49 protein-coding genes, 1 tRNA gene and 1 pseudogene (1 of these 51 running past the window's edge) are annotated in these 57,671 nt (G+C 63.3%); 29 read left to right on the top strand and 22 right to left on the bottom strand.

The window, feature by feature from the left end:
* A protein-coding gene (locus GOSPT_RS21025) for a hypothetical protein (protein WP_005208825.1) crosses the window boundary here: on the bottom strand, nt 1-30 show its 5' end (the start). 225 nt of this gene lie to the left of the window's left edge; 30 of the gene's 255 nt are visible here — the first part of the coding sequence; its start codon is at nt 28-30; the stop codon falls past the left edge of the window.
* Nucleotides 31-200: 170 nt separating this feature from the next.
* On the opposite strand from GOSPT_RS21025, the gene GOSPT_RS21020 reads away from it, so the two are divergent.
* Nucleotides 201-662, top strand: coding sequence for a mycothiol transferase (locus GOSPT_RS21020; RefSeq protein WP_005208823.1), 462 nt, complete (start codon nt 201-203; stop codon nt 660-662).
* 186 nt (nt 663-848) lie between these two features.
* Entirely contained in the window at nt 849-2,675 is a 1,827-nt protein-coding gene (locus GOSPT_RS21015) for an HNH endonuclease signature motif containing protein (protein WP_005208821.1), read from the top strand.
* Nucleotides 2,676-2,853: 178 nt separating this feature from the next.
* On the opposite strand, the pseudogene GOSPT_RS21010 reads toward GOSPT_RS21015, so the two are convergent.
* A pseudogene (locus GOSPT_RS21010) lies at nt 2,854-4,864 on the bottom strand (amidase).
* On the bottom strand, nt 4,861-5,895 hold the full coding sequence (locus GOSPT_RS21005) for an agmatine deiminase family protein (RefSeq protein WP_039856935.1): 1,035 nt from the start codon (nt 5,893-5,895) through the stop codon (nt 4,861-4,863). The pseudogene GOSPT_RS21010 and the gene GOSPT_RS21005 overlap by 4 nt, the downstream one beginning before the upstream one ends.
* A gap of 147 nt (nt 5,896-6,042) precedes the next feature.
* On the opposite strand from GOSPT_RS21005, the gene GOSPT_RS21000 reads away from it, so the two are divergent.
* Nucleotides 6,043-6,711 carry a TetR/AcrR family transcriptional regulator gene (locus GOSPT_RS21000; protein WP_039856934.1) on the top strand — a complete coding sequence of 223 codons (669 nt, stop codon included), beginning with the start codon at nt 6,043-6,045 and terminating at the stop codon, nt 6,709-6,711.
* A gap of 29 nt (nt 6,712-6,740) precedes the next feature.
* Here GOSPT_RS21000 and GOSPT_RS20995 read toward each other — a convergent pair whose 3' ends face one another.
* Together GOSPT_RS20995 and GOSPT_RS20990 are read right to left on the bottom strand one after the other, a co-directional pair.
* Nucleotides 6,741-7,628: a 2-hydroxy-3-oxopropionate reductase gene (locus tag GOSPT_RS20995; RefSeq protein WP_005208809.1), complete on the bottom strand. Its 888-nt coding sequence runs from the start codon at nt 7,626-7,628 to the stop codon at nt 6,741-6,743.
* A gap of 44 nt (nt 7,629-7,672) precedes the next feature.
* A complete protein-coding gene (locus GOSPT_RS20990) occupies nt 7,673-8,485 on the bottom strand; it encodes a hydroxypyruvate isomerase family protein (RefSeq protein WP_005208807.1) in 813 nt (270 codons plus the stop codon).
* A 267-nt stretch (nt 8,486-8,752) separates the two neighbouring features.
* On the opposite strand from GOSPT_RS20990, the gene GOSPT_RS20985 reads away from it, so the two are divergent.
* Nucleotides 8,753-10,378: an MFS transporter gene (locus GOSPT_RS20985; RefSeq protein WP_039856932.1), complete on the top strand. Its 1,626-nt coding sequence runs from the start codon at nt 8,753-8,755 to the stop codon at nt 10,376-10,378.
* A 70-nt stretch (nt 10,379-10,448) separates the two neighbouring features.
* On the opposite strand, the gene GOSPT_RS24000 is transcribed toward GOSPT_RS20985, so the two are convergent.
* From GOSPT_RS24000 to GOSPT_RS24705, 5 genes are all read right to left on the bottom strand, one after another.
* Nucleotides 10,449-10,595 (bottom strand): hypothetical protein, encoded by a 147-nt coding sequence (locus GOSPT_RS24000; protein ID WP_156529293.1) that lies wholly within the window; start codon nt 10,593-10,595, stop codon nt 10,449-10,451.
* A gap of 70 nt (nt 10,596-10,665) precedes the next feature.
* Entirely contained in the window at nt 10,666-11,409 is a 744-nt protein-coding gene (locus GOSPT_RS20980) for a M23 family metallopeptidase (protein WP_005208804.1), read from the bottom strand.
* A 247-nt stretch (nt 11,410-11,656) separates the two neighbouring features.
* Complete coding sequence (locus GOSPT_RS20970) at nt 11,657-13,432, bottom strand: GMC family oxidoreductase N-terminal domain-containing protein (protein ID WP_005208800.1); 1,776 nt, start codon at nt 13,430-13,432, stop codon at nt 11,657-11,659.
* Complete coding sequence (locus GOSPT_RS20965; protein ID WP_005208797.1) at nt 13,433-14,320, bottom strand: hypothetical protein; 888 nt, start codon at nt 14,318-14,320, stop codon at nt 13,433-13,435.
* Nucleotides 14,321-14,845, bottom strand: a complete 525-nt coding sequence (locus GOSPT_RS24705; protein ID WP_168431333.1) for a YdcF family protein — start codon at nt 14,843-14,845, stop codon at nt 14,321-14,323.
* Between GOSPT_RS24705 and GOSPT_RS23995 the strand changes: the two genes are divergently transcribed.
* Genes GOSPT_RS23995 through GOSPT_RS20940 form a run of 3 tightly spaced genes read left to right on the top strand, consistent with a single transcriptional unit; the run spans nt 14,798 to nt 17,102 of the window.
* Nucleotides 14,798-15,937 (top strand): hypothetical protein, encoded by a 1,140-nt coding sequence (locus GOSPT_RS23995; RefSeq protein ID WP_005208794.1) that lies wholly within the window; start codon nt 14,798-14,800, stop codon nt 15,935-15,937. The genes GOSPT_RS24705 and GOSPT_RS23995 overlap by 48 nt on opposite strands.
* Complete coding sequence (locus GOSPT_RS20945) at nt 15,823-16,653, top strand: FUSC family protein (protein WP_267625577.1); 831 nt, start codon at nt 15,823-15,825, stop codon at nt 16,651-16,653. The genes GOSPT_RS23995 and GOSPT_RS20945 overlap by 115 nt, the downstream gene beginning before the upstream one ends.
* Nucleotides 16,654-16,700: 47 nt before the next feature.
* Nucleotides 16,701-17,102 carry a hypothetical protein gene (locus GOSPT_RS20940; protein ID WP_141630966.1) on the top strand — a complete coding sequence of 134 codons (402 nt, stop codon included), beginning with the start codon at nt 16,701-16,703 and terminating at the stop codon, nt 17,100-17,102.
* 10 nt (nt 17,103-17,112) lie between these two features.
* On the opposite strand, the gene GOSPT_RS20935 is transcribed toward GOSPT_RS20940, so the two are convergent.
* The 7 genes from GOSPT_RS20935 to GOSPT_RS20905 form a co-directional block, all read right to left on the bottom strand.
* Nucleotides 17,113-19,731 (bottom strand): AAA family ATPase, encoded by a 2,619-nt coding sequence (locus tag GOSPT_RS20935; RefSeq protein ID WP_005208789.1) that lies wholly within the window; start codon nt 19,729-19,731, stop codon nt 17,113-17,115.
* Nucleotides 19,728-20,891 carry an AAA family ATPase gene (locus tag GOSPT_RS20930; protein WP_005208787.1) on the bottom strand — a complete coding sequence of 388 codons (1,164 nt, stop codon included), beginning with the start codon at nt 20,889-20,891 and terminating at the stop codon, nt 19,728-19,730. The genes GOSPT_RS20935 and GOSPT_RS20930 overlap by 4 nt, the downstream gene beginning before the upstream one ends.
* Complete coding sequence (locus GOSPT_RS24430; protein ID WP_005208786.1) at nt 20,881-21,648, bottom strand: DUF6414 family protein; 768 nt, start codon at nt 21,646-21,648, stop codon at nt 20,881-20,883. The genes GOSPT_RS20930 and GOSPT_RS24430 overlap by 11 nt, the downstream gene beginning before the upstream one ends.
* Entirely contained in the window at nt 21,645-24,608 is a 2,964-nt protein-coding gene (locus GOSPT_RS20920) for a restriction endonuclease (RefSeq protein WP_005208783.1), read from the bottom strand. Before GOSPT_RS20920 ends, GOSPT_RS24430 begins: the two co-directional genes overlap by 4 nt.
* Entirely contained in the window at nt 24,608-26,458 is a 1,851-nt protein-coding gene (locus GOSPT_RS20915) for a site-specific DNA-methyltransferase (RefSeq protein WP_005208781.1), read from the bottom strand. The genes GOSPT_RS20920 and GOSPT_RS20915 overlap by 1 nt, the downstream gene beginning before the upstream one ends.
* 70 nt (nt 26,459-26,528) lie before the next feature.
* Nucleotides 26,529-29,393: an SNF2-related protein gene (locus GOSPT_RS20910; RefSeq protein WP_005208779.1), complete on the bottom strand. Its 2,865-nt coding sequence runs from the start codon at nt 29,391-29,393 to the stop codon at nt 26,529-26,531.
* 327 nt (nt 29,394-29,720) lie between these two features.
* Nucleotides 29,721-30,656: a hypothetical protein gene (locus GOSPT_RS20905; protein WP_005208776.1), complete on the bottom strand. Its 936-nt coding sequence runs from the start codon at nt 30,654-30,656 to the stop codon at nt 29,721-29,723.
* A gap of 148 nt (nt 30,657-30,804) precedes the next feature.
* On the opposite strand from GOSPT_RS20905, the gene GOSPT_RS20900 reads away from it, so the two are divergent.
* The 12 genes from GOSPT_RS20900 (at nt 30,805) to GOSPT_RS24700 (ending at nt 40,115) form a co-directional block, all read left to right on the top strand.
* A complete protein-coding gene (locus GOSPT_RS20900) occupies nt 30,805-31,155 on the top strand; it encodes a hypothetical protein (protein ID WP_005208774.1) in 351 nt (116 codons plus the stop codon).
* The gene (locus tag GOSPT_RS20895; RefSeq protein ID WP_005208772.1) at nt 31,152-31,382 is read left to right on the top strand and encodes a hypothetical protein; all 231 of its coding nucleotides are present in this window, start codon (nt 31,152-31,154) and stop codon (nt 31,380-31,382) included. Before GOSPT_RS20900 ends, GOSPT_RS20895 begins: the two co-directional genes overlap by 4 nt.
* Before the next feature lie 102 nt (nt 31,383-31,484).
* The gene (locus tag GOSPT_RS20890; protein ID WP_005208769.1) at nt 31,485-32,015 is read left to right on the top strand and encodes a hypothetical protein; all 531 of its coding nucleotides are present in this window, start codon (nt 31,485-31,487) and stop codon (nt 32,013-32,015) included.
* Complete coding sequence (locus GOSPT_RS20885) at nt 32,012-32,209, top strand: hypothetical protein (protein WP_005208767.1); 198 nt, start codon at nt 32,012-32,014, stop codon at nt 32,207-32,209. The genes GOSPT_RS20890 and GOSPT_RS20885 overlap by 4 nt, the downstream gene beginning before the upstream one ends.
* Before the next feature lie 169 nt (nt 32,210-32,378).
* Nucleotides 32,379-32,639, top strand: coding sequence for a hypothetical protein (locus GOSPT_RS23990; RefSeq protein WP_005208765.1), 261 nt, complete (start codon nt 32,379-32,381; stop codon nt 32,637-32,639).
* Nucleotides 32,632-34,743, top strand: coding sequence for a type IV secretion system DNA-binding domain-containing protein (locus GOSPT_RS20875; RefSeq protein WP_168431335.1), 2,112 nt, complete (start codon nt 32,632-32,634; stop codon nt 34,741-34,743). Before GOSPT_RS23990 ends, GOSPT_RS20875 begins: the two co-directional genes overlap by 8 nt.
* Nucleotides 34,740-35,714 (top strand): replication-relaxation family protein, encoded by a 975-nt coding sequence (locus GOSPT_RS20870; RefSeq protein WP_005208759.1) that lies wholly within the window; start codon nt 34,740-34,742, stop codon nt 35,712-35,714. Before GOSPT_RS20875 ends, GOSPT_RS20870 begins: the two co-directional genes overlap by 4 nt.
* Nucleotides 35,711-36,736 (top strand): DNA-methyltransferase, encoded by a 1,026-nt coding sequence (locus tag GOSPT_RS20865; protein ID WP_005208757.1) that lies wholly within the window; start codon nt 35,711-35,713, stop codon nt 36,734-36,736. The genes GOSPT_RS20870 and GOSPT_RS20865 overlap by 4 nt, the downstream gene beginning before the upstream one ends.
* Nucleotides 36,729-37,313, top strand: a complete 585-nt coding sequence (locus GOSPT_RS20860; protein ID WP_005208755.1) for an antirestriction protein ArdA — start codon at nt 36,729-36,731, stop codon at nt 37,311-37,313. The genes GOSPT_RS20865 and GOSPT_RS20860 overlap by 8 nt, the downstream gene beginning before the upstream one ends.
* A 143-nt stretch (nt 37,314-37,456) precedes the next feature.
* Nucleotides 37,457-37,735: a YlcI/YnfO family protein gene (locus GOSPT_RS20855; protein ID WP_005208753.1), complete on the top strand. Its 279-nt coding sequence runs from the start codon at nt 37,457-37,459 to the stop codon at nt 37,733-37,735.
* A 180-nt stretch (nt 37,736-37,915) separates the two neighbouring features.
* Nucleotides 37,916-38,326, top strand: a complete 411-nt coding sequence (locus GOSPT_RS24425; protein ID WP_005208751.1) for a helix-turn-helix domain-containing protein — start codon at nt 37,916-37,918, stop codon at nt 38,324-38,326.
* Nucleotides 38,220-40,115: a recombinase family protein gene (locus GOSPT_RS24700; RefSeq protein WP_373278579.1), complete on the top strand. Its 1,896-nt coding sequence runs from the start codon at nt 38,220-38,222 to the stop codon at nt 40,113-40,115. The genes GOSPT_RS24425 and GOSPT_RS24700 overlap by 107 nt, the downstream gene beginning before the upstream one ends.
* On the opposite strand, the gene GOSPT_RS20835 is transcribed toward GOSPT_RS24700, so the two are convergent.
* A tRNA-Leu gene (locus tag GOSPT_RS20835) sits at nt 40,072-40,148 on the bottom strand. The two genes, GOSPT_RS24700 and GOSPT_RS20835, sit on opposite strands and share 44 nt — an antisense overlap.
* A 153-nt stretch (nt 40,149-40,301) precedes the next feature.
* Between GOSPT_RS20835 and GOSPT_RS20830 the strand changes: the two genes are divergently transcribed.
* From GOSPT_RS20830 to polA, 8 genes are all read left to right on the top strand, one after another.
* The gene (locus GOSPT_RS20830; RefSeq protein WP_005208748.1) at nt 40,302-40,925 is read left to right on the top strand and encodes an ANTAR domain-containing response regulator; all 624 of its coding nucleotides are present in this window, start codon (nt 40,302-40,304) and stop codon (nt 40,923-40,925) included.
* A gap of 167 nt (nt 40,926-41,092) precedes the next feature.
* Nucleotides 41,093-42,319 (top strand): branched-chain amino acid ABC transporter substrate-binding protein, encoded by a 1,227-nt coding sequence (locus tag GOSPT_RS20825; RefSeq protein WP_005208747.1) that lies wholly within the window; start codon nt 41,093-41,095, stop codon nt 42,317-42,319.
* An 86-nt stretch (nt 42,320-42,405) separates the two neighbouring features.
* Complete coding sequence (locus GOSPT_RS20820) at nt 42,406-43,452, top strand: branched-chain amino acid ABC transporter permease (protein ID WP_005208745.1); 1,047 nt, start codon at nt 42,406-42,408, stop codon at nt 43,450-43,452.
* The gene (locus GOSPT_RS20815) at nt 43,449-44,699 is read left to right on the top strand and encodes a branched-chain amino acid ABC transporter permease (RefSeq protein WP_005208743.1); all 1,251 of its coding nucleotides are present in this window, start codon (nt 43,449-43,451) and stop codon (nt 44,697-44,699) included. Before GOSPT_RS20820 ends, GOSPT_RS20815 begins: the two co-directional genes overlap by 4 nt.
* Nucleotides 44,696-45,727 (top strand): ABC transporter ATP-binding protein, encoded by a 1,032-nt coding sequence (locus tag GOSPT_RS20810; protein WP_039856923.1) that lies wholly within the window; start codon nt 44,696-44,698, stop codon nt 45,725-45,727. Before GOSPT_RS20815 ends, GOSPT_RS20810 begins: the two co-directional genes overlap by 4 nt.
* Nucleotides 45,711-46,481: an ABC transporter ATP-binding protein gene (locus GOSPT_RS20805; protein ID WP_005208739.1), complete on the top strand. Its 771-nt coding sequence runs from the start codon at nt 45,711-45,713 to the stop codon at nt 46,479-46,481. The genes GOSPT_RS20810 and GOSPT_RS20805 overlap by 17 nt, the downstream gene beginning before the upstream one ends.
* Nucleotides 46,482-46,485: 4 nt before the next feature.
* The gene (locus GOSPT_RS20800; protein ID WP_005208738.1) at nt 46,486-47,061 is read left to right on the top strand and encodes a GNAT family N-acetyltransferase; all 576 of its coding nucleotides are present in this window, start codon (nt 46,486-46,488) and stop codon (nt 47,059-47,061) included.
* Between the two features lie 83 nt (nt 47,062-47,144).
* Nucleotides 47,145-49,958 carry a DNA polymerase I gene (polA, locus tag GOSPT_RS20795; protein ID WP_039856922.1) on the top strand — a complete coding sequence of 938 codons (2,814 nt, stop codon included), beginning with the start codon at nt 47,145-47,147 and terminating at the stop codon, nt 49,956-49,958.
* 25 nt (nt 49,959-49,983) lie between these two features.
* Here polA and GOSPT_RS20790 read toward each other — a convergent pair whose 3' ends face one another.
* The 3 genes from GOSPT_RS20790 to GOSPT_RS20780 all read right to left on the bottom strand — a co-directional run bounded on the left by GOSPT_RS20790 (nt 49,984) and on the right by GOSPT_RS20780 (nt 53,847).
* Entirely contained in the window at nt 49,984-50,607 is a 624-nt protein-coding gene (locus GOSPT_RS20790) for a TetR/AcrR family transcriptional regulator (RefSeq protein WP_005208730.1), read from the bottom strand.
* 62 nt (nt 50,608-50,669) lie between these two features.
* Complete coding sequence (locus tag GOSPT_RS20785) at nt 50,670-52,400, bottom strand: amidohydrolase (RefSeq protein ID WP_245548761.1); 1,731 nt, start codon at nt 52,398-52,400, stop codon at nt 50,670-50,672.
* On the bottom strand, nt 52,360-53,847 hold the full coding sequence (locus GOSPT_RS20780; protein ID WP_005208719.1) for an APC family permease: 1,488 nt from the start codon (nt 53,845-53,847) through the stop codon (nt 52,360-52,362). Before GOSPT_RS20780 ends, GOSPT_RS20785 begins: the two co-directional genes overlap by 41 nt.
* Before the next feature lie 152 nt (nt 53,848-53,999).
* Here GOSPT_RS20780 and GOSPT_RS20775 point away from each other — a divergent pair, with 152 nt between their 5' ends.
* Entirely contained in the window at nt 54,000-55,100 is a 1,101-nt protein-coding gene (locus tag GOSPT_RS20775; RefSeq protein ID WP_005208718.1) for an isocitrate/isopropylmalate dehydrogenase family protein, read from the top strand.
* On the opposite strand, the gene GOSPT_RS20770 is transcribed toward GOSPT_RS20775, so the two are convergent.
* Nucleotides 55,101-56,261, bottom strand: a complete 1,161-nt coding sequence (locus GOSPT_RS20770) for a lipase family protein (RefSeq protein ID WP_005208717.1) — start codon at nt 56,259-56,261, stop codon at nt 55,101-55,103.
* Between the two features lie 429 nt (nt 56,262-56,690).
* Between GOSPT_RS20770 and GOSPT_RS20765 the strand changes: the two genes are divergently transcribed.
* Nucleotides 56,691-57,626, top strand: a complete 936-nt coding sequence (locus GOSPT_RS20765; RefSeq protein ID WP_005208716.1) for an ABC transporter substrate-binding protein — start codon at nt 56,691-56,693, stop codon at nt 57,624-57,626.
* Nucleotides 57,627-57,671: the final 45 nt, after the last annotated feature.

The raw sequence follows: 57,671 nt of genomic DNA, 5'->3' as shown, positions 1-57,671 counted from the left end.
GGTGGTGATGTCGTCGTCGTCGAGTGCCATGGGTAAACCCTTTCCTCGTTGGGAGTCACTCGGTTGGGGACTCCACACTCCACTATGTCGACATGTGACGCTCTTGACGAGGATTCGTCGACGAGGGTCGAAGTTCGTTACTGCGCCGAGATGGCGGTTCCTGCAAGGTCACGATGATTCGAACGTGACACGCTGTAGCGATGGATCTCTGGTTTGAGGCCGCTCGTGACACCGCTGATCGATGCTGGGACGGCATTCTCGCCACGCTCGACGGCGTGGCCGACGCCGACCTCAACAGCAGACTGCCGGTCGCAGGCTCCAACGCGCCGTACGCGATTGTCCACCACTGCATCGAGATGACCCGCTGGTGGCTGGGAACATTCGGCTGCGGATTGGACCTGCCCCGTGATCGGTCGGGGGAGTTCGAGGCCACCGGAACGCGCGACGATCTCGTCGTGCGTATCGCGCAGGTCCGCGCCGACGTGGATGTGTGGGCGACGCGTATGTTGCGCAACGGAATTGCGGGCCGCGATGCACGCGGAACACGCGCGAATGTCGACCTCGACACCGTTACGCCGCAGTGGGTTGTGCTGCATGTCGTACACGAGCTTGCCCAGCACCTGGGCCAGCTGCAGGTAACGCGCGATTTGTTGAGCGCCTGAAGTTGAGCGCCTGAATCGGTACCGCGGATTCTGCGTGAGTCCGAATCGCGGACAACTGGTCGATCAGCCTGTCGTCATCGGTTTTCGATGGCTCGAAAGTTTCTTCGATTTTTCCTCGACGCTGTCCGTATTGTCTGGTAGTGTAGAACACATATTCGAGACGACGTGGGGCGGGGGTGGCGGCACGTGAACGACAACAGCAATCAGGGCACTGGTGAGAATGGCCGTGCGCCTTCGGTTTTGGCTGCTGCGGCGGTGGGGTCTGCGGATGCGGTGGTGGCGGAGAAACTGTCACGCCTTGCCGCGGTGTTGGATGAGCTGGCTGCCGTGGATGTGTCGTTGGTGTCCGACGACGTGCTCGTCGAAGCCACCGTCGAAGCCGAACGGCTAGCACTGCGGACGGCCGGTGCGGTCACCGACCGCTTGATCGTGGAAGCGTCCGACCGCGACCTGCCGCACTCGTTGGGTTTTCGCGATATTCGGAATTTCATGGGGCAACGTCTGCATATTGGCGATCCGGCCGCCCGATATCGGGTGATCGCGGCGACCGGCTCCTTCACCACCATCTGCGGTGACCGCCTCCCACCCTCCTGTCCCACGTTGGCCGGCTACGTCGTGGAAGGGCGCGTCGCCGGCGCGCACGTCCGCGCGGTACTCGAAGTGTTGGAGGCGATCCCCGCCGACATTTCGGCGGAGACGAAAGCTGCCGCCGAAGCACAGATGGCCGGGTATGCGGTCCAGTTCACCCCCACCGAAATCACCAACCTCGGTTCACGGCTACTCGCCCACCTCGATCCGGATGGATCACTCACCAACCCGAAAGACCGCAAACGACGACGACGGTTATGGGTGAACCGGCAAAACGCACAACTCATGTCGCGGTTGACCGCCGATCTCGATCCGATCGCCCGCGCCCGGCTCGACACCGTGCTGGACTCGTGGGCAAAACCCGGCATGAACAACCCCGACGACCCCGATTCGCCCGTCGGGCCGATCACCACCGCCAATGCTGAACAGGTCGCGGCGGCAGCGCTGCGGGATCAACGCTCACCCGCCCAACGCAACCACGACGCCTTCTCCGCCCTACTCGGGCAAGTGTTGGAATCCGGCATGCTCGGCAACACCCATCGGGGATTACCGATCCAGGTAATCGTCACCACCAGCCTGCACGAGTTGGAAGCACAAGCAGGGATCGCGCAAACCACGTCCGGAACGCTCCTGCCGATCGACGATGTGATCGAGATGGCCGCTAAGAGTGGTGCGAGTCAGTATTTGGCGGTGTTCGGTGAACACACCAGCATCCCGCTCTACCTTGGTCGGTCGAAGCGGATCGCGTCGTTGGGGCAACGGTTCGCGTCGTTCGCCTCACCCGGCGGGAAAATGTGTTCCGCACCCGGCTGCAACCAACCCGCGAGCAGGGTGCAGATGCATCACGCCGCCAAGGACTGGGCCGACGGCGGGTTGACCGATATCGACCAGTTGGTGCCGGCGTGTGATGTGCACAATCGGCGGGTCGGTAAAAAGCCTGGGCAGTTCACCACCCGCATGATCACCGACGGACCCGACACCGGGCGTGTTGCGTGGCGATTGAACGCCAAGCCCGGTATGCCCGAGAATCCCGAACGCATCAACCGCATCGCCGACGTCAAAGCCGACTTCCACGACTACCTCGCCGCCGAGCACATCAGCAACGAGGCCGCCGCCGCAGCACGCGCGGCCGGTAGCGGAATCGCCACAGACACAACTGTTACCGCGATTGTGCCTCCGCCCTCAATGCCGGACCCGCCCCGCGGGCGGGTCGAGCTCGCTCTGGTGGGCGCACTGCCCTTGAGCGATACCCTGCGCCTTAGCCCGCGCGTCGACATCCAATGGAACCTCGCTGATCCACCCGACCCCGACTCGCCCACAGACCCAGACGCGCCAACAGGTCCAGCCCCACCAGCCAGCCCCTGGTGGCTCGGCGGCATCGACCCACCAGGAGGCGCCGACCCACCGCTGGCCGACGCCGCCTGACCACCGCGTGAACTGACCGGTGTGCCGACCCGGCCGACACGCTGGCCCGACGAACTGGGCGAGTCGTCGAATCCGGTTGTGCCGCAACCCGTCTACACCCCGCCACCACACCCCGGTGGCGGGGCAGACGTGGTTGCTCGAGGCAGGTTCGAATAGCGTCCGGATAGACGGAGTGTGGTCAGATGCCGTCCACGGTCACATATTCGGCGTTGGCAGCGCCGTTCGATGACGTCGCGATCGCCGTCACGAGTGCGCCGTACGGGATGCGCCACGCGGAGTGTTGTCGCGTGAGCTCAGCCGCGGGAATCTCGATCGAGGCTGTGAAGCTCGATCCCTCGCGGTCGACCGGAACAGCATCTCCGTCGACGAAGACCTGCAGCAGGTCGGCGTCGGACGAGCCCGAGACCTCGATGACGGCCACCTGCGCATCGCGTCGAGCGGACGCTGTCAGTTCGAGCGCGGGGACGTCGCCGTCGGACACGACGCCTGGGCGTCTCAGCGGTGGCAGCTCCGGCGTCGACGGCGGAGCGGTGCGGCGTCGAGAGGCGTGCTCGTAGGCCCAGCCGTAGGCGAGAAGTGCGTTGTCGTCGTAGGCGCGCCCGGCGAATGTCAGGTTCACGGGCATTCCGATGTCACTCATCGCGCCCATCGTGACGTTGACAGTCGGAATGCCGTAGTGACGGATCATGGTGTTGCCGGTCGACACCCACACCCCGTTTGCCATGGCACGTTCGTGCGATGCCGCATTGATGTCGGCGTCTGCAGGTCCGACGTCGAGCGCAGAAGGGAACACCAGCGCGTCGAGGCCGAGTTCGTCGAGCCACTCCTCCAAGTCGACACGACGCAGTTCCTCGAGCCCGCGGACGCCCTCGGCCAGATCCGGGATCTCATCGAGCGTTGGGATTCCGAGTGCGGCGCGCTCTGGGTACTCGCTGATGTCCAGGTTGTACCGCGCGTAATACCCGTGCAGCTCATCGGGAATCGCGCCGTCGGGCAGCGGGAAGATCAACGACCCCTCGACGTCGGCGAGGCGGTTCAGTGCGGGGTCGCCGTTGGCCTGCAAAGAAGTCGTTCCACGACCAGACGGTGAGGTCCCACATCTCGGCGTCGAAGAATCCCTCCGGCAGGATTCCGCGGGCATAGCCGTCGCGGGCGTCGGGTCGGTCGAGTTCGTAGTTGGTCAGGGCGGGGAAGTCGACGTCGACCACTTCGGCGCCCGCTGCCTCCAGATCTTCCCGCGCGCGGTTCCACAGATCGATGACCGAGGGTCGTGGTGTGATCGGCCAGCCCGCGTCGGGGTCGTCTCCCAGGATGATTCGGGGTATCCCGAAACGCTTGCCTCGCAATGCATTGTCATCGCGGAGTTCCAGATACGACTCGGGCCGCACCGACGACGCTGCGGGCAACTCCACCCACGGCTGCGTGCGCCAGAAGTCGCCTCGGGTGTCGGCGTCATCGGCGACGAGAACATCGAGCAGTGCGAGCATATCGTCGACCGTACGTGTATGCGGCACAACGACATCCATTGTTGGTGTCAGAGGCCAGTTGCCGCGCACCGAGATCACGCCGCGCGACGGCGTGTACGCGACGAGCGCGTTGTTCGACGCGGGGGAGCGGCCACTCGACCACGTTTCCTCGCCGAGGCCGAAAGCCGCCAGGCTCGCAGTCGTCGACGCACCGGAACCGTTCGACGAGCCGGACAGGTACGCGGCCGCGAGATAGTCACTGTTGTAAGGACTCTCGGCCCTCCCGTATACGCCACGCTGCATACCGCCATTGGCCATCGGAGGCATGTTGGTGAGACCGAGGCAGATGGCTCCGGCGCTTCGCAGGCGTTCAACGGCAAATGCGTCTGAACCCGCGACAAGATGTGCGAACGCCGGCGACCCCGACGCCACGGTGAGGCCCTTCACCCGGTAACTGTCCTTCGCGGTGTACGGGATGCCGTCGAACGGCCCGTACGCCTCGCCACGGGCACGGCGTTCGTCCGATGCGCGCGCTTCGTCGAACATCGTCGGATTGAGAACGGGAATCGCGTTGAGCGTCAACCCATGTCGATCGTATCGACCGATGCGATTCAGATACCCGCAGACGAGTTCGACGCTGGTGACCGCGCCTGATTCCAGCGCGGCACTCAGTTCGGATATCGATGCCTCCACCAGTGGTGGGGTTTGTGCCGGGGACGTCATGACGTGGCGCCGACGGCCGGTTGTTGCTGGGTGATGCAGTGGATTCCACCGCCGCGCGCCAGGATCTCGCGGGCGTCGATGGTCACCACACGCCGGCCGGGGTAGACCGACGCCAGGATCTCGGCTGCGCGCGCGTCGGCCTCCGGTTCACCGTAACCACATGCGACGACACCACCATTGACGACGAGGTGGTTGATGTAGCTGTAGTCGACGAAGCCCTCGGAGTCCCGGATCGTTTCGGGAGCGGGCAGATCGACGATGTTCCACGATCGCCCGGCTGCGTCGGTGGTGCCTTCGAAGAACCCGCGCAAACCCTTGGTGACTGCGTGGTCGGGATGGTCGGGATTCGGCTGATGGTGGAGCAGCAGCGTCCCGGGGGAGGGGATGGTCGCGACCATGTCGACGTGACCGCGCGTGCCGAACCGCTCGTAGTCGCGGGTCAGACCGCGGGGGAGCCAGATGACCTTCCGTGCGCCGATCGTGCGCTCGAGCTCGGCTTCGATCGTCTCGCGCGTGGCGTAGGGATTGCGGTAGGGGTCGAGTTGGACGGTCTCGGTGACGAGTACGGTGCCCTCGCCGTCGACGTGGATGGCGCCACCCTCCTGGACGAGCATCGAGCTGACAACGGGGACACCAGCCCGGCCCGCGACCACGCGCCCGATCTGACGATCGTTGGTCCACTCAGCCCACTCCTGTGCGCCCCAACCGTTGAACGTCCATGTGACAGCGCCGAGTTGGCCGGCGTCGTCGATGACGAAGGTCGGTCCGATGTCGCGCATCCACGAGTCGTCTAGCGGTGCTTCGACGATCTCGATCTCCTCCGAGAGCAGGGCGCGCGCACGCGTCGTCTCGGTCGGGTCGACGACCATGATGACCTTCTCGAACTGCGCGACCGTATTGGCAACCTCGCTCCACGCGGCGTACGCGGTCTCGGCGTCGGCCGCGCTCTCGGCGAGGGTGGTGTTGGTCCGTGGAAACGCCATCCACACACGCTCGTGGGGGGCCGTCTCGGCGGGCATTGTCCAGGACATATCGGTGCCTTTCGTTATTGATCGAACAATCAATAACTAGAACGGTAAGGGGTGTGGGCCGGGTCGTCAAGCGGAACGAGCAAATTATTGATCTTGTGATCAATAGCGGTTGACTCCATGATGGCCAGGCACGATGATCGCTGAGTGATGGTCTCGAAGAGTCGGACGCGTGCACCCCGCAAGTCGCCTGAGGAACGGGCCGACGAAATCCGCTCCGCCGCGTGTCAGGTCGCTCGTGTCGATGGGCTTCCGGGGCTGACGTTGAGGTCTGTCGGCGCACAGGCAGGCGTTGCACCTGCGCTCGTCGCGCATTACGAGCCGAGTATGGACGAGCTCGTCGCGTCGACATTCGAGGCAATCACGAGCGCCGAGGTCGACGAGATCGCCGAACTCATTGCCGATGATCCGAACGCGACGTCGAAGCTGAGGAACTTGATTACGACGCTGACCGAGCCTGGCCGCGACGACGTCACGATCGTCTGGGCCGACGCCTTCAGCCTCGGCAGGGTCAATCGCCCTCTCGCCGCGGCTGTTCGGGATGTGATGGGTCGGTGGCAGTCACTGGTGTCAGAGCTCATCATCGAGGGTGTCGACGCGGGTGAGTTCGTCACCGACGATGCGGCCGACGTCGCGTGGCAGTTCCTCGGAATGATCGACGGCGTGAACTCGCACGCACTGGTGCACTACGCGGGTGCTCCCGACAGAGGGCGTCTCGTTCGACGCGCGATGGAGAACGAGCTCGGCCTCGAACGCGGCACTCTGCAGCCGGGCGGGGGACAGCAGGGCGGTGCAGTAGGGCGTAGGGCGGGGCAGTAGGGCGGGGGACAGCAGCGCGGGCTAGAACATCACAGCTGGTCGAGCCTGCCCGACAGTCGTTCGACCGTCCGAAACAGCGCGGCGTGATCGAGGTCGCCGTCGCCGTTGGCCCGCGCCGACGCCATGAGCGTCGCGACGAGGGAGCCGATCGGAAGAGCCAATCCTGCCTCACGAGCGGAAGCGGTGACGATCCCGAGATCCTTGTGGTGCAAGTCGATTCGCGCTCCCGGTGTAAAGTCTCTGTCGATCATCCGGTGTGCCTTGTGGTTGAGCACAGTCGACCCCGCGAGTCCTCCGCCGAGGACGTCGACCGCTGCCGTGGTCTGTACCCCGTTGGCCTCGAGGTAGACGAGTGCCTCGGCGAGTGCGGCGATATTGGCGGCCACGATCAGTTGATTGGCCGCTTTGACCAATTGTCCACTGCCGCTTGGGCCTACGTGTACGACGGTCGAACCGACAGCACGCAAGAGGGGTGATGCGGCATCGAATGCCTTTTTCGAGCCGCCGGCCATGATCGACAGAGTGGCATTGACCGCGCCCTCTTCGCCGCCCGACACCGGTGCGTCGAGGAATGTGTAGCCGTGCGCCGAGGCATCGTCGGACAACCGGACCGCGACGTCGGGTCTGATGGTCGAGAAGTCGACGATGACCGTGCCAGGATTGGCATGTGTGAACACGCCATCGGGCCCAGTCAGCGCCTGCTCGACATCGGGGGAGTCGGGGAGCACGGTGGCAACGATGTCGGCATCGGCGACCGCTTCCGCGATGGACTGTGCCGCGGTTCCACCGGCGTCGATGAGTGCAGCGGCCTTCGACGCTGTGCGGTTGTAGCCGACGACGCGATGCCCAGCGCGTACCGTGTTGATCGACATTGGACTGCCCATCACGCCGAGTCCGATGAACGCGATGGTTGCCATGAGGGTGCTCCTCCGTGGTGTGGTGATATGAATGCCGTTGTGTTTCAGTGTGCGCCGTTGGTGAACGCCGCGAGCCACGCGATCGGGTCGGCCAGTGTCTGTCGATACTCGAGACTGATCCATCTCGGATACCCGGCTTCGTCGAGCGTGTCGAGATGTCGCGCGAAGTCCATTGTGCCCGTGCCTGGTTCGCCGCGGCCAGGGGCGTCGGCGATCTGCACATGGCCGATCCGGCCGGTGTGGCGCGAGAGCACGTGGTCGAGATCGTCGCCATTCGTCGACAGGTGATACAGATCGGCGAGGAGTGCGACGTTGTCTATCCGGTGCTCGCGTCGAACGGCGTCGGACACTGCGAGCGCATCGTCGGCAAGGCGGAGCGGATAGTCCGGGAGCGCACTGAGTGGTTCGAGGAGGATCTGTGCGCCGATCGTCGCAGCGGCACGAGCCGCGACGGCAAGGTTGTCGACTGCCAGTGAGTCTTGTTCGGCCACATCGAGTCCTGCCATGCGGTTGCCGTAGAGCGCATTGAAACCGACGGTGCGCAGTCGTGCGCCGATGCCGACCGCAACGTCGATGCTCTCGACGAACTCGCGCGTCCTGGGCGGATGCGACAGCAGCCCGCGCTCGCCCGCCGCGAGATCACCCGCGGCGAGGTTGAGGTGGGTGAGACGTACCCCGGCGTCGTCGATTGCCGACACGAACTCGTCGACCTCTCGATCGGCAGGGACGGCGTCGTCGAATGGCCACCAGAATTCGACGGCGTCGAAGCCCGCATCTCGCGCTGCCTGCGGTCGACGCAGCAGCGGTAGGTCGGTGAACAGCATCGAGCAGTTCACGGTCAGCCGTTGGGGGTTCATCGTGGCTACCTCGTGTGGGCTCAACTCGGCTGGCGTGACGTTGCTCACGACTGTTCCACCGCCGTTGGTGGGCGTCTCATGAACAACTAGCCTTGCTGAGGTTGTCAAGGCCAATCTAACGGTGTCGGTGTCGCCACCCTTACCGAGGGACTTGCTGTCCGTACTCGGCGCGGCCTGAGTTCGTGGCTGTCGACCGTTTAGTAGAGTTTGCCTCCGCTGCCGGGCAGAGACCGCGTGCGGCCAGGGTGTTCCGCGTATCGTGCTGCCATGCGACGGTGGAGGGTCCTGCTCATACTCAGCGCTGCGCAGTTCATCATGGTGCTCGACACCACGGTCATGAACGTGTCGGTGTCGCAGGTCGTCGCCGACCTCGGCACGACGTTGACCCAGGTTCAGCTCGCGATCACGCTGTACACCCTGGTCATGGGATCGTTCATGCTCTTCGGTGGTCGCCTCGGCGATATGTTCGGCAGGCGGAGGATCTTCGCCATTGGCCTCATCGTGTACGGAATCGGTTCGCTGATCACGGCATTCAGTCAGAACATCGGCATGCTCTTGTTCGGGTGGTCCTTTGTCGAGGGAGCCGGAGCGGTCATGGTGATTCCGGCGATCATCTCGTTGACGGCGTCGAACTATTCGGGTCGCGATCGCGCGACCGCCTACAGCGCACTCGGTGGTATCGCCGCAGCCGGCGCGGCGGCCGGTCCGTTGATCGGGGGATGGGTGACCGAAGCACTCACCTGGCGGGTGGTCTTCGCTGCGGAGACTGTGGTGTGCGTGCTCGTCGTGCTCGCGGTGCGGACCATCGCCGACGACGAGAAGACCGAGTCGGGTCGGATGGACTGGATCGGCACCGCGTTGTCGGTGGCGGGGCTCGGCCTCATCGTGATCGCGCTGCTGCAGGCAGGCGTCTGGGGCTTCATCAGGCCGCGAGGTGCACTGACGATCGGCGACGTGAGAGTGACACCGTTCGGATTCTCGGTGGTGCCGTTCATGATTGCGCTCGGCGTCTTCGTGCTCATCGGTCTTGTGTCCTGGGAGCGTCGTGTCATCGAACGCGGCGACACGCCACTACTTCACCCCGCATTGCTTCGAAAACTGCAGCTGCGCAACGGATTGATCATGCTGCTCGCGCAGCAGACCATCATCGGCGGGATGTTCTTCATCATTCCGATCTACCTGCAGTACGCGCTGCAGATGAACGCGTTCGAGACGGGAGTGAAGCTCGCGCCCATGTCGGTGGCCATGTTGATCGCAGCATTCGCGAGCCCGAAACTGGCTGCGACGCAGTCGCCGCGGCGGATGGTCAGAACCGGTCTGGTACTCGTGATCGTCGGTTGTGTACTTCTGGTGACCACCATCGACCCCGAGCTCAACAATGTTGTGTTCGCCGTCGGCATGGCCATCTTCGGTGCCGGATTCGGTTTCATAGCAGCGCAACTCGGCAATGTGATCATGTCGTCGGTGGGTAATCGTGACCGTGGTGAGGCGGGCGGATTGCAGGGCACGGCCCAGAACATCGGGACATCGGTGGGTGTTGCGCTGCTCGGTGCGTTACTTGTTGCCGCGCTGAGCTCAGGTTTCAACACGGCAGCTCAGGCAGACTCGGCGATTTCGGCGCAGACAAAGAATCAGATCAGCGACGCGACGTCGAACGGCGTCGAAATCCTGGGTCGAGACCAGCTCGAGGTGGTCGCTCAGGAGCACGGTATCCCTGCGGGCGAGGTGTCGACACTTGTCGACGGCTACGTCGACGCGCAGCTGGAGGCGATCAAGATGGCGATCCTGCTGGCCGCCTTCTTGGCGCTGCTCGGACTTGTTGGCGCTCAACGACTTCCGGAAGTTCCCGGCGCCGAGTTGGGCAGCGAAGACCCGGCCGCGGTCGGAAAGTGATCACGTCTGACGGCTCATCTCAGGTGCCTTGAGGCTCATCTCAGGTGCGGAGTGTGCGCCCGCGAAGTGATCAGTCGTTGCTCGAATCCGAAGGGTTCGATCCCGTTCCGTCGTAGCTGATCATCCCGCCGTGATCCTGTGGCTTGTCGTGCTTGAGCTTGTAGATGAGCCCAATCACGCCGGCAACGACGAGCAGCGTGAAGAAGATGAATCCCATGGCAATCTCCAGCGGGCTGCGACGATGTGCGTCGATCTGCGCACATCGTCGAGAATACTGCTCCGGGAGGTCAGGGGTTGACCCCGCGCGATGCCAGCCACACCTGTGGGTTGATCTTTTGTCCGCTCTTGTCCCAGACCTCGTAATGCAGGTGGGGGCCGGTGGACTGTCCACGATTGCCGACGGTGGCGATCGTCTGGCCGACGTGGACCTTCTGGCCCGCCTTGACGAAGCTCTCGTTCACGTGTCCGTAGACGCCGGTCGTGCCGTCGTCCTGGCGAACACGAACCCACATCCCGAAGCCCGACGCCGGGCCCGATTCGAGGACGGTGCCGTCGGTGACGGCGTGGATCGGGGTGCCGACGCGGTTGGCAATGTCGACGCCGTAGTGATGCGACCCCCACCGTGAGCCGTACCCGGAGGTCACGGTGCCGGAGGTGGGTGCAACGGCACGCTTTTTGCCCGGGACTTGTGCATTCGGGGGCAATGCGTTGCGGGTGAGTTCCTCTAGCTGGGGTGGAAGCGTGATGTTCTCCGGCAGCTTGAGATTCTCGGGCAACTTGATGTTCTCGGGCAACGCCACGGTTGGTGCCGCGAGCTTGGGAGCCGGATTTGCGGCAGCCTGCGCTGCGCCGACGGACCCGAGGCCGATCGCTCCGGTGATCGCGGCGAGAGTGGCGGTCTTCAGCTTGAGGGTGTGCGCATTGCTGGGAGCTGCGCGGTGCTGACCACGGCTGGCGCGAGGTTGCGAGTCAAGGACCGCGCGCGTTGCGGTCGGGATCGAGTCACGGTCGGTCAATCGGTGGTGAGGCACTGCAATACGTCCGCTCTGGGGTTGGTAACGCTTTGATATCGGAATGGACACGGCGAGACTATCAGACGCGGGACTTGGGCGACATGTCGCGTTTGTCGGAGAGGTTCAGATTGGAGTGTTGTCGCAGGTCACACACGGTGGAGGGTGTCATGAATCGTTCGCGCGGCCCAGTCTGCTGGCGCACAACATCGAGGTGCTTGCCGACCTGACCGCGACGCCCGCCTCGATCGAGACAGGGCAGTAGGGGTTAGAGCCCGAGTTCGATCATCCGCTTCGTGATCCGGTCGTCGGTGGTCGCGATCGGTTCGCCAGTGGCCACCCAAGGGTCGCCTCCGAAGTAGGTAGCCATGATCTTCTCCGCCGTTCGAGTGGCGAGCGCCTGGGTGGTCAGGGTGGGGTTGGGTCCGCCGAGAGAATTGGCGAGAACGGAGTTGTCCGCGATGAATACCCGGTCGACGAATCGCGCCTCACCGCTGGGGCGGGTCACGGAGTTGCGGGCAGACTCGCCCATGCGCATCGACGAGTGCACGTGGAGGAGCAGGGGAGCCCAATCCAGCCGATACACCTTTCGTGCACCGGCTTTCCGTAGGAGCTGCGCCGCCTTCGTCGCGATGTACTCGCGATTGCGCCGGGTCGGCGCCGACCGTTTGCGAATGTCGATGTCGACTTTCGCGACAGCGCCGTGGGAGTCGGCCGGGAAAAGTGAAGGCACTATTCGGCAATCGGGCTCGACGTGGTCGTCGGTGATACACAGGACGTTCAGCATCCGGTCGATTCCGTGAGCCATGAAGTCGCGGAGTTCGTCGCCGGCCAGTCGTCCAGTGGGGCCGTCCCACGCGCCCCGCATCCCACGGCCGTTGGTGTACTGGCCGCGAATACCGCTGTTGGACAACGTCATCGTGAATGCCTGGATCGCCGGGGTGACGCCGGAGTTCTCCAAGCATCCATATCCGGGGAACTCGACCCGTGCACAAGAGTTGGCACCCCGCGTGTTGCCGGTGACCTCATCGAAAAGGCCTACCACCCAGTCGAACCAGTGGTCCGTGTGTCCGCGACCCACCCAGCCGTTCGGGTTCGGCAATCCACTGTTGAACCACAGCCGCGGGCTCTCGGTGGCGCCACCGGCCATCACCACGACCTCCGCGTCTTCACGGTGTCGCGCGCCAGTGACGTTGTCTCGCCATGTCACTCCGGTGGCGCGGACGCGTCCGCCGCGCTCCTCTGTGTGAATCTGCTCGACGAAGGACTCCGCACGCAACTCCATCGGCTTGCCGCCTCGGCGAACCGCATCGGCGGCGAGGCCGAGCGGAACGTAACTGTTGTCTGTGGATCGGCGGGCGAAGAGGTTTCGGGGTGCGCGTGCCGGTTGGTAGCAGCCCTGAAAACAGTGGCCACAGAATGTGCAACCCGTCGCCTGCGGGTAGACGAGAAGGTTGGAATCTGTTGTGCGGCCGGCATTTCCGGTTGGGTGCAAAATACAGTTCGGCTGCGGTCGAAAGGCTGCTCGAGTCGTGTCCCGTGATCGTTGCAGCGGCAACCCCAAGCCTTCGCAGCCTCGGAAGAAGACCGCCTCCTTGGTCCCCATCGGGGCAGGCTTGACCGGCAAGGTCGCTTCCACCCACTCCAGATATGGGACAAGTTCGCGGTAGGTGAAGGGGAAGCGATGGGCGGTGTCGTACAAGGCGGCGTCGGCACCGCGGTAGCCGACGAACACACCGGGATACGGCCGTGGACTGTTGCCGAAGAAGTGCTGAGTAGTGCCGCCCACACCACCCAATTCCCAGACGAAGCTGTTCTGTGCCCACTCGCGATGCCAGTACGGTGTGGACCGGTCGCCCGGTCCGAAGCGGAGGAAACCAGCCGTCGGGTCATTGGCGTCGAACTCGAGATGCGACCACTGTTTGGCGGGGTTCGCCTGGCGCGGACCACCCTCGAGCAGCAACACGTCGAGGCCTTGTCCGGCGAGTTCGGCAGCGACCACCGGGCCGCCCCCACCAGCGCCGATCACAATGACGTCACGCACTCAGAACTCCTCGAATCCCTTGTAATAGCCGATAAAATCGTCGTTGCCGTCGACCAGTCCGTTGGGCCGGTATCCGGTGATGTTCCAACTGACGGGACGCCGAGACAGACGTCGCGAGGTGTGGTCGTAGAGCCGATGCTCGCTCCACACGGTGAACGCCGAACCGTCGAGCAGGATCCCCCCGACGAAGCGCAACAGGCCCGCACCGGACCCGCGAAGCGGTTGCGGCAGCGCGTTGTCGAAGACGGCGAGTAGATCGGCAGCAGGTTGTTCGATCAACTGAAACGCACGGGCTTTCGTCTGAAAGTCGGCGTTGGCGAAGGGTGAGGCAAACGGACCTGCAAGCGGTGCGCCGACGAGTAGCGCTGCGACATCCATGACCAGTCCGGCGATCAGGGACAACGGAAAGGTGCGGTCGTTGTCGCTGACGCCGAGCGCGCGGTCGACTGCCGAGGCCACCTGGTCGTCGGGAAGCCGCGTCGGTGTGACGGCCAGGTCGGTGAGCGTCACCGAGAGGGCCACCGCCAGTGGCCGGAGAAGCTCGTCCCCTTGCGGCAGGAAACGGTCCACCAGACCGACGAACTCGTCGGCGGCACCGTCAGACATCGCGCCGGGACCGCGCCCGGTGACACCCTGCTGCTTCGAGTACCGGTCGTCACCCGGCATCACCATGACCGATACGCCACGGAGCGCGTCGCGCGACGATATGCGCAGCCCCCCGAGTACCTGTCTTGCGATGGGCGGCATGTCGAGATAGCCGTCGGGCGGGGACGGCGCGGCGCGTGCCGCAGGTGTGCGCGACAACGCGAGAACCACCGTGGCGAGACCAGACGCACCCAACAACTGACGCCGACTGATCCGGTAGGAGTCCGGGGAAGAATCGGACATCTAGAGCGTCGCCGTGTTGTGGGTCACATGTGCGAGGCTACGGCACGACCGTCGGAAAAGTCGCTTTCGTCGGGTGTTAACGCACCTCGGGCCGCGAGTCTGTCGAAGCTGTGTACGAATTCCAGCGCGGCGGGTGGCACCGGCTGGTCGTCGGCGAATTCCTCGCGCGCGCTGATGATCAGTGCAACCGCCGCCGCGGCCAACCACAACCCGGAAATGGCGGCACAGATGATCAGATTCTGTCTGCGGTAATGCACCACGGTTGCGGCGAACTCCCGGAGGAAGCCTGACGGGAGGTAATACCAGGCGGTGGGTGAACCGACGACGATCGCCCCCGGAATGCCCAACTCTCGGCTCAGCGATGCGCTGCGCGCACGTGGAATTGTTCGTGACGACGACCATCTGGGTGGAGCTGATTCCCCGTTCGGCCAACAGCCGTAGCGAATTCTCCAGGTTCTCGCGAGTATTGGTCGACGCGTGCTCGAGGAGTACGGCATCGGCGGATACGTGAGTTTCCTCGGCCACGTCTCGACCAAGGACCCCACTCCCCGGGCGCGACTTGTGACCGCGTGTCTTCAACTCATCGTCGCGCTGTTTTTTGCGACGCTTGCCGCGCTGCTCGAGCCGTACCGTTTCGCGGCGGTTGTGGCTTTCGTCGCGGTGTCAGGCCTCGCGGTGTGGGTTCGACGATTCGGTCCACGGGGTGGAGCGCTGGGATTCGCAGCCTTCTTTCCGTACTTCCTCACTCTGTTGCTACGCCTGGACCAGAGCCAGCTGCCCGTCCTGTGGCCGGTGATCGCCCTCACCGTGTGCGCCGGGATACTTCTGCGTGTGGTGGCGCTTCGTGAGCGGCCGCAGCGTCAGATCGCGTTGCTGCTCAGGGAGTGTCGCAGCGCGGCCGACACCGCCCTGCTCGCCGCACAGCGCGCCACCAGCCGGTCCGTTCGCCCGCATATCGAGCGCGACCTCGCCCGGCTCGGTGGAATGTCGCTCGCGATCAACAACTGGCAGTCACGGTTCGACACGCATCGTCATCTGGATTGCGAACCAGAGACTCTTGCCGACCTGGTGGTGGATGCACAGATCTCGGTGGAGCAGGTGTGCAATCAGCTCGTTGCCGACCGCTTCGACAACGCGTCGCCGACAGACGACGGCGTACTCCCACGAAACGCATTGCTCGACGCCGCGATCACCGATCTGCACACCGTGCTGGCCAAGGACATCGACGTCGAAGCAAGCCGTGCCGCGGCACGTCGGGCAAAACGAATCGAGGCCATCGTCGACATCCGCGAGGCGGGCGGACTGGTCACCCTGGAGATCTCGCGCTGCGTACGTATGTGGCATGCGCTGAATGAACTCATCGTTTCGACTGGCGAACCGGACTTGGTTCCCCCTACCGACCCCGCCGACGTCCATCGGGAGCACCACCTGCGACGTCCCGGGTTGGCCTCCCTCGGGATCTCGCCACCGCCATGGAAACTGCAGCCCTGGAAACTGCAGCCCTGGCGCGACTGGGAGCCCACGTCGCGGCTGGCTGTTCAGGTGATGTTCGCCACCGCACTGGCTTCCGTCGTAGGCGAGATGATTGCTGCTTCGCGCTGGTACTGGGCCGTCTGACCGCGTTCATCGTCTTCATGAAGGCCAGCACGCGCGCCGCTGTGCTGACTCGCGCGATGGACCGGATCGTCGGCACTGTGCTGGGAGTCGTGATCGGGGCGCTCGTGGTGGTGGCCGTGAACCATCACGTGATCCCCGAACTGATCCTCGGCGTGCTCTGCGTCTTCCTCGCAAGTTGCTTCGGCTCGGTCCGATACACCTACCTGGTGGTGTTCATCACCGTGATGATCGCTGCACTGTTCGATCTGCTGGGTGTCTTCGACATGCGGCTGCTCGTCGTTCGCATCGAGGAGACGGTGGCGGGCTCCCTGATCGGGGTGGTGTGCGCCTACTTGATTCTCTCAATCAATTCGCGGCCCATGCTCATCGATTCCATCGCCAAGTACTTCGACGCCCTGGACGGCGCCCTCGCCTGCGTTGCCACTGGACTCACCACTGTGGGCGAGCAGCATCAGATCACCGACGCCACCGACGTCCATGCGGCACTGGACCGAATCCGGGAGCGGGCCAGGGTGACTCGCGCGGTCCTCGGTGGCGAAGGGGAGTCGGCGGTCGACCCCGCCCACATCCCCGTCATCGCACTGCTCGCCAGGCTGAACGTGGAGCCGGACAGTTCCCGCGGCGAAGCGATCGTGGCCGCGTCCCGTCTCAATCAGCTTCTGGAGGATCTGGATCAGACAGCGGCTAAGGCGCCGGATGCTGCTGCACAACAATGAGACCAGCCATAGAAACGAATAAACCCCTAATGAACAGGGGTTTCGTGGTGCACACGCTGGGACGGTACTCAAAAACCAGGGAAGCGCCGTCTCTCCTCGAGAAATGCCTAGCCTTACGGGACGGCGAACCGGCTGCGCAACCGACCCGACCGAAGCCTCGCAGACTCAAGGACAAGATCAAAGACGCAGACCGGAAAGCCATTGTTGCGGCGTACGTGGCGGGCGGAGCAAGTCTCGCCGCTCTCGCCGAAGAGTACGGCGTCAGCGACTATTCGATCCGCATGGTCCTGCGCAAGGCCGGCATTCCACCGCAACGACGGACAGTGACGGCAAAGCAAGTTGCCCGGGTCCATGAGCTGTGCGCGGAAGGATTGAAGCCGGAGGCGATTGCCGCGGAAGTTGGGATGGGGCATGCCAACGTGAGATTGATCGTTGCTGGGCTGAAATAGACCTCGGCCCTTACGCCTTGCCATCGTTGGTCTTCTTGAGGGCTTGCAGCTCCTCCCAGTGCTGTTCGAGTCCCGTGAGAGTCGGGCTCACTCCCAATGTAACGAGGGGCTGAGAGTGCCCGTCGATGTAGCGACAAGCTACCTCGAAGATTTCGGCCACCTTCGGGCCGATCTCGTCAAGCTTGCCCCCATTGATGCTTGGAAGTGTAGTCATCTGGACGTTGGCCCGATAACGCTTGGTAACCCCCTTCAACAGCTCTTCCTCGGTGAAAACTTCGCACCACGCACGAACATGGCTATACGCCATGCGTACGAGGGCATCTCGTACCTCACCGTCCTGTGTCTTCGCCCTCTGGATCGCGTCGTTGATCCGGCCCTTGATGGCGTTCAGTGAGTCGGTACGTAAGCCGGTCGCACGGACGACTTTTCCCTTGCCACCCTCGTCCGTGATCTGGAACAGCGAGCAACGCTTCGACTTCTCAGTGAGGTTCAGGAGCGTCGTAGCGAACAGAATATCGTGAGTGAAGACGAGGACCTGATTCTCGTTCGCGAGCAGCGCGATGCGCTGGGCAACCTCGTTGATCCGCCGATGGTCGAGGCTTGACACTGGATCGTCAAAGATCACTGGTGCCGTGATACCGGCGAGCCGCGCCTCGGCAAGGAAGTCGGCGAGCGCTAGCACCTTCTGCTCACCCTCAGAGAGCACCTTGGACGGCTTGTGCTTACCGCTCAAGACCTTGCGGCGCTGAGCCTTCCCCTCCCGCCCTACGAACTGCACGTTTAGGACGGGCGTGCGGAGTGCGTCACATTCCTCCAGGAACAGGGCATCGAAGCTCTGGTTGATCAGCTGGTCGCTGGCGGTCTTCGCAAGAGCGGTAACCGATCGCCCAAGCGATGGCAACGGGCGCTTGAGGGTTCCCAGTCGATCCGCTTCCTTGGCCCGCTTGACCTGGGCTTCAATCAGCGACCAGGACTTGCCCAGTTCGACGGCGTCCTTGAGCTCTAGTAGTTCAGTCTGCTTCTCGCCGAGAACTCTGGCTCGGTTCTGCTGCTGACCCTCCAGCTCAGTGATGCTCGCGCCAGTGGTCGTCAGGACGGCTTCAACCGTCGCCCTCGGCGAAGTGACCAAGTCCGCGACCTTGATGTCGACCGGCTGGCCATCGGCGACCGAGGTGGCGACTGCGCTCCGAACACCCTCGATCGTTTCGACTCGGTCGAAGAACGTTGGCCGGTCGGCCTTGTCGCCATCCTTGTGCTCCTTGATGAAAGCAGTCATATCGTTGCTCTGGATGGCGGCGATCTGACTCTTGTGTCCAGTGATCGCGGTCTCGTTCGCACGGATATCCGCAGAAATTTTGTCCTCAAGGTATGTCGAATAGCGCGTGAGGAGAGCCCGGGCGGGGTCAGATAGAGGCTGACGGCAGTAGAGACAGCGGCCGGCATCGTGCGCTTCGCGATCGACGAGGTGCTGGCGGTATGTCTCGCCCGCCTCTATGAACTCGTTCCATGTGTCGTCCGGCTCAGCGGGTAGATCGGCTGCTGCGAAGAGCTCGCTTCGGAACGTCTCATGGTCAGTCGTGAGCCGCGCGCGCTTGGTCAGCGCACCGTTATATGCAGCACGGTCGAAGACAAGCAGAGCGTCAGCAGCGGAGAGGGCCTGCGCCAAGACACGTTGCTGGCTTTTGAGCGCGGTGATCTGTGTACCCATCGTGTTGGCGCGCAGGGCTGCCACTTCTTGAGTGAGCGAGTCGAGCTCCTTCTCGACTGCCTCTCCGGACCGGGCTTTTGACTTGAGGTCGGTCAGGTCAGTGGAAGCGCCGAGCGTCTCGACAAGCGGATAAATGGTCGATCCGCGCTGGAATCGCGTAAGCAGGTCGGAGCCGCTCGAACCAAGGTCAGCGATCGTTGCGTCGATCTGGGCGGCGACCGCCTGAATAGCAGTGGTGATGTCGTTGAACAAGGCGAGCGAAGCCGGGGTGTAGACGTAGTCGAGGGCATCGTCGACGTGGGTTCGCACAGCCGGGCTGTCGAAGATCGACATGCGCGTAAACGGAGAGACACCTCGATCACCCATCCACGTCAGGGTTTGGGTGTCGTCGCCGAGCTTGAACTCGAGCGTAGCCGACTGCACCTCGGTGATATCAGAGTCGATGTTGCCGAGAATTGTATCGGCGGTGCGACTGTTCGCCAGCGCCTTGAAGATACGTGAGTAGCCCGTTTTGCCAGTGCCGTTCTCGCCATAGATGATGGTCAGCCCTTCGTGCGGCTCGATCACGGCGCCCGCAGTCAAGGCATTGACGCCGTGCACGTTGGACAGCTGAGTCAGAATGAGCGGAGGCGCTGATTCGTCTTGACGTGCTTCGATGTTGAGCTTCGGAACGGCTGGCAGCTCACGCTTTTCGAGTGCCTTCTCCTGCCGGAAGAGCTGGTATGCCTTCTCGATCGTTGAGGTGCCGACAGACCGCCCGGTCATAATGACTTCTGATACGAGCAGACGCACCCACTCGTCGTTGGCATTCGCCCAGTCCGCGAGCAGGGATCGAGGATCGACGAACGCGGACTCCTCTATGACGTCCAGCCCAGCGTGATCTTCCGACCCGATTTCGGGTACCGCTATGTCACTACTCATGCTGCCCCCTCCGTATGCGGTTCATCATTGACCTTCGGAGATTCTCTAAGCACCGCGCGCACCAACACCAGTGAGATGACCTCGTCGACCAGCTTGCCGAGTTTGCGAACGTTGCCAGACCTATCGGCCAACGGATGCAAAAGGGCCTTGAGTTCGCTCAGCTCGATCCGCTCTTGTTCGTCCGCTGCCAGCTTGCCGTAGCGGTCGTCCACGAGCCGATCGATCACCTGCCGAATCTCGTCCTTCGAGAGTGGCTTGAACTGAACCAAAGAGTCGAACCGTGAGTAGAGCGCATCTCCGAGTGCCTTGCGGATTTCGTCCTCGGTGCCGTAGTTCGAGGTGCAGATGATCAGCGCGGGGCCGACCTGGACGCTGTAGTTCTTGTCCTCGAAGACGCCGCCGTCGAAGAGTTGGTAGAAGGCACTGTGAAAGACCGAGTTCGCTTTGTCGAACTCGTCGATCAGGATGACGCCGGATTCGCGGTCGAGCAGATCGCGCGCGAAGGACGCTTCCGAGTGCGTTCCCCCGAACAGGTACGACGCGAACTTGTCGTTGTGGAACATGGAGAACTGCTTACGCAGGAGCGTGCCGCCGAGCAGCCCATTGACGAACTGTGCGGTCTCGGTCTTACCCACACCGGACGGGCCGTAAAACATGAGGACGACGGGCTTCGCGCGTCGCGTCGTGGTGAGCGGGTACAGTGCCGCGAGCAGCGCCTCCTTGACGGCTGCTTGTCCAACCAGATGTCCGGCGAAACCGTCGCGGAATCGGATCAGGGTGTCCCGTGTCACCACCGGATACCCGTAGCGCTTCACGTCGGTGGCGAATGTGCGTTCAAGTTGCGCATGAATGTGGGCCGGTGGGTTGTGTAGATGAAGGCATTCGGGATTGATCGATCGGACGAGGCCGGCGAAGTTCGTAATGACGTGCTCGTTCAGGCTGGCATAGTCGTTCGACTCAGCTGCTACGTGCTTCGGCCTTGGTGCTCGTTCTTCGAGCGGTGACACCTCCCGACCTTCGACGACGTGAGTATGTCGCCGGCTGGCTTCATCACGCTCGTAAACGATGTCGAGAAGGCTCGTGCACTCCTTCTTCGTCAGTTGGTCTTCGAACCACGACAGCGGACCGTAGTAGATGGTGACCGTTACGTCACCCGGCATGCTCGACTCCAGCGAGAATCACGTCGTAAACGTTCAGAAGCTCCTCGTTATGAGCGTCCACGCCATCGACGAGTTCGACCGCCGTCACGGTGGATTCGCCTGCGCCGCCCGACATCTCGGCTTCCATTCCGAGCGCGTGCTCGAAGGTCTTGCCTACGAGAATGCCGTGGAACACCAGGTTCATGCGGCCGAGGTCGGTGAGACCATAGTTGTTCCGGAATGCTTTGATGTTGAATCGCAGCACGCGCTTGGTGCCATCGACTCCTTCGCCGAGTAGTTCGTAATATCCCTTGGCCCCGACGAGCACTTCATCCATTCGAGCCAGGTCAACCGGGATCTCGTCCATCTTGAGCATGACCATGTATGGCGTGAACATCTTCATGTACGCCATCGAGTCTTTAGGTGCGGTAACCCGGAGGTCTCGCAGCTGGACTACCTGACGGTCCTCACTTGCCTTCGCGAGATAGTCGGTGAGGATCGTATTTGATAGCGTCTTGCTGAGGATGCTCTTGCCGGCAGCAGATGCCCCAGCCCCGGTGCTGAGTTCGCCGGACGCGCCGAGGAATGGCAGCCAGCTCAGCTTCGCGACGAGACCAGCCTCGACCTTCGCGTGCACGTCTTTGGTGCGCTCCTTGACATCTTCGCTCGTGGCAGCTGTCTTGCCGCCTGCAGAGATGTCCAGGTAGTCCGAGGCCGACTCCTCGTCGAAATAGACGATCTTGATCATCGAGTTCTGAGGCGTGTCGCGCTTCGTCATACCCTCCACGCTCCCGGCACGGAGACCGCGTAGTCACCTACGCCGATAGCGGCGAAGTGCTTGGTGGCCGCCTTGATCTTGGCGTTCTCGGTCGGACGGCGCTTGACCTCGTCGTCGGTGCTCTTAATCTCGCGGATCATGTAGATCCGGTCCTGGCCGGCCTCGTGCTTGATGATCGCCCAGTCCGGGTTGTAGGGGCCTACTGGAGTGTCGATCTTGAACTTGGACGGCAATTTCATGAACAACTTGACGTCGTCGCGGCCGTCGAGGAGCTCGGCGAATTGGCGTTCCGGTTCGGAGTCATAGACGACGTAGTCGAAGTCTGACTTCTCCGGATTCTGCAGCTTGTACATCTGGTCGAGGAAGCGGTCCTTTTCTTCCTGCCCATCCTTCTGGAGCTCGCGTAACTCGTAGACGTAGCCGCCGATCTTCTCGTACTGGATGCCCTCGGTGACGATCTCGGCGAGCACGGACTGCAGGCGGCCCTTGACCATCTGGATGAAGTCGTTGGGGTTGCCGATGAACTCGGGCAGCCGTCCACTGTCGAGCAGGATGTCGATGATCGTCTTACGAGTCAGCGAGGTGGCTTCCTGCAGTTCAGTGATGATGTCAGGCAGGTCGTAGGCGCCCTGCAGCGACGCCGACCGCTGCCCTGTCTCGGTGGCCTTGGTGCCGCCGCGGAGGATCTTCACGCCGGCTCGGGTGACCTGGATACGAAGCGGCTGGATCGGCGGTGCTTCCTTGATCACCTTGACCGTTGCCTCAATCAGGCGTTCGCGGTCGACGGCGACACGGTAAGTCGTGCGCCGCGAGATGGTGCGCCAGAACTCCTCGAACTCGGGGTTGGCGAACAGCTCCTTGTTGAGCTTGCGGGCTTTCCGCTTGGACTGCGGCTTGACGTACCGCTCGATGCTGGAGCGTGCGATGTACTCGATGATGACGTCTTCATAGGGCCAGTAGAAGTCCGGGACGTGCTGCTTGAGATCGAAACCGAGCTGTGTCGGCTGGTACGCGGCGGTGATCTTGCCGTCCTTGATCATCCCCGAGGACTCCAACGCCTCGTAAAGCGTCTTGGATCGCTCGTAGCCGAAGTACTCCGGGCCGTCGGGCTCGATGTGCTCTTCGTACAGCGGGATCTTGGAGAACTCCTGCGGGCGAACTCGGCCGATCTCGACGCCAGACTTCTCGTACTCGGTCTGCAACTTCTTGGCAAACGCCTGGTAGGACTCGTTTGCGACGACGGTGAGTTGGGCAATGCTGCGGTCGGCGACACGCTCACCCGTCTGGTCAACCGGCAGACGTAGACCGCGACCGATGGTCTGCCGGCGTTCGACTTCGGCACCCATCTCGCGCAGGGTGCAAATCTGGAAGACGTTCGGGTTGTCCCAACCCTCGCGTAGTGCGGAGTGGCTGAAAATAAAGCGGACAGGTTCGGCCTCGTCGAGCAGTCGTGCCTTGTCGCGCATGATCAGGTCGTAGGCGTCATCATCGGCTTTGGTAGCCCCGGAGGTGTCCTGGAACTTGTCGGCCATCCCCTTCTTGCCCTTGAGGACGGAGAAATAGCCGCGGCGCAGGTCCGCCGGATCTTGCGGGAACAGTTCTTGCCACTGGGCCGACTTGGCGCGCTCCTCGCGGAACAACTCGTCGAACCACTGAACGAACTGACCATTGGCATCAATGTTGTTGACACCATCACCGAGGAAGTTCTCGACCTTGTCGATGAAGAACAGGCTCAGAACCTTGATGTTCTTGCTGGCCAACATCGTCTGCTTACGGAGGTGCTCCCTGATGGTTTCCCGAATCATCTCGCGGTAGATCGAGTCGGAGTTGCCGCCGATCTCCTCGCCCTGCTGGAGCATGCCGTGCTTGTTGAGGTCCACATACTGGGGCTCGATGGACAGTTCGGTGATCCACCAGCCTTCGTAGGCAGGGTTGTTGGTCAGGTTGGACAGCTCCTGATCCTGTTTGACCTTGATAATTCGACGAGGCGTTGAGCCGTCAGCGGCGCGGACGGCCAGTTCAAGCTTGGCCTCCCATGGGTCGCGCTTGACCTCGATCACCTTGATGTAAGGCGCTGCGTCGGTGCCCTGTTGAGCAACTTCGGCGACGACGATCTGCTTGACCAGCCCGTGATCGTGGGCATCGACCGGATCGAGTCGGTAGACGACGTTGCGCTGTTTGCGGTGTGTGGCCGAGAAGCGAAGCGTGGCGATGGGATCGAGCTCGCTGATCGAAGATTGCGACAGCTTGGATTCCATGTTCTGCGGCTCGTCCATGATGACTACTGGATGAGTAGCCTTCAGATAGTCGATTGGGCGCAGACCGTTCAGCTTGTCGCGGTTCTGGTGAATGATGCGGGAGCTGGCGTCGCCTCGGATCGAGTCGATGGTCATTACCATGATCTGCACGTTGGTACTGGTGGCGAAGCCCTGTACCTCCTCGGCGGACTTGCCAGAGTAGACCGAGTAGTCGAAGGGATGCGCCGGGTACAACTCGCGGAAGTGCTGGTGCATCAGCTTGATGCTGGTGGTGACGCCTTCCTTGATCGCGACGCTCGGTACGAGGATGACGAACTTGGTGAAGCTGTACGCCTTCGCCAGCTCGAAAATCGTGCGCAGGTAAACGTAGGTCTTGCCGGTTCCGGTCTCCATCTCGATATCGAAGTCGAGGGAGTTGCCGGCTAGTTCTTGAAGGACTTCCAGCCCGTTCTTGTCCTGGACGGCTTGCAGGTTGTGCAGGATCGTCGAGCCGTCGAGTACGAGGTTGTTGCCGACAGCCCCGATCTCTTGTGTTAGGTCGAGGTCGAGCGCTGACTGGTTGGTCGTACCCTCGACCGGCGCGCTTCCACGCAGCTTGGTGACGAGGTCGTCAGCATCCTTCGGCTGGCCATCGAAAAGCTGCACCAACGACCCGATGGCGTCCAGCTGGTACTGCTGCTTGGCGTCAAACTTGAATTCCATCAGGCAGTCCAGAGCTCCACGCCCTTGCTCTTGCAGAGCTGGGCAAGGTTGGTCTTCAGCTCGTCATCACCCTGGAAGGCGTCTTCGAGGATCACGAAGCGGGAAGGCTCCTGGTCGATGACTTCGCGCAGTTGGTCGAGCTTGGGTTTCGTGTGCTCGTCAAGGTAGGCCAGCAATAGACCGTCACCAACGGACCGCACGTGCAGACCTGCCACGTCCAGTTCAGACGACTCTTCGGTAAGCGAGTAGCCCTGCTTCAGGAGGAGCTCGGTTAGGAGGGCATCCGGTGTAGCGTCGTCTGCGGCGCTGTCCCGGAGGCTGAGTAGATGCTGCTCCAATGCACCCCCCTCGACGTCACTCGACACATGCCACTTGGTGAAGTTAGTGTCCGTAAGCGTGTAGGCCCGGAATCCAGTGTCGACGGACTGACCAGTGAGCTCATCGGCAACCTTCTGGCCAGCGAGTTCCAGTCGCCTCCGACCAATCGCCGCCAGAGTCCGAAGACCCACTTTGTAGGCCTCGGTATTCTCACCTGAGGGCTCAGGGAGTTGAACTTGGATGTGCCTCCGCGTGCCCCCGTCCTTTGCATTCGCAGCGACGACGGCATGACCTGTCGTCGCCGAGCCGGAGAAAAAGTCCAGCACCGTGTCGCCCGAACCGACTCCGGCGATCTGCATCATTCGTTCGATCAGGCCGACCGGCTTGGGTGTGTCAAAAGGCAGCATGCCCCCGAATAAAGCCTTCAACTCACGAGCGGCGTCGCGCGTGACACCGACTTCCTTCCCGAACCAGATGGACTCGACTGCCCGTCCCTCGACCGTGTCGAGGTAGATCTTGCGCGTGATCTTGGTTTCGGATGCGTCGAAGCTGATTTCGCCTGTCGCAATCTTCGCGGCCATCGTCTCCTGGCTCCAGCGCCAGCCATTGTCGGGCGGGTCGATGAACTTCCCGCTCGGCGTTTCCAACCTGTACTTCAGGTTGGGCCGGTACAGCGCATTCCGGACATCGCCCGCACGCCAAGGGCCACGCGGGTCGTTATCGGGATTCCGGTAGTTCACGTTGTGCTCGGCGGTGCGCTCCAGCGCGTGGAGCTCAAATGCGTCTCCGCGGCGGTAGGCCAAGATCATGTTGTGGTGCAGTGAAACCGTGTTCGTGTAGCCCTTCGGCTGCACACTGTGCTGCCAAATGAACTCGCCGACGAAGTTCGAAGCACCGAAGACGGTGTCGAGTAGGAGGCGAAGGTTGGCGTCCTCGTTCTCGTCGATACTCACGAAGATGATGCCGTCCTCGGTGAGCAGGTTCCGCGCGAGCTTGAGACGCGGGTACATCATGTTGAGCCAGTTCGAGTGGTAGCGCCCCTCGGAGTCGGCGTTGGTCGAGACCTTCTTGCCTTCCTCGTTGACCTGTTTGGTCCACTCGAGGTAGGTCTCCAGACCCTCCTTGTAGTTATCGGGGTAGACGAAGTCCTTGCCGGTGTTGTACGGCGGATCGATGTAGATCATCTTGATCTTGCCGTGGTAGTGCTTCTGGAGGATCTTGAGCACTTCGAGGTTGTCGCCCTCGATGAAGACGTTCTTGGTGGTGTCCCAGTCCTTGCTGTTAGCCTTGTCGGGACGCAGCGTGGCGGTCGTGGGTTCCTGGGCGGCACGCAGGGCGCGCTTCTTGCCCGGCCAGAACAGGCCGAAGCGTTCGTTGCTGTCAGCGGCATCGCCAGCGAGGAGTTCGGTGAGCTTGGCGACATCAACCTTGCCATCTGCGATGGCTTCGGGCACCAGTTCCTGCAGCTTCTGCGCCAGCTCAGTCTGCAGGTCGGGCGTCTTGCTAGGGATCTCGTAGATATCGTCAGTCATTCAGTTTATCCTCATTATTATCGATTGCTTCAATTTTACTATTTATCGCCGCTTTTGATAAGCGTTGCGTTTATGTGGTCACTCTCCAGCGGATAGCGAACAGGTCTTCTATTTCTTGCTTACCTTGAAGCGACTGCTCGATGAGGTCGAGATACTTGTCGGTTTCCTCGCGCAGCTTGATCCGGTCACTGCGGGCGCGATCATCCTCGTCCTCGGCCTTTTGCGACCATCGGCGTGCTTCCTTTTTGTGGCGCAGCTGTTCCATCGGGTCGTCAGTCACGCGCGCAGCTTTGCGGCTTTCCTTCTCCTTCTGGCGGTACTGACGGATCAGCGCCTCGGACTCGGCCTTGCGGTCGAGGGAGTTGCGGTACAGGATCTCCTCCTGCTGGTCGTAGTAGCGAGCGTTGCGCGCCTGAACTTCCTTCTCGAACTGCTCACGCTGAGCATCGAGGTGCGGAGTGAACGGCGACTCGTCGATCATGCCAAGCGGGTCTGACGCATTCGTGCACGCCAGGTCCATGAGGTCGGAGACGTACTCGTGGTCAAGCCACTTGCCGTCGTCGGTGAGGATGCCTGCGAGCGAGTAGGACTCGGAGATGTCCTCGCTGCCGGCCTTCATACGGAAGGTGACGACCTTGCTGACGAGCTGGCCGCTCTTGCCCGCGAGGGCCTTGACCGCCGTGCTGGCTCGCTCCGACCCGGAGATGCTGAACGTCAGCTCACGCGGTGGCGTGGCGGTGGTCGTGGACCGGTCCATGACGTACCCCGCCAATGGGCTGGCGAAGCGGTACTGGTGCGCATGCGCTTGCGGCTGTGACTTGAAGTGGTAGCGACCAGTCTGTGCGCCAGACACAGGCGCGGTATTGAGATCGAACACTCGCCCGTCACCCTCGAAGGTGGCGTCACCGGCGAGCTGGTACCTCGTGACGGCGAGGAGGAGTCGCTCGAACTTGTTCAGTACCTCACCTGACTGGACGTCGTAGGACTTGAGGCGGTCCTGGACGTTGGGGTCAAGGTTGTCGAACACCTTGGCCTTGGCGGTAGCCATCTCCTTGGAGATCTCGCCCTCGAACTGCCTCTCAAGTTCATTGAAGGCCAAGTCGATGTCTTCGGCCGTCCGGCAGCGGTTCAGGATGTCGGAGATGCGCTTCTCGAAGTCGAGGCCGTCTTCGATGGTGCCGAGTACCTCGTCACTCGCCCCGAACACACCCTGGAACAGGTGAAACTTCTCGTCCAGTAGTTCCAGGATGCGCTGCTCGGCGAGGTTGCCCTTGTTGGAGAAGTTCACGACGACCACGTTGTGCTTTTGGCCGAAGCGGTGGGCGCGGCCGATCCGCTGCTCGACGCGCTGGGGGTTCCAAGGCAGGTCGTAGTTGACGACCATGGAGCAAAACTGCAGGTTGATGCCTTCCGAGGCCGCCTCGGTGGCGATCATGATGGTGCCCTCGTCACGGAAGTAGTCCACCAACGCTTTTCGCCTGTCGGCGGCGAGTACACCAGTGATGACGTCGCTGCCCCGGTTCTTCTTCAGCCACGCCTGGTAGATCTCGGTCGACCGAGGGGAGTCGTTCTGCCCGTTGAAGATAACTAGGCCGTCACCGCGGCCGGCCTCTGTCAATGAGCGGGCGATGTACGCCTGTGTGACCGTGGAGTCGGTGAAGATGATCGCCTTCTCGGGAGCGCCAAGCTCTCGCAGTCGATCAAAGCCGAGGTCGAGGGCGTGGTTGAGCTGAACTGCCTTCTCGTTCACGGTGATCGACCGTGCGAGTGTGGCGTACTCCCTCAGCTCACGGACTTCGTCACGCATGAGTGCGATGTCGTCCTGCGAACTGTGTCCTGAATCCTGGCGAGCCGGTTGGTCGTCGAACTCATCAGACTCTTCGTCCGTGAGGTCAGCATCGATGAGGAGGCTGTCCATGCGCGGCTGAGGCCCACCAGCGGCGATCTCAGCCTCCAGCCGATTGGCGATTCGCTCCAGCGTGCTTGCGATGGCGTAGGTGGATGACCCGAGGCGCTTCCGGATGATCAGTGCGCTCAGGTGTCGCGTGGACTTCGAGAATGCATAGAGCTCGTCGCGTTGAAGGTAATCGTTGACGAGTTCGTAGAGACGCTGCTCGTCCGCCGAGGGTTCGAAGCCGACAGTGATCGGCAGTCGCTCGGTGAAGCGGATGTACTTGTCCGCGTCACGGCGAAGCGTGCGCTTACTGATCTGCGCAACACGATCGCCGAGGTCATCGAATGCGGCCGTCTCGCGATTCTTGATGTAGCGCTCGCGGAATGCGTCCAGCGAGTGAAAATACTCGGGGTCGAAAACTGAAACGAGGCCGTAGAGCTCTTCGAGCTTGTTCTGTAGTGGCGTTGCGGTAAGCAGAACAGTCTTACGGGCACTTTCAACGATGTTTGCAACAGCGCTGGCAACCTTGGCTCGACCATTCCAGAAGCTGCGCAGACGGTGTGCTTCGTCAGCGACAACCAAGTCCCACGCACGAATCAACGAAGCCTCGTGTCGTTGGGCGAACTCGTAAGAGCAGATCAGGACCTCGGGATTGCTTCCCGCGTTCAGAAGGCGGTCTTTGGTCTTGGCGTCGAGTAGCGAGGACGGAATGAGGAATTTCTCGTACAGCTCCTGCTGCCACTGCTGTCGCAGGCTCGATGGTGCAACGATCAGGATGTTGCGCTTGCGCTCGGCCCAGTACTGGCTGATGACGATGCCAGCTTCGATGGTCTTACCGAGACCAACCTCGTCGGCAAGGATGACACCCTTGAGGAACGGTGTCTGGAGGGCGAACAGCGCGGCATCGATCTGGTGCGGCTTCGGCTCGACCTGCGCGTCAAAGAGGAGGCCGGCGAGCTTGCCAACGTGGTCGCTGGCGTAGCTGCGCTGAAGCTCGTGCGCGTAGTACTTGGCCTGGTAGTCCGTGAAGCCATCGATCATCGGGCGACCCCCGACGTGACTACGGTCTTGCGACTGGTAGCCGCCCATAGCGTGTTGCCCATGGTGTCCTCCGAGCGCATGTGCGGGAGGACTCCGCGACGCGCTCCCGAGACTTGGTGCCGCACTCTACCCGCAAGTCCAGCCGTCCAGCGGTAGGGCGAGCCCACGGCGTGTTGGCACGCCTCCACGAACTCGTGAACCAGTGCAGGGGATTTCAATAATGTACATAAATTGCCGACCATTATTGATTCAATTATATCAAATTCATGATGATTTAAGAATCTCCCATGAGTTGATACGCTCAAGTTGCCGTTGACGCTGACGACGTCACCAATTCCATGCAATTCCGCTGAACAGTCCGCCGTACTGGTCGTGGGTCTGCAATTGCGCGGCCTTCGATTCCGTGAGGTCGATCCGTCTACCCGCATTCGGCTCACCAGGGCGTTCGAAGAATGTCAGGCGTTCGTAGCTCCAGGCCTGGTGCGGCGTCGGCCCTCGGAACTCGACCTCGATCGTGGCGGTGAGGGTGCGCTCGTGGAACGCTCGCGCCTCTTCGACTATCGCCTCGGGCTGGCCGTAGTCATCGTCTGGAACCAGCCGGAACCGCAGGTCGTAGGTTCGCCCCCGCTTCATGGGGCCGTTGTGCCAGAACTGGTGACTGAAGCTCTGTCCCGTGCGGACGGTCTTCACTGCGAAGTCGCCCTCGGGGATGGGGCGGCCTGGATAGGAGCTGCTGATCGCGATGTAGTCGGCTTCGTCGAACAGTGCCATGAAGCGGTAGTGCTCGCGGGTCTCCTGCCACTGTCGATCGACGACCAGCGTCGCGACGTGAACGGACTCCTGGATGATTCCGTTGTGCATCTCCGGTATTCGGGCCGAAACCGGCGACTGCGTGTACCAGCCAGTCAGTAGCTGGACGCGCAGGTGTTCGATCGCTGCATCCTCCCGATCGGCGACGGTGTCGACCTTGCGGTTGATCGTGCGGCCGTAGCGTTCGCGTCGCTGCCGGAGCACGGGTAGATCGACGTAGTCAGGCGCGAGACCGTACGCGGCGAGCAGTGTGGCCGGCTCGGGACCTCGCAGCGACTGAATCGCCGAGACGAACCGGTCGCGCAGGTTGTCGAACGGCTCCTCACACCCCCCGAGCACGTGACGGAGCGTGCCCGCGTTGACGATCCGCTTGGCGGTGAACCCAGGCCCCTTGCGCATGAACAGCAGGTCGTCGGTGAGATCTGCAGCATCGTGCTGACGCGCATCGTCCACTCGCCACCTCCTGAAGTGAGCGTACTGGTGCGCAGACCCTCGTTCCGATTCCTTTCCGATTCTCTCGATGTCCCGCGCCTCGTTGCGACGGTGTTCGTGTCAGTGCAACAGCCTGGCGAACTCCGATTCACCGAAGGGGGCTCGTGCCATGTCGGCCATCGAGCGCTACACACAGCAGTCCATCGTTCCACCCCCGTCCGCGCCTGGCGGTCGACTCTCGCGTCAGACGGCGCGGGAGTTGGCTGCGATCGACCAGTCGACCGAGCTCCGTTCGGCCGCGATCGCCGCCGCCGGCGAGGTTCAGCAGGCGAAGGTCGAAGCCATCGCCCGTACTGGCGCCTGCGCCATGCAGCAGGCAGCCCTGGTCGCGCAGGTGCAGCAGCAGCTCGCTCTGGCCGTGCCGGCCGCGTCCGGTGACCTGGACTTCATCAAGACGATGGCGGTCATCGGCATGGGTCAGGCGGTCGCAGACACCGCCCGGGAGGTGAACCGTCGATGAGCGTCGTCGCGGTCCTTGCGGTCCTCGCGCTGACTGTGTTCATCGTGCTGCTGATCGGGGCGCGTCATGTCTGCGTACAGATCGAGGCCGATCGACGGGCGGAGATCGCGCGAACACGTCGGGCGCAGCGGCAAGCCGAGGCGCGTATCAACCGGATGGCCGCGTCGGCGATTCACCAGATGATCGACACGGCGCACCGTAACCGCATCGATCCACCGCCGCAATAGATCGGAAGGTCTGGCCGAGCGCGTGCCTGCGCTCGGCCAGACCGAACGGCCACAACACTTCTCAACCTCTTCACGCCGATGAACACGTCAAGGAGCCACGTCATGACCACCTCTCACCCTACGACGTCAGATCTGCGCGCCGGCCGCGCCGAGCTGACCCGCTTCGTCCGCGAGCGGGCCGACCTCACGAGTCGAGAGCTTGGCTTCGGCTGGGCCGGCGTCGCGGCTGCGCCGAGCACCTATCAACAGCTGCGCGGCGCATTCGCCCACTCGCAGGAGACGGGTGATCCGCTGCCGGTGAGCAGCCTGTTCTGCGAGTCGACGACCTACGACTCGCCGGAGGACAACATCCGGTTCCGCTACTACCACGACGTGCATCACGTGCGCCTGGGGCTGAGTTTCAACCTCGACGATGAGCTGGAGCTCGCCCAGTGGCACCTCAACGTGTTGGCCCTGGCCGGGTTCGGCAAGGGCAGTCTGCCGTACGAGCTGCTGACCGCGGATCTGGTGGGTCAGATCTTCCTCATGGGCGTCATCGGACGGTTCCCGCTCGACCAGAGCCGCTTTGTCGCGACCTGTCACGAGGCCGGGCTCGTATCAGGTCTGCTTGCCGAGATTCGGCGGCTGCCATGAGTGGCGGCGACCCTGGCCGTATCGGCGGGCGCGTCGTCGATGCGTGCGTCGGTCTCCTGCTGGCGGCGATGGCTCTCTATGGCGCGATCAGCATCCTGCGAGCGATCTGGCTGTACCTGTGCATCGTCGTGCTGGTCGTCGGCATCGGAGCGCTCCTGTGGTGGCGGATCTCGTCGAAGTACCGCGGCTGGTGATTCTCCGTGACAGCTATTCCGATCGACGTTGTGGAATGGTCAACAAGACCAATTTTCCTATTGCAATTCTCGCTTGTTCGGTTCATAGTCTGCCGCACGACTCGCATTTCTATTTCGAAATGCAATATGCAAGTCGGTCCATCACGTAATTCGGGAAGGAGGTAGATCCATGTCAACAACACATCACGACGACGAGAGCGTGAGTAAGAATGCGCCCTATCGAGCAGATCGGAGGGCTGCGCAACGGGCGGATATCAAGCGTGCCCGGCACAGCCGGCGGATCATCGTCCATTCCGAACAACGCGAGCAGCCCGATGTGCGCAAGATTGCGCGAGCGATCATCGCCATGGCAATGGCCGATGCCGAGCGTGAGGCCCAGGCTCAGGCCGAGCGGCAGGCGCGTGACCATGCGGAGGGCTCCGATGAGTAGCTGCGGATCGTTCTCCTGGACGAAGCTGGAGCTGCCTACTCCATTACCGGTTGAGGCTGCGCGTGCGGCCCTCGGTGCGCTCGCCAGCCTCGCAGGTCAACCCCGCCTGGTTCTGGAGGCGCGCGGCGAAGCCGGCACCGTCGCCTGGTTCCTCGGGGCCGAACCTGCAGTCGCTGGACGAGCTGTTCGAGCGATGTCGCCGTACCTGGTTGGGTTGCGCGCTACCGCTGGACGTCGCCCCGCCGATTCGACAGTTGCGGCGGCGGTGCGCCTACCCGGGCATCGCCGGACGCCTTTGGCAGTCGGCTCGACCGAACAGGTCGCCCGCGGTGTCCTCGCCGCACTCTCCGGTGCCCATCGAGGTGAACTGGTGCGGCTCCAGGTGATTCTCGGGCCACGTCATCGTCCACGTCTGATCCCGGACGCTCCGAGCCAACAGCGGGCGCGGATCGGTGCCAAGTTCGGTGAACATCGGTTCTCGTGTGAGCTGCGGATAGGCGCTCGATCTCGTGATCGTGCTCGGGCGCAACGGCTGATCGGGAATGTGGCTGCGCCGCTGCGCGGCCTGGAAGCCCCGGGCGTGGCGCTCCAGCTGAAGCGGTCGTCACTACGGGCGCTGGACGAGATGCGCGACCCGCTGCTGTGGCCGAGTGAGCTGGGTATCTCGGAGCTCACGGCGCTGCTCGGTTGGCCGATCGGTCCGAAGGACGTGGACCTACCGGGTGTGCCCTCGCCTCACCCGCGCCAGCTTCCGGTCGCCACGACTGTCCCGCGATCAGATCGGATTCTGGGCGACTCGACCCTCGACGGCGACCGGCCAGTCGGTCAGGGCGTGGAGGAGGCCAAGCGGGTCATGCATGTGATCGGCCCCATGGGCACCGGTAAGTCGACGATGTTGGTGAACCTGGCGCTGGCTGACGCGACCGCCGGGCGGTCGGTGATCCTCATCGACGGCAAAGGCGATGCTTGCACGGACTTCCTCGAGCGTGTCGACCCGAAGCGGCACGACGACATCGTGGTGTTCGACCCCACCGACAGCTGCCCCGTCGGGGTGTCGGCGTTCGTCGATGACCAACCGGAACGGTCGGCCGATGTGATCTTCGGCGTCTTCAGGAGCCTCTACGGTGACCAGCTCGGCCCGCGCAGTAGCGACCTGCTGCACGCCGCCTTGTTGACGCTCGCCCGGGTGGGCGGATGCTCGCTGGCGATGCTGCCGATGATCTTGTCGAATGCGGCGGTGCGACGGCCCCTGGTGGCGAAGGTCGCCGGTTCCGATCCGCTGGGACTCGGGGCATTCTGGGCGCACTTCGAGGCCCTGTCGGATGCTGAGCGCTCGCACGTGATCGCGCCACTGCGCAACAAACTGGACCCGATATTGACGTTGCGGCCGTCGCTGCGGGCGATGTTCGGGCAGGCGCGGTCGCAGTTCTCGCTGCGCGACCTGTTTCTGGAACCCGATAAGCGTCCGATCGTGGTCATCTCGTTGGGGAGCGCGGAACTGGGTCCGGAGGGCGCCCGGCTGATGGGCTCGATTCTGTTGGCGCTGATCTGGCAGACGGCACAGGAACGCACCCGGTTGCCGCAATCGCAGCGTCACCCGGTGATGCTGTACCTCGACGAGTTTCAGGAGATCGTTCGGCTCGGTGATCTCGCCGATGCGCTCGGACGGGCGCGTGGCCTCGGGGTGGCGTTCGCGGCGCTGGCGCACCAGTCGCTGACACAGCTCAGCCCGTCGATGCGACAGGCAGTCATGGCGCACGCCCGCAGTCGCGTCTGCTTCCAGCTCAGCCCGCACGACGCGAAGGACATCGCCGCCACCACGAACGGTGTGCTCACGCCGCGCGACCTCCAGGAGCTTCCCGCCTTCGTGGCACAGGCGTCGCTGTTGGTCGGCGGGGACCGCATGCCGTGGTGCACGATCCGGACGCGCCGGTTGCCTCCGACAGCCCAGTCGGCCGCACAGGTCCGGGCGCTGTCCCGAGCTCGCTATGGCCGTCCGCTCAAGGACGTCGAAGCCGAGCTACTCGCTATCGGCGGCTGGAATGGCAAGGCCGCAGCGGACGATTCGTTTGGGCGTAGTCGCCGGACGGGAGGTGGCAAATGAGTGCCGCACAGCCGACCGCTCCCGGCGGGTACACCCCGGGTGCAGGCCTACCGCTCGGCGTACCGGCCGCCTCCGGTGACGACATGGTGAGTGCGCAGGTCGGCGATGAGTGCCCCGGTTCTAGGGAGCCGAATACTTCGGTCCCTTCGTCGTCCGAAGTTGCTCCGCGCGGTGCGGGTCGCCGGGTCGGGGCTCGCCAACTGGCGCGGTTGACCGATCAACTCTCGGACCGCGATCGCGATGTCCTCTGGCTGGTGGCCGACCACCGCTACCTGACCACCCACCAGGTTCAGCGCTTCTGCTTCGTCGACCATGAAACGGCAGCGACCGGATCGCGGGTCACTCGGCGGGTGCTCGCCCGACTCCAGCGTGATGGACTGATCCGCTCACTTGATCGACGGGTCGGCGGCCTGGGCTCGGGTAGCGGGGTAACCATCTGGCGACTGAGCGCGAGCGGGCTGCGCATCGTCTACGGCGACGGCAAGCGGCGTCGCTCGGCTGAGCCCTCGGAGCGGTTCCTGCGCCACTGTCTGGCCGTTGCCGATGTCCACGTCCTGCTGCATCAGCACCGTCGCATCGAGGCCATCGAGAACGTCGCCGTGGAGGTCGAACCGGCCTCGTGGCGCAAGTACCTCGGCCCGAGCGGTGAGCGTCGGTGGTTGCAGCCCGACCTGTACTCCGAGATCACGACAGCGGACTTCGTCGACCGGACTTTCATCGAGGTCGATCTGGGCACCGAGTCACTGCCGACACTGATCCGTAAGTGCCAGCAGTACGAGGACTACCGCCGCAGCGGAACCGAACAGGACCGCCGCGGAAGCTTCCCGCTGGTGGTCTGGCTCCTGACCACCGCCGAGCGCGCCGTGAAGCTCGAAGCCGCCGTCCACCGCAGCCACAGCCTGACGGCGGCGATGTTCCGCTACGCCACCCCGAACACACTGGCGCAGGTGCTGGCCGGAGGTGCGGCATGAGCCTGCCTCGCAACCAGATCCTCGTCGGCGACGCGCTCGACCGCGTCCGGGAGCTGCCGGATGCGTCGGTCGACTGCGTGGTGACCAGCCCGCCCTACTTCCGGCTGCGCAAGTACGACCACGACAACCAGCTCGGGCTCGAAGCGCACGTCGACGAATGGGTCTCGGGACTGCGGGCACTGCTCACCGAGGTGCGGCGGGTGCTCGTGCCGACCGGGACGATCTGGCTGAACCTGGGGGACAGCTACAGCACCAAACCGGCCGAGGGAGCCGGCCGCAAGAGCCTGTTGCTCGGGCCGGAGCGTCTGGCGCTGCAGCTGATCAAGGACGGCTGGCTGGTACGCAACAAGATCGTATGGGCCAAGACGAACACCATCCCGACCAGCGTGGCGGACCGGCTCGCCACCAAGCACGAGTTCATCTACGTACTCGCCCGATCGTCGACCTACTTCTTCGACCTCGACGCGATTCGTGAGCCGCACGTCAGCCGCCCACCAAAACGCAAGGCGTCGACGAGGCCGGCATCGCGGAAGCCGGATCGACCGGCCTGGCTGGGGCCAAACAGCGACGGCGACCGAGGACTGGCCGCACTGCATGCCGCTGGACTGCTCGGCCATCCGCTCGGCAAGAACCCCGGCGACGTCTGGCGGCTGGCCGTCAGCGGCTACCGCGGCCCGCATTTCGCGACCTTCCCGGTCAACCTGGCACAGCGGATGGTCGAGGCCGGCTGCCCCGAACGATGCTGCAGCCAGTGTCGGATCGCCTACAGACGTCCGGTGCGGCGACTCGGCGCAGTCGCGACCCGCCTTGCCCTGCGAGCGATGTGCGACTGCGACGCGGCGAGCGAACCGGGCCTGGTGCTCGACCCGTTCATCGGCTCCGGCACCACCGCCATCGCCGCCGAAACCCTCGGCCGCGACTGGCTCGGAATCGAACTCAACCCCGCCTACGTCGCGCTGGCCACCGACCGCATCGACGGCGAGCGCGCCACCCGAAAACGAAAGGAGGTGATCCATGAATGAGAAAGATCAACAACCACAGCAACCCGAGCGCGAGCAGCAGCCGACTCTGCAGCCGCGCATCTGGGTCGGCAGCCTGGCCGACTACAACGCCGGGCGCCTGCACGGCGACTGGCTCGATGCCACCGTCACCGACGAGGAGCTGCACGACGCCGTTCGGCGCATCCTGGCCAGCAGCCACGAGCCGGACGCCGAGGAATACGGCATCTTCGACTACGACGAGTTCGGCCCGTTCCAGGTCGGTGAGTACGAGCAGCTCGACGTGGTGGCCCGGGTGGCGCGCGGTATCGCCGAGCACGGTCCGGCGTTCGCGGCCTACGCACAGCTGCACGATGCCGATCCCGACATGCTCGATTCGTTCACCGACTCCTATGGCGGCGAATACGACTCGCCGGAGGACTGGGCGCGCGACGTGCTGCACGACGGGCTTGAAACCGAAATCGACCGGGCAGTGCCCGATGCGCTACGCGGCTACGTTGCGATCAACTACGCCGGCTTCGCCCGCGACGCCGAGCTGTCCGGTGACGTGCACTTCGAACGCTCGCCCGACGGTCATGTCTACGTCTTCACCATCCCGTAGACGGGAGGGCCCTTCGTCGGGGGCCTGCGGCCGAAATCGTGAAGGCATCCCGCCCTCATCGGTCGCACCACCCCGAGGAAGTGGCCGAACGACGCCCGCGCGGAACCGTTCGGACGAACACCCTCAGGAAGGAGGAGACGGTCATGAAGACCCTTGCCGTCCGACTGGACGACGAACTGCACGCTCGCATCGGCATGCTGTCGAAGCTCAGCGGCATGACGGTCACGGACACCATTCGCACCGCCATCGAGAAGCACCTCGACACCCTGGCCAACGATCCCGCGATCACCGCCAAGGCCGAGGAACTTCGCGCCGAGATTGAGAAGGATGCCGAACTGCAGCGACAGGCCCTCTCGGCCCTGTTCGGCTCGTCCACAACGCAAGCGCCGAAGACCACCCGTGGTCGCGGCACCAAGGGATAGCCCGCCGGGCCGTCCATCATCGGCGGGAGCCAGCCCCGAGTTCCGCAAGGACTCGCTGGCTCCCGCCAATTCAACACCAACAAGGGAAGACTCCCCTTAATTCGATGTGGAATGAACAATCATCATTCCCATTTCGAAACAATTTCTATAAAATAGGAAATGAATGGGAGGAATCCAACAATGACAAGAAATACTATTCAAACAGCTGCCGACAATCCTCTCGGCAGCCTCATTCACGATGCACGACTTAATGCGGGCTTCACATTCCGCGCCCTCTCGGAAATCTCCGGCGTCGCGCAGGGGCAGATATCCAAGCTGGAGAAAGGTCAGGTACTGAAGGTTAATCCGGCGCATATTGCAGCACTCGCTGAACCGCTTGGGCTATCGCTATACAGCATGTATGCCGCCGCCGGCTACAAAACGCCCGCATCGCTGTCACGGCTCGGCGATGACCTCGAAGAGAAGATCCGCCAGCTGCCACCGGATGCAGTCGTCCGTCTGGAGCGCTACGTCGAAAACCTACTGGATACCAATACGGCCGAGCTCGCACCAGAGCCCGTATACGACACCGACCCGGCGACCAGCAACTAACCCATCTCGGGCAGAAAGGAGGAACAGGGACATGACAAGCCACACCACGACCGGTCCGCAGATCGCCGTCTCGTACCTGCGCGTCTCGACCACGAGGCAGATGGACACTGGTGCCGACGTCGACGCCGAGGGCAACTCGATCGCCACTCAGCGTGAGGCCAACAACGCCAAGGCTGCTCGGATGGGCGCCCTGATCGAGAAGGAGTTCGTCGAGCCGGGTGCATCGGCGCAGACCATCGACAAGCGGCCAGTCTTCAAGCAGTTGCTCGCCTACCTCGGCGAACACCCGGATGTCTCGCTGGTGATCATCTACATGCGCTCGCGCGCGTTCCGTAACCTCGGCGACGCGGTCATCACCAAGCGACGGCTCGAAGCGATGGGCGTCAAGCTCGTCTCCGCCAAGGAAGACTTCGGTGAGGGCATCATGGCCGACGCCATGGAAGCGGTCACCGACATCATCAACGAAGTCCAGGTGCGGATGTCCGGAGAGGACATCAAGGTCAAGATGCACCACAAGGCGCAGATGGGCGGCACCAACGGCCGCGCTCCGATCGGCTATCGCAACGTGCGCATCGAACACGACGGGCGGCAGGTCAACGGCATCGCCGTCGACGAGGAGCGTGCACCGCTGATCAAGCGGGCCTTCGAAATGTATGCCACCGGCGACTATTCGATAGACCGTCTCCAGGAAACCATGGCCGACCTCGGGCTCCGGGCTCGCCCGCAAGGACGCGGCGGTGCAAAGGAGCTGTCACGATCTCACCTACACCGGATGCTGAGCGACCCGTACTACATCGGCATCGTCCGCTACAAGGGTGAAACTTTCCCGGGTCGACACCAGCCGATCATCCCCGCCGACCTGTTCGATCGCGTCCAGAAGGTCATCGAAGACCGCTCCGCCCGGGGACAACGCGACCGCGTGCTCTACCACTACCTCAAGGGCCTGCTGTACTGCGAGCGCTGCCGCGTCAACGGTCGCACCTCCCGACTGGTCTACACCGAGGCGAAAGGCAACGGCGGCAACTACGCCTACTACCTGTGTCTGGCCCGCCAGCGTGGTGAATGCGATCTCCCGCACCTGCCTGTGCTCGACGTCGAGTGGTACGTCCTCGACCACTACGCCAAGCTCGGACTGCCACCGGAGTTCCTGGACTACATCCGCGAGGCCATCGACGTCGCGATGGCAGATGCGCAGGCTCGTGTCCGTGACCTGTACACCGCCTACCGCAAGAAGCTCGACAAGCTCGCCCAGCAGGAGGAGCGACTGATCGATCTCGCCTCGGACGGTGAGCTCGCGCCCGACAAGATCCGTGCACGACTGCGCAAGATCCATGTCGAACGCACCCGAGCACAGCAAGGCCTCGACGACACCAGCGATCAACTCGAACTCGGTGCCCGCAAGCTCCAGCAATACCTCGACCTGCTCGACGACCCGCAGTCGCTCTACCTGCGTGCGCCTGAGGATGGACGACGCGACCTCAACACCGCCAGCTTCAGCAAGCTCCGGCTCGACGACGATGGCGTCGTCACCGACGAACTCACACCAGCCATCCACGAGTTGCGCGACGCAGCACATGCGTTCACACGCTGGCAAGGTGCCGACGCAGAGGCTCGTGACGTCGAAGCGCTGCGCGTCTCTGACGTGCTGAAAAACCAAAAACTCCCCGGATGTTCCGGGGAATCTGGGGTGAACCATCGGTTCCGGCTCGCCGACATGTTCCGTGTCGGTTCGAGTAAGAACGTTTTGGTGCCCTCGGTGAGACTCGAACTCACACTGGACGGGTTTTGAATCCGTTGCCTCTGCCAATTGGGCTACGAGGGCATCTGCCGCCGCGAGCGGCTGCAACAGACAACTGTAGATGATCGGCCGGAAGCCGCGTGAGCCGGTACTCTTCGGAGCATTGGTGCTGGCCGTGAGCGTGTGGATGCGGCCGGTTGTGACCGCTCTGGTCAACTCGACGTGGAGGAGGGATTGGTGACTGTGGTTGAGAATGTTCCGGCCCAGGCCGAGGACAAGCAGACTGCACACAAGGTGCTCGTCGCCGAGGACGACTCGCTGATCCGGATGGACCTCATCGAGATGCTGCGCGAGGAGGGCTACGACGTGGTGGGCGAGGCGCCCAACGGGCAGGCGGCTGTCGATCTCACCGAGAAGCTCTCGCCTGATCTCGTCATCATGGATATCAAGATGCCGGTGCGCGACGGGATCGACGCCGCCACCGAGATCGCACAGAAGCGGTTGGCGCCCGTGGTGATGTTGACGGCCTTCAGTCAGCGCGACTTCATCGAGAGAGCTCGGGATGCCGGCGCGATGGCGTACTTGGTGAAACCGTTCTCCAAAGCCGATCTTGTTCCAGCCATGGAGGTTGCTGTAAGTCGCTATCACGAACTGAAGATGCTCGAAAAAGAAGTTGCGACAATGCAGGACCGACTCGAAACGCGAAAACTGGTCGAGCGCGCGAAGGGTTTGCTCATGGAGAAGCAGTCATTGTCAGAACCAGAGGCGTTCAAGTGGATTCAGCGCGCGGCGATGGATCGCCGTACCACGATGAAGGCCGTCGCGCAGGTCGTCGTCGAAACGTTGGGACCCACAGACTGACCCTCAAGTCGGCCGCGTTAAATCTGTGAAAACGCGTCGACGGTGACTAGCGGATTTCTCTTTCATTGCCGCACGCGATCTCGTATCTCGGTCTATGTTTTCTCAAGGTCTCCTCAGTAGACCTCCCGGCCACAGGGGGTCGGGTGGCTGGACGAGAGGTAGTAAAGATGCATCGTCGCGTGACGACCGCAGCGCTAGGGGCGACGCTGGCCGCTGTGCTCGCCGTTTCGGCATGTAGCAGTAAGTCCACCGACTCGGATTCGTCATCGAGTGGGTCGGCATCAGCGGGGTCGGGGCTCACCATTTCGGCTCTCGCCCAGATCGATACGGAGGGCAAGGAACAGCCGAAGGCGTCGGATGCGGAAGCTCTCGATCCGGCATCGCCGAGTGGACAGAAATGCGACCCGGCGACCATCGCAATGGCGGGTGCACTGACCGGGGCTGACGCGGCGCTCGGTATCAACATCGTCGACGGTGCGCAGCTCGCCGTCGACCAGCACAACAAGGCCAACCCCGACTGCAAGATCACCCTCAAGCGTTTCGACACCGAAGGTGACCCGCAGAAGGCAACACAGGTTGCACCGACCATCACCAACGACGACTCGATCATCGGATTGATCGGTCCCGCGTTCTCCGGTGAGACCAAGGCGACCGGCGGCATCTTCAACCAGGCAGGACTCGTCTCGGTGACCGCTTCGGCCACCAACCCGACACTCACCGACAATGGTTGGAAGACCTTCTACCGCGGCCTCGCCAACGACGACATTCAGGGCCCCGCCGTCGCGAAGTACCTGACCGGGGCAAAGGGCAAGAAGAAGGTCTGCGTCATCAAGGACGACACAGACTACGGCGCGGGCTTGGCGAAGGCCGTTACCGGCGCACTCGGCTCCGCCGCGGACGCCGACTGCTCGGGTGACGTCAAGAAGGGTGAGCGCGACTTCTCCGCCATCATCTCGAAAGTCACTGCGGCACAGCCGGATGCGGTCTTCTACGCGGGCTACTACGCGGAGGCCGCGCCGCTCGCGCAGCAGCTCAAGTCGGCTGACTCGAATGTTCTGTTCGTCTCGGGTGATGGTGCGAACGATCCGCAGTTCACCGCGCAGGCCGGCGATTCTGCCAAGGGCGCGCTGCTCTCGTGCCCGTGTGGTCCCGCTCCCGACAAGTTCGCTTCGGACTACAAGGCAGCGTTCAACCAGCCGCCGGGCGTGTACTCGGTCGAGGCGTACGACATCGCGGCGATCATGATGAAGGGCATCGAAGAGGGCAACAACACCCGTCCCAAGTTGCTCGAGTACATCAGCAAGTACAACGGCACAGGTCTTGCCCGCAAGTACTCGTGGACACCGAAGGGTGAACTCACCACATCGCTAATCTGGGTATACGAGGTCAAGTAAGTACGACAACCAATCGCGCCCGGCCGTCGATCACGGCGGCCGGGCGCGGTTCGTGTCTGCGACTTTTCGACGATTGAGGGGATCGTATGACCACCACACTTCTGGTGGCACAGACGTCGACCGCAGTGGCATCCACCATCGGATTCGACTATCACGCGCTGTTCGACGGCTTCTGGGGCCTGACCATCGAGGGGCTGACCTACGGATCGGTGTACGCGCTTGTCGCGGTGGGTTACACACTCGTCTATGGCGTGCTCCGACTGATCAACTTCGCTCATTCCGAGGTCTTCATGCTCGGCATGTTCGGCACCTACATCGGACTGCTGTTGTTGGGCTTCACGCCCTCGGGCAACACGTACTCCGAGGGAACGGTGATGACGGTCGTCTATCTCGTGCTCGCGGGGCTGTGCGGCATGATCGTGGCGGGCGGAGCGGCGGTCGGACTGGAGTTCGTCGCGTATCGGCCCCTACGTCGACGCGGCGCGAAGCCGCTCGCGTTTCTCATCACCGCGATCGGAATGTCGTTCGTACTGCAGGAATTCGTGCATTACGTGCTGCCGAAGTTCCCGGTCGACCCGCCACTCGGCGGCTCCACGGCACAACCGACGATTCGCCTCGTGGAGCCCGTGAAGGAGTTCACGATCTTCGGCGCCCCGGTGTTCAACATGACGATGGTGATCATCGGCTCGGCGTTGGTGCTGGCGCTCGGCGTCGATTTCATGATCAACAAGACCCGTCTGGGACGTGGGATCCGTTCGGTGGCACAGGATCCCGATGCCGCGCTGCTGATGGGTGTCTCCCGTGATCGCATCATCCTGGTGACCTTCCTCATCGGTGGTCTGCTGGCAGGCGCTGCGGCGCTGCTCTACACGCTGCGTGTACCCACCAACATCGTCTACAACGGCGGCTTCATCCTCGGGATCAAGGCGTTCTGCGCCGCGGTCCTCGGCGGAATCGGCAACGTTCGTGGCGCGCTCTTGGGAGGCTTGCTGCTCGGTGTGATGGAGAACTACGGTTCCGTGCTCTTCGGAAATCAGTGGAAGGACGTGGTCGCGTTCGTTCTCCTGATCCTCGTATTGATGTTCCGTCCAACCGGAATACTCGGTGAGAAGCTGGGGAAGGCGCGGGTATGACGACATCAGACAATGAGGCGTCAGACAGCGTGGCGTCAGCGAAAGTGTCGTCGACGCAATTGACCACGCCGCCGCCGCGCGGTCTCGGCGACCGTATTCGCACCTGGTGGGACAGCCTGCCTCGCGTACAGCAGTGGCTACTCGGCGTCCCCCTCATCATTCTTCTCGCGCTGCTTCCGGTCATCAAACCGCCACTGATCACGACGACGGCAACCAACTTCGGTGTGGTCATGGCGACGTTCGCCATGACGGCATTGATCGCCATCGGACTCAACGTCGTGGTCGGCCAGACGGGTCTCCTCGACCTCGGCTACGTCGGCTTCTACGCGGTGGGCGCCTACGTCGTCGCATTGCTGACGAGTCCGGCGAGTCCGTTGTGGAACAGCGAAGATCACGGCTTCTTCTCGGGGCCGTGGGCGTGGCTCGCATGCGTTCCACTCGCGATCATCATCACCGGACTCACAGGGTTGGTCCTCGGTACCCCGACCTTGCGCGTGCGAGGCGACTACCTGGCGATCGTCACACTCGGATTCGGCGAGATCGTGCGTCTGCTCGCCGACAACCTCACAGACATCACCAACGGCGCGTCGGGCCTGCAGGGTGTCCTGTTCCCCGAGCTCGGGCGGTCGGACAAGCATCCCGACGGTGTGTTCTCCGTCGGCAACAACAGCCCGACCGCCAACTACGGGGTCTGGTGGTATTGGCTGGGCATCGTCGCGGTGATCCTCGTGTTGATCGTCATCGGCAATCTGGAACGCAGCCGCGTCGGACGCTCGTGGGTGGCGATTCGTGAAGACGAGGACGCCGCCGAGATCATGGGTGTGCCCACGTTCAAGTACAAGCTGTGGGCGTTTGTGATCGGCGCGGGTATCGGCGGGCTGTCGGGCGCCGTCTACGCGGGCCAGGTGCAGTACGTCGATCCCAAGGCGTTCACGGTCATCAACTCGATGCTTTTCCTCTGTGCCGTCGTGCTCGGCGGACAGGGCAACAAGCTCGGCGTGATCGCCGGCGCGTTCATCATCGTCTACCTGCCTGCGCGGGTGCAGGGCATCGAGGTGGGCGGTCAGTCGCTCAGCGAGTTCAAGTACCTGTTCTTCGGCATCGCCCTCGTGGTGCTGATGATCTTCCGGCCGCAAGGCCTGTTCCCGGCACGAGCGCGACTGTTGACCTTCGGTCGCAAGGTTTATGCCGCTGTCCGTCGTAACCCCAACCCGCTACCGTCGGGAAGCGAGGAGGCGCACGCATGACGCACAGGACACCTGACGACGCCGCGGACGATCGCGCCGACGACACCACTCCGCGTGTCGACATCAGCAAGGCGCAGACCGGGCCGGACAGCGTCGAACAGGTCCCAGACAACGTCGAACAGGTCGAGGAGGTGCTCGCCGACCCCGAGTCGACGGCTGTCGTCGACCCGGCAGCGGTCGACCCGCAACTCGCCGATCCAGAAGCTGTCGCCGAAGCTGTTGCGCCGCAACGGAACATCGAAACTGCCGAGGGTGAACCGCTACTGAAGGTCACCGGTTTGACCGTCGAATTCGGTGGGCTGGCGGCACTTGACGACGTCACGTTCGACATCAAGCGCGGCGAGATTCTCGGCCTCATCGGACCCAATGGCGCAGGCAAGACCACGTGCTTCAACGCGATTACGGGCGTCTATCGTCCGACGCGTGGAACGGTGGTCTTCGACGGTGCGCCGCTCGGCAAGATGTCGCAGCACAAGATCACTCGCAAGGGGATCGCGCGTACCTTCCAGAACGTGCGGCTCTGGGGTGAGATGACCGCGCTGGAGAACGTCTCCGTCGGCACCGATGCCCGGCACAAGACGTCGGTCTTCGGAGCAATCATGCGCACGCCGCGGCTGTACCGAGAAGAACACGACGCCGTCGACCGCGGGATGGCGCTGCTCGAGTTCGTCGGTATCGGTGCCCGCGCGGCGGAGAAGGCGTCGAATCTCCCGTACGGAGACCAGCGTCGTCTCGAGATCGCTCGGGCATTGGCCACCGAACCCAAGCTGCTGTGCCTCGACGAGCCTGCGGCCGGCTTCAATCCGAGCGAGAAGTCCGCGCTGATGGAGTTGATCCAGAAGATCCGCGAGGACGGCTACACCGTGCTGCTCATCGAGCACGACATGCGCTTGGTCATGGGCGTGACCGATCGCATCGTCGTCCTCGAATTCGGCCGCAAGATCGCTGACGGCTCACCGCGCGAGGTTCGCGAGAATCCCGCGGTCGTCGCCGCCTACCTGGGAGTTCCCGATGACCAAATCGCCTGACCTCAGCAAGGATTCGGCCGCGACGACCATCAAGACGCCGGTGCTGGAAATGACCGACGTCGTCATTCACTACGGCCGAATCCAAGCGCTGCACGGCATCTCGCTACACGTCGACGAGGGCGAGCTGGTGACTCTCCTCGGAGCCAACGGCGCGGGAAAATCGACCACCATGCGCGGGATCTCCGGTCTGCTCAAACTCAGTCAGGGCGACATCAAGTTCAATGGTGAGTCGATCACCAAGCTTGCCCCGCACGAGCGAGTGTCACGGGGAATCATCCAGGTTCCCGAGGGCAGACACATCTTCCCGGGAATGACGGTGCTCGAAAATCTTGACATGGGTTGCTATGGAAGGAAATTCGAGTCCAAGGCTGCCTACAGTCAGGCCCTCGACCAGGTCTTCGAGTTGTTCCCGCGGTTGGCGGAACGGCGCAAGCAATACGGCGGCACCATGTCCGGCGGCGAGCAGCAGATGCTCGCGATCGGTCGTGGACTGATGGCGCGTCCCAATCTGCTGCTGCTCGACGAACCGTCAATGGGCTTGGCGCCCATGGTGATCCAACAGATCTTCTCAATCATCGCGCAGATCAACGCGGAGGGAACCACGATCCTGCTCGTCGAGCAGAATGCGCAGCAGGCCTTGAGCCGCTCCGATCGGGGTTACATCCTGGAGACCGGCACGATCCTGAAGGAGGGGCCGGGCAAAGAGCTACTCGTCGACGATGCGGTGCGCGAGGCGTATCTCGGCGTAGCCTGACGCGGTGACCGCCTACGCCATCGAGGGCTCAACGGACAACAAGCTCGTCAGCGAGATACTCGGAGAGGCGTTTGCCGACGACCCGGTGATGCGGTGGTTGCAACCCGACACCACCCGGTACGCGGCCCTGTATCGCGCATTGTTGACCGCGGGTCACGGGTCACGGGGACGTATAGACGTGTGCGTCGAGAATGACCGGGCCGTCGGCGCCGCGGTGTGGGACCCGCCGGGATTTCACCCCTCGAGCGGCCGCCAACTGTTGGCGGTGCCGCGGTTCCTGTCGGCACTGGGCGGTCGGTACCGTCGCGGCCAACAGATCGAGGAGATGTTCGCGGGATACCGTCCGCGCGAACCGCACTGGTATCTGGCATTCGTCGGCGCCACAGTGCACGGGCGCGGCGTCGGAAGTACGTTGCTGCGCACCGGGATGGAGTCGGTCGACGGCCCGGCGTATCTGGAGAGCTCCAACGAGGCGAATATTCCACTCTACGAGCGATTCGGTTTCACGGTGACCGCCGAGGTGACGTTGCCGGAGAACGGACCTACGGTGTGGCCGATGTACCGCAGCGCGCCTGGCTGAGGTTTCGTCAAGGGTCCGCGGGGTTGCCGGGGATGGGTTGCCGGGGATGAGGCGTGTCGGGGGGCGTCACTAGACTCGGCGGTGTGAGTCCTGCGCAAAGTGCACCCGTGAAGAGTTCCGACGGCACACCCGCTGACGGCAAGGCCGCGCCGTCGACGTCGTCGCGATCGAGTCAGAAGGGTGGCAAAGGTAAGCGTCAACCGACGTTGATGCTGCTCGACGGGCATTCGCTGGCCTACCGGGCGTTCTTCGCGCTTCCTGCCGAGAACTTCAAAACCGCGACCGGCCAGACGACCAACGCGGTGTACGGCTTCACCTCCATGTTGATCAACCTGCTCCGCGACGAGGAACCGACACACGTGGCAGCGGCGTTCGACGTCTCGCGCAAGACCTTCCGTTCGGAGATGTTTCCCGAGTACAAGGCGCAGCGATCCAAGTCGCCCGACGAGTTCAACGGTCAGGTCGATCTGACCAAAGAGGTGCTCGACGCGCTCGGAATCCCCGTCATGGCGATCGAGGGCTACGAGGCCGACGACATCATCGCGACGCTGGCAACGCAGGCCGAAGCGGAGGGCTACAAGGTTCTCGTCGTCACCGGCGACCGGGACTCGCTGCAGCTCGTCGACGACTCGGTGACGGTGTTGTACCCGCGCAAAGGCGTGTCGGAGCTGACCCGCTTCACCCCTGAAGAGGTCGAGAAGAAGTACGGACTCACACCCACGCAGTATCCCGACTACGCGGCGCTGCGCGGCGACCCGAGCGACAACCTGCCCGGCATCCCGGGCGTGGGGGAGAAGACGGCGTCGAAGTGGATTCGCGAGTATGGCTCTCTCGCCTCACTCATCGATCACGTCGACGAGGTCAAGGGAAAGGTCGGCGACGCATTGCGCACGCACCTGGCCTCGGTACAGACGAACCGCCAGCTCACTGAGCTCGTCCGCGACATGCAATTGCCTGCCACGCCCGACGAACTGGCGATGGTCGGCTGGGACCGCGACCGCATCCACCAACTCTTCGACGACCTCGAGTTCCGTGTTCTGCGCGATCGTCTGTTCTCGACGCTCAGTTCCGTCGAACCGGAGGCCGAATCAGGGTTTGAACTCGACGGGTCGGTCCTCGGCGAAGGTGAGGTTCGCGACTGGCTCGACGCGCACGCCCGCACCGGCCGCAGCGGCCTCACCGTCACCGCTCCGCACCAGGTCGTCGGCGCAGACGTGACGGGCGTCGCGATCGCCGCGACCGACGGTACGTCGGGCTACGTCGACGTCACGGTGCTCGGGCCCGACGACGAGAAGGCGCTCGGCGAATGGTTTGCCGACTCGACCATCGACAAGGCCCTCCACGAGACGAAGTGGGCCATCCACGCGCTGCGGTCTCGTGGGTGGACGCTCGCCGGTGTCACCAGCGACACCGCCCTCGCCGCCTACCTCGTGCGGCCCGGCCAACGAACCTTCAACCTCGACGATCTCGCGCTGCGCTACCTGCGACGCGAACTGCGAGCCGACGATGGCGCCGACTCCGGGCAGCTCTCGCTCCTCGACGACGACGGGGGCGCGGGCAAGATCGCCGAGCAGGCGATGCTCGAGGCGCGGGCTGTCGCCGAACTCGCCGACACCCTCGACACCGAGCTGGACCGCATCGACTCCAAACCGCTGCTCACCGAGATGGAACTGCCACTGCTGTTCGTGCTCGCCGACCTCGAGGCATCGGGCATCGCGGTCGACGTCGAGCACTTCGGTCAGCTCGAAGAGACGTTCTCCGAGCGCATCCGGACGGCCGCAGAGGCCGCCTACGAGGTGATCGGCGAGCAGATCAACCTCGGCTCGCCCAAGCAATTGCAGACGGTGCTGTTCGACAAGCTGGACATGCCCAAGACCAAGAAGACCAAGACCGGTTACACGACCGACGCCGACGCTTTGCAGACCCTCTATGAGAAGACCGAGCATCCGTTCCTGGCGTATCTGCTCGAACACCGAGATGCCACCCGACTCAAGGTGACCGTCGACGGTCTTCTCAAGTCGGTGGCCGACGACGGCCGAATCCACACGACGTTCAACCAAACCGTCGCGGCGACGGGTCGGCTGTCGTCGACCGAACCCAACCTGCAGAACATTCCGGTTCGTACCGAGGCCGGGCGGGAGATCCGCCACGGATTCGTCGTCGGCTCGGACAACGGACCCGGCGGCACCGGCAAGCCATACGAGACCCTCATGACGGCTGACTACAGCCAGATCGAAATGCGCATCATGGCTCACCTCTCAAGCGACGCGGGCCTCATCGAGGCGTTCAACACCGGAGAAGACCTCCACAACTTCGTCGGGTCACGAGCTTTCGGAGTGCCGATCGACGCGGTGACCACAGATATGCGGCATCGTGTCAAAGCGATGTCGTACGGTCTCGCGTACGGACTCTCGGCGTTCGGGCTCGCGGCGCAGCTGCGGATCAGTCGCGACGAGGCCAAGGAGCAGATGGAGGCCTACTTCGACCGCTTCGGTGGCGTGCGGGACTACCTTCATGACGTCGTCGTCGAGGCACGCCGAAACGAGTACACCGCAACGCTTTTCGGTCGACGCCGCTATCTGCCCGACCTCAACAGCGACAACTGGCAACGGCGTCAGGCGGCAGAGCGTATGGCGCTCAACGCCCCGATCCAGGGCACGGCTGCCGACATCATCAAGGTCGCCATGATCAACGTGCACAAGCGACTCGTCGCCGAGAAACTTGCCTCCCGCATGTTGCTCCAGGTCCACGACGAACTCGTCGTCGAAGTGGCTGAGGGTGAGCGCGAACAAGCCGAGAAGGTCGTTCGCGAAGAGATGGGCAATGCTATCGATCTGTCTGTGCCACTGGAGGTTTCGGTCGGCTTCGGTCGCTCGTGGGACGACGCCGCGCACTGAGGAACGCAGTCCTGCAATAGAGCTGTCAATTCTGCGACACGCGGGCCAGTTCGGTCTCGAGGCCGATGACGGCCAAGTCGACGGTCAGCTCGAACGCTTCGTCAGCGCGCACGCGTCCCGTCGGTGCTGCTGACAGCGCACGCCCGAGGGTGCTGTCAGCAGCGACGCCGTCGGCCGACCACACCTCCTCGGGTGCGCCGACGTCGAGCGCCGACCCGAGTGCGATGGTGTCGAGAAACGTGATGACGTGCAGCACCCGGTCGATCGGGAACCCGGCGTCGACGAGCTTCTGCGCCAATCGGTCGTAGCCGCGCAGCACCTCGGGTGCGCGGACCGTTTGCGCCGTGAGTGCCCGCACCAGTTCGGGGTGGGCACCGAAGCCCGCGCGGTAGCCGATCAGCCACTCTCGAACCACCTCGCGCCAGTCCTCCGGCCACTCGATCGACACCGAGAGTTCCTCGGCGATCACCCCGCGGATGAGCTCGAGGAGTTGCTCGCGGCTCGCCACATGGTGATACAGCGACGACACCGCGACGTTGAGGCGCTTCGCAACCCCGGGCATGGTGAACGAGCCGTCGGCGTCGAGCGCGTCGAGTGCCGCTCGGGCAATCGTGTTCGGATCGAGGATCGGTGTGCGCGGGCGGGGCATTCCGTAAGCCTAGTGACTCGCCGTATGCCTGATGCTCGCCGTTGCCTCGACGCTCAAGCGGGTCAGGCGTCGACGTGGTCGGCGCGATGCACCACGTCGCCTCCGACCATGGTGAGCACGATCGGGGCGTCGGCGAGTTCGTCGGGCAGGCACCGGAGCGGATCGACGGCAAACGCGGTGAGATCAGCGCGACAGCCCACCGCGATGGCACCCGCGTCGCTCGCGCCCTGCGCTCGTGCGGCGTGGCTCGTATAGCCCTCGAGCGCCATGCGCGCGGTGAGTGCCTGTCCGGGAAGGATCGGAGCGTCGTCGAGATGTCCCGCGCGGCGTCGGAGCTGGGCGTCGGCCATGATCGAACGGGCATCGAAGGGGGCGATCGGCCAGTCCGACCCCAACGCGAGGATCGCTCCCGCGTCACGGATGTCGCGCGTGCGGAATGCGCGGTCGGCACGTTCGGCGCCGAGTCTCTCCGACCAGTTGTCGGAGTGGTCGGAGCGCGTGTAGTGGGTGCAATGGGTCGGCTGCATGCTCGCGACAACGCTTTGCCGCGCGAAACGGTCGACGAGGTCGTCGGGGAGCGTCTCGATGTGTTCTATCCGATGTCGCGCGCCGGACGGGAGCTCGGGTAGATCGGCGAGACTGTCGAGTGCATAACGGATTCCGGCGTCGCCGATCGCGTGGGTCACCGTGGGGACACCTCGCTGTGCCAAGTAGCGCAGCGCGTGTCGGTACTCCGCCGGGTCCGGCCACAGCGGTGCGGTTGATTCGCCATGGGAGTCGGGAGTCTCGAGCCACGCGGTGCCACCGTCGATGGTCCCGTCGACCATGAACTTGACGCCGTCGACACGCCACCGCCTGCCACCGCGACGCTGCAGTTCGACGATGTGATCGAGTTGCTCGGTGTCAGTGCCGGGCATGCAGAACGGAGCGAAGCGGAGTCGCATGGGAAGCTCGATGTCGGCTTCGAGTGCGGTGACGAGCTCGCCGCTGTCGCCTTCGAAATCCATGGCGTTCGCTGATGTCAGTCCGGCCGCAGCCATGGAGCCGAGGAGTTCGGTGAGGCGTTGTCGGCGTTGCTGCGCCGACTCGGGCGGTACGACCGCGGAAACGACGCTGACCGCTTCCAGCTCCAGCAGGTGGCCCGTGGGAATGCCGTCCTGGCAGACGATCTCGGCGTTGCCGCTGAATGTCCGTGGGCCATCGATGCCCGCGATGCGCAGTGCCGCCGGCGTGGCGAGTGCTGAATGACCGTCGAAGAGGTAGAGCAGGGCGGGCAGGTCGGGTCCCACCGCCGTCACCACCACGTCGGACGTGACGGGTCGGCCACCGAACGCGTTGGGATCGAGGCCCCAGCCCCGTACCCAGCCGTCGACGACCGGGGCGGTCCGCAGAGCCTCGACGAGTTGATCGAGGTTCTCGACGCCCGAGAGGTCGACGCCGGCCGAAATGTCCAGTCCGAGAACAGGATGGATGTGTCCGTCGATGAGGCCGGGGGTGAGTGTCGCGCTCCCAGATCGACGATCTGAGTTGACGCAGAGATGTAGGTGGCCAGCGAATCCGCATCCCCTAGTGCGCAGATCCGCCCGTCGGAGATGGCGACGGCGCTGTGGCCCTGTTCCCCTGTCAGGGTGTGGATGGTCTTGGCGAAAATCACCGTGTCGGCTCGCTGTGTCATTGTCGTCCCTGCGTACGTCGTTGAGTGTGGTCTGGTACGTGATTGAGTTGTGCCACTGCGCCTTCGGGTCCCTGGTGTCAGCGTTCGGTGCTGGCGTGCGGGTCGTCGTAGAGGCCACCGATGCGGGCATAGGTGCGTGGCACCCGGGCGCGGAAGTAGAGTGCCGCAACGATTCCGAGGAGGAACACGACTCCCACGCTGCCGACAAGTGCCGCGTTGGCCGCGGTGCCCATGTTGGTCAGCAGCTTGATGTTTGCCACGAGTAGTAGCAATGCGAGGCCGAGAAGGATGGTGCTCAGGACTCCCGCGATCAGTCCGACCCGCTCGGCCCCGACGTAGTGCTTGCGCACGAAGTACGCGACCACAGCGAGCGATGTGATCACCTGCAGCGCAATGATTCCCACGATTCCAGGGGTGTTGAGGACCAGTAGGAGTTGATAGTAGGGATCTGCACCGGCCAGGCCGAACGCCGCGATGACGACGGCGGCGAGGATGGTCTGCAGATTGCCTGCGCGAGAAGGGGATTTGTACACAGGGTGAGTGCGATCGAGGATGCGGGGCAGCGCGCCGTCGCGTGCGAGTGCATACGTGTAGCGGTTGATGGCGTTGTGGAACGCGATCTGCGACGCCAGAGCGCTTGTGACGATGAGCAGTGACATCACGTCGGTCGCCCAGGTGCCCACATACGTCGTCATGGCGGAGAAGAAGAGGTCGGCGACGTCGTCGCCCGCGGCCTGCTGCACCTGAGCGGCGCCGAATGCCTGGACGATGAAGCAGTAGAAGATCGCCATGAAGCCGACTGCCCAGTAGGTCGCGCGGGGGATGGAGCGGTCGGGGTCGCGAGCCTCGGAGCGATAGAGGGCCGTCGACTCGAATCCCATGAACGCCGCGAACGCAAAGGCCAGCACGCCTGCCATTCCCGGAGCGAAGATCGCCTTGGGAGTGAAGGTGGAGAACTCGATACCGTGCGCTCCGCCCTTGACGAGGATCGCGACGGCGAGAACCAGCAGGATGCCGGTTTCGAGGGCGAGGAGGACTCCGAGGAATCGCGCCCCGACGTCGATTCCGCGACGGCCGACGAACCACACGATCGCGATCGCGACGAGTGCGAGTACGGGCCAGGGGATGTCGACGCCGAGCACCCGCGAGATGGCGTCGTGCGTCTGAACGGCGAGGAGGCCGTACACGCCGATCTGGAGTGCGTTGTATGAGACGACTGCGAGGAAGCCTGATGCGAGTCCCGCGACCCGACCGAGTCCAAGCGTGATGTAGGAGTAGAAGGCGCCTTTGCCGCCGGTGGCCCTGGTCATGGCCATGAACGCCACCGCGAACACTGCGAAGCTGATTCCAGCGGCGAGATAGGCGACCGGCGCGCCGACACCGCCGATGGCCAGGGCCAGGGGCGCGACGCCCGCCATCACGGTCAGCGGGGCCGCCGCCGCGATCACCATGAAAGCAATCGACGGTGCGCCGAGTGCGTCCTGCTTGAGATCGATGCCTGCTGGTGGTGGCGAATCGACAGCGGCAGGTGGAGTGGCGACTCGGGATGGATCGGCAGTGCTCATGGGGAGCCTTTCGAGAGCGACGCTACGAGAGCGTCGTCGAAGAGAATGGCGGCTGGCCTGCGGCGTTGAGGGCCAAACCGAATGTCATTCGGTTTCTAGCTATGCTGAGGTGGCTCGGCAGAGTTGTCAAGCGTTCTGGCAATATTTGCGAGATGAGCAGCGACAGTCGATTGGCGATCGGTGTACTCGACGGCGACGGAATCGGGCCGGAGATCGTGCCGATCGCCGTCGACGTGGCGGTTGCGGCAGGTGCGCGCGAAGACATCGAATTCGATTGGGTGACTTTGCCTCTCGGTCGTGACGCAATAGCCGAGTACGGCACGCCGACACCGCAATCGGCGCTCGAGGGTCTCGACGAACTCGACGTGTGGATTCTCGGCCCACACGACTCGGCCGGATATCCCGAGGAGTTCCGTGGGATGCTGACGCCTGGTGCGGTGATCCGTAAGCGGTTCGGGCTGTATGCGAATATCCGGCCGTGTCGGGCCTATCGCGGTGTGGCCGCAACCGCTCCCGACATCGACGTGGTGATCGCGAGGGAGAACTCCGAGGGGCTGTACGCCGACCGGAACATGGCCGTCGGGAGTGGTGAATTCATGCCGACGCCCGATGTTGCGCTCGCGGTCGGAGTCGTCACCCGTGAGGCGAGTCGTCGAATCGCTCGAGAGGCATTCCGACTCGCGAGGCAACGCTCACGGCATGTCACCATCGTGCACAAGGCCAACGTTCTACGACTCACGACCGGCCTCTTCCGCGATGCGTGCCGCGAGGTGGCGGTGGGCTTCCCTGACGTCGACGTCGACGAGCAGCATGTCGACGCGATGGCAGCACTGCTGGTTCGCAGGCCCGCGGATTTCGACGTGCTGGTCACCGAAAACCTCTTCGGCGACATCCTCTCCGATCTCGCAGGCGAGTTGGCGGGATCGCTGGGAATGGCAGGTTCGGTGAACTGCTCGTCGACCAAGGCCATGGCGCAAGCCAGCCACGGTGCGGCCCCCGACATCGCCGGACGCGGAATCGCCGATCCCGTCGGCATTCTCGCCTCGACCGCGATGATGCTCCGATGGTGGGGCGATCAGCGATCCGACGATGCACTCACCCGCTGCGCCGCGAGAATCGACAACGCCATCGACGTCACGCTGGCCGCGGGGATTCGCACGGCCGATCTCGGCGGGAGTGCGACCACAACAGCGTTCGGTGCCGCGGTCGTCGAAGCGATCGACCGCGGCACCGAACGGGCTGATGGGTCCTGACTAGCTGATGGGGCCCAGGGTATTGCCGGTCGGAATTCCCGAGCAGTAGGTCGCGGGACGCCCAGCGAAACGGTCGGCGAGGAACTTCTCCGCATCGGGTGCCCAGGGCAGGAATGCATCGAAGTGACTGAGCTTGGGATAGGTCTTGTATTGCGTAGGAACTCCTTCACGGCAGTACTTGGTCGCCAATCCCTGCACGTCGCCGTCGATCATGATCCCGTCGCCGGTTCCGTCGACGTTGCAGACACCGAGGAACATCGGATTTCTCGGCTTGCCGACCCAACCCATGAAGTTCTGGTTGAAGGCTTGCGGGATCCCCGGGACGGTCAACAGCCCCGGATGCTGCGGTAGCAGCAATTGTGTGTCGGTCAGTCCCGGATATTTGGTCGCGAAGTTGATCAGGCACTGCCCCTGGGTCTGCGCGAGTGTTTGGGTTCCCTTGGGGGACAGGTACTGGCCGATGTTGAGGTCGAAGGTCGCGTTGTAGACGTTCATGAGCGCGGGGATCACGCCCGCCCACTGCTTGCTTCCGTTGACATAGGGCAGGTTGTGCGACGGCTGGACGAGGACTCCACCCGCGGCGGCGCCGACGATGTGGAGTTCGGGAGCGTAGCTCGCGGCGAGGTCGGCGCCGAAGCCGGTGGGCACCGATCCGCCCGAGTAGCCGAAGAGCCCGACCGGCGTCGACGAGGGCAGGCGCAGATGTCGCTCAGCGGTACGGATGCTATCGAGAGCGGTCTGCGCGGACTCGCGCCCCATCGTCCAGCGCATCTTCAAGCCTTCATAGTCGGGGACCACGACGGTGTATCCCTGCGCAAGAAATGAGCCGATGATGATGTCGTCGAATTCCGGTCCGCGGCCGGTATTGCCACCGCGGAGAGCGTACGAGGGATCGCATTGTGACCCGAGTGCGTCATAGGGGGAGTGATACGAGATCAGTTTTCGCGGTCCGGATGTCAACGGCTCGATGATGGAGGTGACTGCTGCCGTCGGCGTGCCGAACTGATCCGTGGTGCGGAACAGGATCTGCGTCGCAACTGCCGGAAACCTCTTGTCGCCGTAGGCCAATTGGACGACGCGAGTCTTCAGTGGGGCACCGGGTGCGACGTGGGTGAGACTTCGCTGCGTGCCGTAGAAGGGGTTCTGGGATGGAGGCTTCAATGGACTCGCGGAACCTGTTGCGGGCACGAGGAAAACCCGTGAGCGTCGCCGCCAAGAGTGCCGCAACAAATCCGGACAATGCGACCCAGAATGGCCGAGTGGGGCGTATCACGCTCGGAATGCTAATTCGAATAAAGGCTCTTCGCAAACTATATCGTGAATCCATCAATTCACGTTTTCTAGAAAATGTTCGCGGAGAGAATTTTCGAATCGTACGTGCTTTCTTGGTGATCGATACGGGATTTGGGTGGGTACAACCACGCGCCCGGCCGCGCCGGTGCTCGGGCGCGTCGTCGGGTCGAAGCACGGTTAATCCTTCGTAACTACCGGGTGGATTGCACCGGAAGCCAGTAAGTTATTGCGAAGTGCCGACGGTGTGTCGGTGTGTGGTCTCGAGGCGCTCATGGGGGCGCCGGGGGAAGGATTTCGATGCGACTTCAGCATTCGACACGTTCGCGACGATGGCGATTCGGCGGTCTGTTCACCGCGCTTGTGGCTGTTCTGACACTGGTACTCGCCGGATGTACCAACAACGAATCCGACGAAGGCGGTGGCGAGGCGGCAGCCAGCTCGTCGAAGGCAGTGGAGGTCGCCAAGGTCGATTCCATCGCCGCGCTGGTACCCGCACCGATCCGGCAGTCGGGCCAGCTGATCGTCGGTGTCAACGTTCCCTACTCGCCCAACGAGTTCAAGGATCCCTCCGGCAACATCGTCGGCTACGACGTGGATCTCATGAACGCCGTCTCCGGCGTCCTGGGTCTCAAGCCGGTGTACAAGGAAGCCGACTTCGACAAGATCATCCCGGCGATCCAGCAGGGCACCTATAACGTGGGCATGTCGTCGTTCACCGACAGCAAGGAGCGCGAGCAGCAGGTCGACTTCGTCACCTACTACAACGCCGGTGTGCAGTGGGCGCAGCAGAAGGGCGGCAGCATCGACCCCAACAACGCCTGCGGCAAGCGGGTTGCTGTGCAGTCGACCACCGTCGAGGACACCGACGAGGTTCCTGCCAAGAGCAAGGCATGCACCGACGCGGGCAAGCCGGCGATCGAGAAGGTGAAGTTCGACAGCCAGGACGAGGCGACCAACGCGCTCGTGCTCGGCAAGGTGGACGCGATGTCGGCGGATTCGCCCGTGACCGCGTACGCGATCAAGCGCTCGGGCGGCAAGCTCGAGGCTGCCGGTGGAGTGTTCGACTCGGCGCCCTACGGCTACCCGGTGCAGAAGGGGTCGTCGTTGACGCAGGCTCTGCAGCAGGCCGTGCAGCACCTCATCGACAACGGTCAGTACAAGCAGATCGCCGAGAACTGGGGCGTCGAGGCAGGCGCGATCCAGAAATCGGTGATCAACGGCGCGGTCAGCTGACCCGTGTCGACGCCGTCTGACGGCCGAGTCGGGGTCGACTCCGCG

Origin of the sequence: Gordonia sputi NBRC 100414 (assembly GCF_000248055.1) — a bacterium.
Lineage (GTDB): Bacteria > Actinomycetota > Actinomycetes > Mycobacteriales > Mycobacteriaceae > Gordonia > Gordonia sputi.
This window is presented reverse-complemented; position numbering and strand designations above follow the sequence as displayed.

What these genes read in the sequence shown, in the direction of transcription:
- GOSPT_RS21020 (WP_005208823.1), top strand. Translation starts at nt 201, where the DNA reads ATGGATCTCTGGTTTGAGGCCGCTCGTGACACCGCTGATCGATGCTGG.
- GOSPT_RS21005 (WP_039856935.1), bottom strand. Translation starts at nt 5,895, where the DNA reads ATGTCCTGGACAATGCCCGCCGAGACGGCCCCCCACGAGCGTGTGTGG.
- GOSPT_RS21000 (WP_039856934.1), top strand. Translation starts at nt 6,043, where the DNA reads ATGGTCTCGAAGAGTCGGACGCGTGCACCCCGCAAGTCGCCTGAGGAA.
- GOSPT_RS20995 (WP_005208809.1), bottom strand. Translation starts at nt 7,628, where the DNA reads ATGGCAACCATCGCGTTCATCGGACTCGGCGTGATGGGCAGTCCAATG.
- GOSPT_RS20990 (WP_005208807.1), bottom strand. Translation starts at nt 8,485, where the DNA reads ATGAACCCCCAACGGCTGACCGTGAACTGCTCGATGCTGTTCACCGAC.
- GOSPT_RS20985 (WP_039856932.1), top strand. Translation starts at nt 8,753, where the DNA reads ATGCGACGGTGGAGGGTCCTGCTCATACTCAGCGCTGCGCAGTTCATC.
- GOSPT_RS24000 (WP_156529293.1), bottom strand. Translation starts at nt 10,595, where the DNA reads ATGGGATTCATCTTCTTCACGCTGCTCGTCGTTGCCGGCGTGATTGGG.
- GOSPT_RS20965 (WP_005208797.1), bottom strand. Translation starts at nt 14,320, where the DNA reads ATGTCCGATTCTTCCCCGGACTCCTACCGGATCAGTCGGCGTCAGTTG.
- GOSPT_RS20935 (WP_005208789.1), bottom strand. Translation starts at nt 19,731, where the DNA reads ATGAGTAGTGACATAGCGGTACCCGAAATCGGGTCGGAAGATCACGCT.
- GOSPT_RS20930 (WP_005208787.1), bottom strand. Translation starts at nt 20,891, where the DNA reads ATGCCGGGTGACGTAACGGTCACCATCTACTACGGTCCGCTGTCGTGG.
- GOSPT_RS24430 (WP_005208786.1), bottom strand. Translation starts at nt 21,648, where the DNA reads ATGACGAAGCGCGACACGCCTCAGAACTCGATGATCAAGATCGTCTAT.
- GOSPT_RS20920 (WP_005208783.1), bottom strand. Translation starts at nt 24,608, where the DNA reads ATGGAATTCAAGTTTGACGCCAAGCAGCAGTACCAGCTGGACGCCATC.
- GOSPT_RS20915 (WP_005208781.1), bottom strand. Translation starts at nt 26,458, where the DNA reads ATGACTGACGATATCTACGAGATCCCTAGCAAGACGCCCGACCTGCAG.
- GOSPT_RS20910 (WP_005208779.1), bottom strand. Translation starts at nt 29,393, where the DNA reads ATGATCGATGGCTTCACGGACTACCAGGCCAAGTACTACGCGCACGAG.
- GOSPT_RS20900 (WP_005208774.1), top strand. Translation starts at nt 30,805, where the DNA reads ATGTCGGCCATCGAGCGCTACACACAGCAGTCCATCGTTCCACCCCCG.
- GOSPT_RS20895 (WP_005208772.1), top strand. Translation starts at nt 31,152, where the DNA reads ATGAGCGTCGTCGCGGTCCTTGCGGTCCTCGCGCTGACTGTGTTCATC.
- GOSPT_RS20890 (WP_005208769.1), top strand. Translation starts at nt 31,485, where the DNA reads ATGACCACCTCTCACCCTACGACGTCAGATCTGCGCGCCGGCCGCGCC.
- GOSPT_RS20885 (WP_005208767.1), top strand. Translation starts at nt 32,012, where the DNA reads ATGAGTGGCGGCGACCCTGGCCGTATCGGCGGGCGCGTCGTCGATGCG.
- GOSPT_RS23990 (WP_005208765.1), top strand. Translation starts at nt 32,379, where the DNA reads ATGTCAACAACACATCACGACGACGAGAGCGTGAGTAAGAATGCGCCC.
- GOSPT_RS20875 (WP_168431335.1), top strand. Translation starts at nt 32,632, where the DNA reads ATGAGTAGCTGCGGATCGTTCTCCTGGACGAAGCTGGAGCTGCCTACT.
- GOSPT_RS20870 (WP_005208759.1), top strand. Translation starts at nt 34,740, where the DNA reads ATGAGTGCCGCACAGCCGACCGCTCCCGGCGGGTACACCCCGGGTGCA.
- GOSPT_RS20865 (WP_005208757.1), top strand. Translation starts at nt 35,711, where the DNA reads ATGAGCCTGCCTCGCAACCAGATCCTCGTCGGCGACGCGCTCGACCGC.
- GOSPT_RS20860 (WP_005208755.1), top strand. Translation starts at nt 36,729, where the DNA reads ATGAATGAGAAAGATCAACAACCACAGCAACCCGAGCGCGAGCAGCAG.
- GOSPT_RS20855 (WP_005208753.1), top strand. Translation starts at nt 37,457, where the DNA reads ATGAAGACCCTTGCCGTCCGACTGGACGACGAACTGCACGCTCGCATC.
- GOSPT_RS24425 (WP_005208751.1), top strand. Translation starts at nt 37,916, where the DNA reads ATGACAAGAAATACTATTCAAACAGCTGCCGACAATCCTCTCGGCAGC.
- GOSPT_RS24700 (WP_373278579.1), top strand. Translation starts at nt 38,220, where the DNA reads ATGCAGTCGTCCGTCTGGAGCGCTACGTCGAAAACCTACTGGATACCA.
- GOSPT_RS20825 (WP_005208747.1), top strand. Translation starts at nt 41,093, where the DNA reads ATGCATCGTCGCGTGACGACCGCAGCGCTAGGGGCGACGCTGGCCGCT.
- GOSPT_RS20820 (WP_005208745.1), top strand. Translation starts at nt 42,406, where the DNA reads ATGACCACCACACTTCTGGTGGCACAGACGTCGACCGCAGTGGCATCC.
- GOSPT_RS20815 (WP_005208743.1), top strand. Translation starts at nt 43,449, where the DNA reads ATGACGACATCAGACAATGAGGCGTCAGACAGCGTGGCGTCAGCGAAA.
- GOSPT_RS20810 (WP_039856923.1), top strand. Translation starts at nt 44,696, where the DNA reads ATGACGCACAGGACACCTGACGACGCCGCGGACGATCGCGCCGACGAC.
- GOSPT_RS20805 (WP_005208739.1), top strand. Translation starts at nt 45,711, where the DNA reads ATGACCAAATCGCCTGACCTCAGCAAGGATTCGGCCGCGACGACCATC.
- GOSPT_RS20790 (WP_005208730.1), bottom strand. Translation starts at nt 50,607, where the DNA reads ATGCCCCGCCCGCGCACACCGATCCTCGATCCGAACACGATTGCCCGA.
- GOSPT_RS20780 (WP_005208719.1), bottom strand. Translation starts at nt 53,847, where the DNA reads ATGAGCACTGCCGATCCATCCCGAGTCGCCACTCCACCTGCCGCTGTC.
- GOSPT_RS20775 (WP_005208718.1), top strand. Translation starts at nt 54,000, where the DNA reads ATGAGCAGCGACAGTCGATTGGCGATCGGTGTACTCGACGGCGACGGA.
- GOSPT_RS20765 (WP_005208716.1), top strand. Translation starts at nt 56,691, where the DNA reads ATGCGACTTCAGCATTCGACACGTTCGCGACGATGGCGATTCGGCGGT.